This is a genomic window from Arthrobacter sp. NPDC057388 (assembly GCF_042668165.1).
GTDB lineage: Bacteria > Actinomycetota > Actinomycetes > Actinomycetales > Micrococcaceae > Arthrobacter.
The window spans coordinates 1-56,945 of record NZ_JBHVBL010000006.1 but is presented as its reverse complement, the minus strand read 5'-3'; the positions used below and the strand labels follow the sequence as shown (position 1 = coordinate 56,945).

At 65.8% G+C, this 56,945-nt stretch carries 52 protein-coding genes, 1 tRNA gene and 1 pseudogene (1 of these 54 running past the window's edge); 23 read left to right on the top strand and 31 right to left on the bottom strand.

Annotated features, from left to right (window positions below):
- The 8 genes from atpA to ACFUTU_RS04690 form a co-directional block, all read right to left on the bottom strand.
- Positions 1-287, bottom strand: the beginning of a protein-coding gene (gene atpA, locus ACFUTU_RS04725) for a F0F1 ATP synthase subunit alpha (protein ID WP_377961255.1). Its footprint begins 1,351 nt before the window's first position; 287 of the gene's 1,638 nt are visible here — the first part of the coding sequence; the start codon lies at positions 285-287; its stop codon lies beyond the left edge, outside the window.
- 83 nt (positions 288-370) lie between these two features.
- Positions 371-1,198, bottom strand: coding sequence for a F0F1 ATP synthase subunit delta (locus tag ACFUTU_RS04720; protein ID WP_377961253.1), 828 nt, complete (start codon positions 1,196-1,198; stop codon positions 371-373).
- The gene (locus ACFUTU_RS04715; RefSeq protein ID WP_377961250.1) at positions 1,198-1,755 is read right to left on the bottom strand and encodes a F0F1 ATP synthase subunit B; all 558 of its coding nucleotides are present in this window, start codon (positions 1,753-1,755) and stop codon (positions 1,198-1,200) included. Before ACFUTU_RS04715 ends, ACFUTU_RS04720 begins: the two co-directional genes overlap by 1 nt.
- 54 nt (positions 1,756-1,809) lie before the next feature.
- Entirely contained in the window at positions 1,810-2,028 is a 219-nt protein-coding gene (gene atpE / locus ACFUTU_RS04710; protein WP_003804776.1) for an ATP synthase F0 subunit C, read from the bottom strand.
- A 78-nt stretch (positions 2,029-2,106) separates the two neighbouring features.
- Positions 2,107-2,907, bottom strand: coding sequence for a F0F1 ATP synthase subunit A (gene atpB / locus ACFUTU_RS04705; RefSeq protein WP_377961247.1), 801 nt, complete (start codon positions 2,905-2,907; stop codon positions 2,107-2,109).
- Between the two features lie 81 nt (positions 2,908-2,988).
- Positions 2,989-3,288 (bottom strand): hypothetical protein, encoded by a 300-nt coding sequence (locus ACFUTU_RS04700; RefSeq protein ID WP_377961244.1) that lies wholly within the window; start codon positions 3,286-3,288, stop codon positions 2,989-2,991.
- 31 nt (positions 3,289-3,319) lie between these two features.
- Positions 3,320-3,805, bottom strand: a complete 486-nt coding sequence (locus tag ACFUTU_RS04695; RefSeq protein WP_377961241.1) for a hypothetical protein — start codon at positions 3,803-3,805, stop codon at positions 3,320-3,322.
- A gap of 88 nt (positions 3,806-3,893) precedes the next feature.
- Positions 3,894-5,024 (bottom strand): MraY family glycosyltransferase, encoded by a 1,131-nt coding sequence (locus ACFUTU_RS04690; RefSeq protein WP_377961239.1) that lies wholly within the window; start codon positions 5,022-5,024, stop codon positions 3,894-3,896.
- A 313-nt stretch (positions 5,025-5,337) separates the two neighbouring features.
- On the opposite strand from ACFUTU_RS04690, the gene ACFUTU_RS04685 reads away from it, so the two are divergent.
- Positions 5,338-6,234, top strand: coding sequence for a glycosyltransferase (locus ACFUTU_RS04685; RefSeq protein WP_377961236.1), 897 nt, complete (start codon positions 5,338-5,340; stop codon positions 6,232-6,234).
- 50 nt (positions 6,235-6,284) lie between these two features.
- Here ACFUTU_RS04685 and ACFUTU_RS04680 read toward each other — a convergent pair whose 3' ends face one another.
- The 10 genes from ACFUTU_RS04680 to argS all read right to left on the bottom strand — a co-directional run bounded on the left by ACFUTU_RS04680 (position 6,285) and on the right by argS (position 19,220).
- Positions 6,285-7,070 (bottom strand): WecB/TagA/CpsF family glycosyltransferase, encoded by a 786-nt coding sequence (locus ACFUTU_RS04680; RefSeq protein ID WP_377961234.1) that lies wholly within the window; start codon positions 7,068-7,070, stop codon positions 6,285-6,287.
- The gene (locus ACFUTU_RS04675; protein WP_377961231.1) at positions 7,067-7,786 is read right to left on the bottom strand and encodes an L-threonylcarbamoyladenylate synthase; all 720 of its coding nucleotides are present in this window, start codon (positions 7,784-7,786) and stop codon (positions 7,067-7,069) included. Before ACFUTU_RS04675 ends, ACFUTU_RS04680 begins: the two co-directional genes overlap by 4 nt.
- 15 nt (positions 7,787-7,801) lie before the next feature.
- On the bottom strand, positions 7,802-8,716 hold the full coding sequence (prmC, locus tag ACFUTU_RS04670) for a peptide chain release factor N(5)-glutamine methyltransferase (protein ID WP_377961228.1): 915 nt from the start codon (positions 8,714-8,716) through the stop codon (positions 7,802-7,804).
- A gap of 15 nt (positions 8,717-8,731) precedes the next feature.
- Positions 8,732-9,805: a peptide chain release factor 1 gene (gene prfA / locus ACFUTU_RS04665; RefSeq protein ID WP_377961225.1), complete on the bottom strand. Its 1,074-nt coding sequence runs from the start codon at positions 9,803-9,805 to the stop codon at positions 8,732-8,734.
- A 256-nt stretch (positions 9,806-10,061) separates the two neighbouring features.
- Entirely contained in the window at positions 10,062-12,239 is a 2,178-nt protein-coding gene (gene rho, locus ACFUTU_RS04660) for a transcription termination factor Rho (RefSeq protein ID WP_377961223.1), read from the bottom strand.
- A 446-nt stretch (positions 12,240-12,685) separates the two neighbouring features.
- Positions 12,686-13,651 carry a homoserine kinase gene (thrB, locus tag ACFUTU_RS04655; RefSeq protein WP_377961449.1) on the bottom strand — a complete coding sequence of 322 codons (966 nt, stop codon included), beginning with the start codon at positions 13,649-13,651 and terminating at the stop codon, positions 12,686-12,688.
- A 14-nt stretch (positions 13,652-13,665) separates the two neighbouring features.
- Complete coding sequence (thrC, locus tag ACFUTU_RS04650) at positions 13,666-14,769, bottom strand: threonine synthase (RefSeq protein ID WP_377961220.1); 1,104 nt, start codon at positions 14,767-14,769, stop codon at positions 13,666-13,668.
- Complete coding sequence (locus ACFUTU_RS04645; RefSeq protein WP_377961218.1) at positions 14,770-16,086, bottom strand: homoserine dehydrogenase; 1,317 nt, start codon at positions 16,084-16,086, stop codon at positions 14,770-14,772.
- Positions 16,087-17,565 (bottom strand): diaminopimelate decarboxylase, encoded by a 1,479-nt coding sequence (gene lysA / locus ACFUTU_RS04640; protein WP_377961215.1) that lies wholly within the window; start codon positions 17,563-17,565, stop codon positions 16,087-16,089.
- Between the two features lie 5 nt (positions 17,566-17,570).
- Entirely contained in the window at positions 17,571-19,220 is a 1,650-nt protein-coding gene (gene argS / locus ACFUTU_RS04635; RefSeq protein ID WP_377961211.1) for an arginine--tRNA ligase, read from the bottom strand.
- 179 nt (positions 19,221-19,399) lie between these two features.
- Between argS and ACFUTU_RS04630 the strand changes: the two genes are divergently transcribed.
- The 6 genes from ACFUTU_RS04630 to ACFUTU_RS04605 all read left to right on the top strand — a co-directional run bounded on the left by ACFUTU_RS04630 (position 19,400) and on the right by ACFUTU_RS04605 (position 23,970).
- Entirely contained in the window at positions 19,400-19,888 is a 489-nt protein-coding gene (locus ACFUTU_RS04630) for a hypothetical protein (protein ID WP_377961208.1), read from the top strand.
- Positions 19,889-19,897: 9 nt separating this feature from the next.
- Entirely contained in the window at positions 19,898-20,770 is an 873-nt protein-coding gene (locus ACFUTU_RS04625) for an FAD:protein FMN transferase (protein ID WP_377961205.1), read from the top strand.
- A complete protein-coding gene (locus ACFUTU_RS04620; RefSeq protein WP_377961202.1) occupies positions 20,767-22,323 on the top strand; it encodes an FAD-dependent oxidoreductase in 1,557 nt (518 codons plus the stop codon). Before ACFUTU_RS04625 ends, ACFUTU_RS04620 begins: the two co-directional genes overlap by 4 nt.
- An 82-nt stretch (positions 22,324-22,405) precedes the next feature.
- Positions 22,406-22,478: transfer RNA gene (locus ACFUTU_RS04615), tRNA-Arg, on the top strand.
- A 100-nt stretch (positions 22,479-22,578) separates the two neighbouring features.
- Positions 22,579-23,619: a M4 family metallopeptidase gene (locus ACFUTU_RS04610; protein ID WP_377961199.1), complete on the top strand. Its 1,041-nt coding sequence runs from the start codon at positions 22,579-22,581 to the stop codon at positions 23,617-23,619.
- Between the two features lie 60 nt (positions 23,620-23,679).
- On the top strand, positions 23,680-23,970 hold the full coding sequence (locus ACFUTU_RS04605) for a protealysin inhibitor emfourin (RefSeq protein WP_377961196.1): 291 nt from the start codon (positions 23,680-23,682) through the stop codon (positions 23,968-23,970).
- Between the two features lie 15 nt (positions 23,971-23,985).
- Here ACFUTU_RS04605 and ACFUTU_RS04600 read toward each other — a convergent pair whose 3' ends face one another.
- Positions 23,986-24,954 (bottom strand): GlxA family transcriptional regulator, encoded by a 969-nt coding sequence (locus ACFUTU_RS04600; protein ID WP_377961194.1) that lies wholly within the window; start codon positions 24,952-24,954, stop codon positions 23,986-23,988.
- A gap of 81 nt (positions 24,955-25,035) precedes the next feature.
- Between ACFUTU_RS04600 and ACFUTU_RS04595 the strand changes: the two genes are divergently transcribed.
- Together ACFUTU_RS04595 and hrpA are read left to right on the top strand one after the other, a co-directional pair.
- A complete protein-coding gene (locus tag ACFUTU_RS04595) occupies positions 25,036-25,203 on the top strand; it encodes a hypothetical protein (RefSeq protein ID WP_190243222.1) in 168 nt (55 codons plus the stop codon).
- Between the two features lie 111 nt (positions 25,204-25,314).
- Positions 25,315-29,313 (top strand): ATP-dependent RNA helicase HrpA, encoded by a 3,999-nt coding sequence (gene hrpA, locus ACFUTU_RS04590; RefSeq protein WP_377961190.1) that lies wholly within the window; start codon positions 25,315-25,317, stop codon positions 29,311-29,313.
- A gap of 103 nt (positions 29,314-29,416) precedes the next feature.
- On the opposite strand, the gene ACFUTU_RS04585 is transcribed toward hrpA, so the two are convergent.
- Positions 29,417-30,871 carry an MFS transporter gene (locus tag ACFUTU_RS04585; protein WP_377961188.1) on the bottom strand — a complete coding sequence of 485 codons (1,455 nt, stop codon included), beginning with the start codon at positions 30,869-30,871 and terminating at the stop codon, positions 29,417-29,419.
- Between the two features lie 209 nt (positions 30,872-31,080).
- Here ACFUTU_RS04585 and ACFUTU_RS04580 point away from each other — a divergent pair, with 209 nt between their 5' ends.
- The 3 genes and pseudogenes from ACFUTU_RS04580 to ACFUTU_RS04570 form a co-directional block, all read left to right on the top strand.
- Entirely contained in the window at positions 31,081-32,127 is a 1,047-nt protein-coding gene (locus ACFUTU_RS04580) for a hypothetical protein (RefSeq protein WP_377961185.1), read from the top strand.
- 136 nt (positions 32,128-32,263) lie between these two features.
- Positions 32,264-33,571 (top strand): IS256 family transposase, encoded by a 1,308-nt coding sequence (locus tag ACFUTU_RS04575; RefSeq protein WP_377961446.1) that lies wholly within the window; start codon positions 32,264-32,266, stop codon positions 33,569-33,571.
- A gap of 39 nt (positions 33,572-33,610) precedes the next feature.
- Positions 33,611-34,660 (top strand): annotated as a pseudogene (locus tag ACFUTU_RS04570) (HNH endonuclease); the annotation flags it as partial.
- A gap of 17 nt (positions 34,661-34,677) precedes the next feature.
- Here ACFUTU_RS04570 and ACFUTU_RS04565 read toward each other — a convergent pair.
- From ACFUTU_RS04565 to ACFUTU_RS04555, 3 genes are read right to left on the bottom strand one after another with little or no spacing between them, the layout of a single operon-like run.
- Positions 34,678-35,106: an HIT family protein gene (locus ACFUTU_RS04565; RefSeq protein WP_377961182.1), complete on the bottom strand. Its 429-nt coding sequence runs from the start codon at positions 35,104-35,106 to the stop codon at positions 34,678-34,680.
- Complete coding sequence (locus ACFUTU_RS04560; RefSeq protein WP_377961180.1) at positions 35,103-36,257, bottom strand: NAD(P)-dependent alcohol dehydrogenase; 1,155 nt, start codon at positions 36,255-36,257, stop codon at positions 35,103-35,105. The genes ACFUTU_RS04565 and ACFUTU_RS04560 overlap by 4 nt, the downstream gene beginning before the upstream one ends.
- Positions 36,258-36,309: 52 nt before the next feature.
- Complete coding sequence (locus tag ACFUTU_RS04555; protein ID WP_377961177.1) at positions 36,310-37,152, bottom strand: sulfurtransferase; 843 nt, start codon at positions 37,150-37,152, stop codon at positions 36,310-36,312.
- Positions 37,153-37,246: 94 nt separating this feature from the next.
- Between ACFUTU_RS04555 and ACFUTU_RS04550 the strand changes: the two genes are divergently transcribed.
- Positions 37,247-38,326, top strand: coding sequence for a PLP-dependent cysteine synthase family protein (locus tag ACFUTU_RS04550; protein WP_377961175.1), 1,080 nt, complete (start codon positions 37,247-37,249; stop codon positions 38,324-38,326).
- Here ACFUTU_RS04550 and ACFUTU_RS04545 read toward each other — a convergent pair.
- Positions 38,323-38,979: an MBL fold metallo-hydrolase gene (locus ACFUTU_RS04545; protein WP_377961173.1), complete on the bottom strand. Its 657-nt coding sequence runs from the start codon at positions 38,977-38,979 to the stop codon at positions 38,323-38,325. The genes ACFUTU_RS04550 and ACFUTU_RS04545 overlap by 4 nt on opposite strands.
- 96 nt (positions 38,980-39,075) lie before the next feature.
- On the opposite strand from ACFUTU_RS04545, the gene ACFUTU_RS04540 reads away from it, so the two are divergent.
- Complete coding sequence (locus ACFUTU_RS04540) at positions 39,076-39,540, top strand: Fur family transcriptional regulator (RefSeq protein WP_377961171.1); 465 nt, start codon at positions 39,076-39,078, stop codon at positions 39,538-39,540.
- Positions 39,541-39,543: 3 nt separating this feature from the next.
- Here the strand turns inward: ACFUTU_RS04540 and ACFUTU_RS04535 are convergent, their stop codons facing one another.
- From ACFUTU_RS04535 to ACFUTU_RS04515, 5 genes are all read right to left on the bottom strand, one after another.
- Positions 39,544-40,419, bottom strand: a complete 876-nt coding sequence (locus tag ACFUTU_RS04535) for a metal ABC transporter permease (protein ID WP_377961168.1) — start codon at positions 40,417-40,419, stop codon at positions 39,544-39,546.
- Positions 40,419-41,234 carry a metal ABC transporter ATP-binding protein gene (locus tag ACFUTU_RS04530; RefSeq protein ID WP_377961166.1) on the bottom strand — a complete coding sequence of 272 codons (816 nt, stop codon included), beginning with the start codon at positions 41,232-41,234 and terminating at the stop codon, positions 40,419-40,421. Before ACFUTU_RS04530 ends, ACFUTU_RS04535 begins: the two co-directional genes overlap by 1 nt.
- Entirely contained in the window at positions 41,231-42,202 is a 972-nt protein-coding gene (locus ACFUTU_RS04525; RefSeq protein WP_377961164.1) for a metal ABC transporter solute-binding protein, Zn/Mn family, read from the bottom strand. Before ACFUTU_RS04525 ends, ACFUTU_RS04530 begins: the two co-directional genes overlap by 4 nt.
- A gap of 93 nt (positions 42,203-42,295) precedes the next feature.
- On the bottom strand, positions 42,296-43,366 hold the full coding sequence (locus ACFUTU_RS04520) for a hemolysin family protein (RefSeq protein WP_377961161.1): 1,071 nt from the start codon (positions 43,364-43,366) through the stop codon (positions 42,296-42,298).
- Entirely contained in the window at positions 43,363-44,772 is a 1,410-nt protein-coding gene (locus ACFUTU_RS04515) for a hemolysin family protein (protein WP_377961443.1), read from the bottom strand. The genes ACFUTU_RS04520 and ACFUTU_RS04515 overlap by 4 nt, the downstream gene beginning before the upstream one ends.
- A 368-nt stretch (positions 44,773-45,140) precedes the next feature.
- On the opposite strand from ACFUTU_RS04515, the gene ACFUTU_RS04510 reads away from it, so the two are divergent.
- The 5 genes from ACFUTU_RS04510 to ACFUTU_RS04490 all read left to right on the top strand — a co-directional run bounded on the left by ACFUTU_RS04510 (position 45,141) and on the right by ACFUTU_RS04490 (position 51,437).
- A complete protein-coding gene (locus ACFUTU_RS04510; protein WP_377961159.1) occupies positions 45,141-48,968 on the top strand; it encodes a multifunctional oxoglutarate decarboxylase/oxoglutarate dehydrogenase thiamine pyrophosphate-binding subunit/dihydrolipoyllysine-residue succinyltransferase subunit in 3,828 nt (1,275 codons plus the stop codon).
- Between the two features lie 143 nt (positions 48,969-49,111).
- Complete coding sequence (locus ACFUTU_RS04505; protein WP_377961156.1) at positions 49,112-49,711, top strand: GDSL-type esterase/lipase family protein; 600 nt, start codon at positions 49,112-49,114, stop codon at positions 49,709-49,711.
- Between the two features lie 89 nt (positions 49,712-49,800).
- On the top strand, positions 49,801-50,628 hold the full coding sequence (locus ACFUTU_RS04500; RefSeq protein WP_377961154.1) for a DUF4097 family beta strand repeat-containing protein: 828 nt from the start codon (positions 49,801-49,803) through the stop codon (positions 50,626-50,628).
- Positions 50,628-51,269 (top strand): PadR family transcriptional regulator, encoded by a 642-nt coding sequence (locus tag ACFUTU_RS04495; protein ID WP_377961151.1) that lies wholly within the window; start codon positions 50,628-50,630, stop codon positions 51,267-51,269. The genes ACFUTU_RS04500 and ACFUTU_RS04495 overlap by 1 nt, the downstream gene beginning before the upstream one ends.
- A 93-nt stretch (positions 51,270-51,362) precedes the next feature.
- Entirely contained in the window at positions 51,363-51,437 is a 75-nt protein-coding gene (locus tag ACFUTU_RS04490) for a 50S ribosomal protein bL37 (protein ID WP_369299106.1), read from the top strand.
- 84 nt (positions 51,438-51,521) lie between these two features.
- Here ACFUTU_RS04490 and rsrA read toward each other — a convergent pair whose 3' ends face one another.
- Together rsrA and ACFUTU_RS04480 are read right to left on the bottom strand one after the other, a co-directional pair.
- Positions 51,522-51,782 carry a mycothiol system anti-sigma-R factor gene (gene rsrA, locus ACFUTU_RS04485; RefSeq protein ID WP_076801889.1) on the bottom strand — a complete coding sequence of 87 codons (261 nt, stop codon included), beginning with the start codon at positions 51,780-51,782 and terminating at the stop codon, positions 51,522-51,524.
- Positions 51,779-52,507: a sigma-70 family RNA polymerase sigma factor gene (locus ACFUTU_RS04480; protein ID WP_377961149.1), complete on the bottom strand. Its 729-nt coding sequence runs from the start codon at positions 52,505-52,507 to the stop codon at positions 51,779-51,781. Before ACFUTU_RS04480 ends, rsrA begins: the two co-directional genes overlap by 4 nt.
- 453 nt (positions 52,508-52,960) lie before the next feature.
- Here ACFUTU_RS04480 and ACFUTU_RS04475 point away from each other — a divergent pair, with 453 nt between their 5' ends.
- The 4 genes from ACFUTU_RS04475 to hisN all read left to right on the top strand — a co-directional run bounded on the left by ACFUTU_RS04475 (position 52,961) and on the right by hisN (position 56,885).
- Positions 52,961-53,509: a DoxX family protein gene (locus ACFUTU_RS04475; protein WP_377961146.1), complete on the top strand. Its 549-nt coding sequence runs from the start codon at positions 52,961-52,963 to the stop codon at positions 53,507-53,509.
- 21 nt (positions 53,510-53,530) lie between these two features.
- Positions 53,531-54,907 carry a 3-phosphoshikimate 1-carboxyvinyltransferase gene (gene aroA / locus ACFUTU_RS04470; RefSeq protein ID WP_377961441.1) on the top strand — a complete coding sequence of 459 codons (1,377 nt, stop codon included), beginning with the start codon at positions 53,531-53,533 and terminating at the stop codon, positions 54,905-54,907.
- On the top strand, positions 54,891-56,006 hold the full coding sequence (locus tag ACFUTU_RS04465) for a ribosome small subunit-dependent GTPase A (RefSeq protein ID WP_377961144.1): 1,116 nt from the start codon (positions 54,891-54,893) through the stop codon (positions 56,004-56,006). The genes aroA and ACFUTU_RS04465 overlap by 17 nt, the downstream gene beginning before the upstream one ends.
- Positions 56,007-56,072: 66 nt before the next feature.
- Positions 56,073-56,885, top strand: a complete 813-nt coding sequence (gene hisN, locus ACFUTU_RS04460) for a histidinol-phosphatase (RefSeq protein WP_377961141.1) — start codon at positions 56,073-56,075, stop codon at positions 56,883-56,885.
- Positions 56,886-56,945: the final 60 nt, after the last annotated feature.

Here is a 56,945-nt window from a genome sequence, read left to right as displayed (position 1 = left end):
CCGGTGCGGTGCACTTCCTGGCCCTCTTCGATGCCGTTGAAGTCACCGAGGATGATGACACCGATTTCGCGCACGTCGAGGTTCTGGGCCAGGCCCAGGGTGCCGTCTTCGAAGCGAAGCAGCTCGTTCGCCATGACCGAGGGAAGGCCCTCAACACGGGCGATGCCGTCGCTAGCGGTGGTCACACGGCCGACCTCTACGCGCTCTGCGTTTCCGGGTTCGTAGGACGCCGCGAATTCGTTCAACGCATTACGGACGTCGTCGGCGTTGATGGTCAATTCGGCCATCTGCAGTCCCTGCTCTCCTGTATTCGTGATCATCGTTGCTCACGATGACCGGGGTTTCTATCAGTTGTGTTGTGCTTGTCCGGCTAGCCGGCCAGCTGGCGCTGGAGGTCGTTCAGGCGGGTGATGACCGAAGCGTCGAGCACTTCGTCCCCCACCTGCACCCGGATGCCGCCGATCAGCGTGGGGTCAACCTTGAAGTTGACCTTCAGTTCGCGTCCGTAGAGGGAGTTCAGGCCCTGCTGCAAACGGCTTGCCTGCGTCTCCGTCAGGGGACGCGTAACGCTGACCGTCGCAATCCAGCGCTGCTGGCGCTTGGCGGCGAGCTCGGCGAAACGGCTCACGAGCCTGGTTGCCTTGATGCCACGGGGCTGCGTGACTGCCTGTCCGATCAGGACCTTGGCTTCCTCACTTGCGGAAGGAACCAGCCGTTCGGCCAGGGCAGTCTTTGCTGCGGCGCTGGCCTGCGGTTCAGACAGGGCGCGCTGCACATCGTGGTTGGCAGCCACAGCCTGGTTGAAGGAGAACAGATCGTTCTCCAGCGCTTCCAGGCCGGTGATTCCGGAGGCAGAAACGGCCGACTTGTTTTCGGCAACGGCGATGACCACCGTTGCGGCAAGCGTCTCGAGTGCATCGCCGATGTCTCGCGCCGATGCCCAGCGTGAGCTGGCCAGACCGGCTGCGATGTCCACGGCTTCAGCGGAAGCTTTTCCGCTGAAGAGCCGCTTGATCAACGCCGACTTTTCCTCGCCGCTGCGGGAGGGGTCAGTCAGGGCGCGGCGCAAGCCAGCCGAGCTGTCTACCGCTCCCAGGATCCCGAAAAGTTCCTTTGCCAACTGCAGCGATGCAAACGGAAGCTTTGGCTCCAGCTCGGTCAGCGCCTTGGTCAGCGATTCGCTCGATACACCTGCCATTACTTAGCTACACCTGCGTTCTGGGTCTCCAGATCGGCCAGGAAGCGGTCAACAACGCGTGCAGCGCGTGCGTCGTCCTCGAGGGTTTCCCCAACGATGCGGCCCGCAAGCGTGGTGGCAAGGGTGCCCACCTCCGAACGCAGCGACACAACGGCCGCCTGGCGCTCGGACTCGATCTGCGCGTGTGCCTGAGCGGTGATGCGCGCAGACTCGGCTGCAGCCTTTTCCTTCAGCTCCGCCAGGATCTGGGCGCCTTCGGCACGCGCTTCCTCACGGATACGGTTGGCCTCAGCACGGGCATCAGTGAGCTGCTGCTTGTACTCTTCGAGTGCGGCAGAAGCTTCAGCCTGAGCCTTCTCAGCCTTGGCGATGCCGCCCTCGATGGCCTCAGCACGCTCCGCGAACGTCTTCTCGAACATCGGGACAACGAACTTGACCACGATGAAAAAGAGGACAGCAAAGCCGGCGAGGACGACGCCCATTTCCCAAAGATTGGGAACGAGCGGGTTAGCCGCCTCGGCGCCTTCAGTGGCGGCTGAGATGATCTGCTGATTCATTTTTCACCCGTCCTTATCTACTCGGTTCTGAAATGTTCGCTTGGTTCTGAAGGTTTACTTGAGAACGAAAGCGAAGACCAGGCCCAGGATGGCGAGGGCTTCAGTCAGCGCAAGGCCGAGGAATGCGATCGGCTGCAGGACGCGCTGGGCTTCCGGCTGACGGGCCACGCCGTTGATGTAGGCAGCGAACACGAGACCCACACCGATACCACCGCCGATGGCCGAGAGGCCGTAGCCGATGAGGTTGAGGGAGCCGTTGATGGAGCCTTCCATTTTTCTTCCTTTCAAGATGCCATGTATATGGCAGGTTGTTTGGGTTGCTTCATCCCCGCGAGGGGAAGTCTGAGGTGCCTAGTGGCTGTCGGCGTGGAGTGCGCCTTCGATGTAGATCGCGGTCAGCAGCGTGAACACGTAAGCCTGCAGCGCCATGATCAGGGCTTCGAGCATGTACATGGCAATCGCACCGGCGAGAACCAGCACAGAGGTGCCCTTGAGGAGGACGTTCTCCTGCATGACGAGGTATTCGATGCCGGAACCGGCGATCATGACGATCAGGTGGCCGGCCAGCATGGTGGCGAAGAGACGCAGGCTGTGCGTGACCGGGCGGACCAGGAAGTTGGAGATGATCTCGATCGGAATGACGATCGGGAGGATGTAGACCGGGACACCGGAGGGAACGGTGGCGAGCTTGAAGTAGCGCAGGCCGTTCTTCTTGATGCCGATTGCGATCCAGGTGATGTACACGATTGCTGCCAGCACGTAAGCGCCGCCAACGTGCGAGAAGCTCGGAAGCTGGATCAGCGGGATCGCGCCGTAGATGTTGTTCACCAGGATGAAGAAGAACAGGCTGAACAGCAGCGGGACATACTTGATGAAGTCCCTGCCGCCGATGATGTCCTTCGCAATGCTGTTACGGACGAAGCCGTAGGCGGCTTCACCTGCGAACTGCAGCTTGCCGGGAACGAGCTGCTGCTTCCGCGCAGCGAGCACAAAGAATGTGGCGATAATGACGACGGACAGGATAACCAGCAGCATCTGCTTGGAGAATCCGTCTGCCGCACCCCACGGCAGGATTGCCGGCAGGTGCATTTCTTCAATTCCGGGAGGAGTGAACTCTCCTGAATTTTGGGCCGGGAGCGCAAGCGCGATCAACGCGTTTCCTCTCTGCAGTGTCCATCGTTGGGCGTTGGTCGGGTTCCGGCGCGCGTCATGCTTGCCCTCCCCCTCGTGAAATTATTTGGCATTACTGTTCCCGTCCTCGGACGGGCCGCTGGCTGCACCGTTCCCGCCAGTTGGTTTCCTTGAACTGGTGAGGCCGTGCATATGGGACAGATAGAACCCTCCCGCAGCTCCAAGCAGAGCGCCTGCGAGCACAATCCAGCGGGTTCCCCACAGATAATCCAGTCCCCACCCTATCAAACTCCAGACGATGATTCCGCCAATTATGTAGCTAAAGACGGCCATTCCAGCGTTGTAACCGCCGTCGGAATTCTGGCCGGGTACAGCGGCGGGACCGGGCGTCGGTTCGGGCATCCCGGGCTCATTTTTTTCGGGGTCATTGCGCCTAGCCATTGGTGTTGCCCTCGTCCGTCTTGGGGTCGTTGAAGATCTGCAGGCGGGCCTTGCTGAAGCCGTAGATCTCGGCCGCCTGCCATGTGACCACGGCTACGACGGCACCGATGACGAACCACCGGCCGTGCAGCCAGGCTGGAGCGCCGAGTGCGAAAAGCACCACGGCGAAGCCGATGACTTTGACGAAGTAAGTCGCCACGAACAGGCCGACGGCACCGGAGGGGTTGTTGCGCCCCACGAAGTGTCCGATCAGCAGGCTGATCGCGAAGAACACGATTACCAGCAGGCCACCGAGGCTGCTGGACACGGTTCCGGTCCAGCCGTTTAGCAGGGCAGCCACTATGCCGGTGATAACCAGGGCACCGCCGGCGACGGCGGAACTGAGCCCCAGCAGACCGAGCCAGAGGGACCGCGTGGGTCCGGAGACGCCAACGGATCCTTTGCCGGACGCAGGTCCGGGGTCGGCGCTGGAGGTCATGCGAACCCAATCTTCGGGGCAGGGTGGAGTGGTGCAGGAAAGGACTGCACTTGAATTCTACACGAGATAGAAATTTTCCGAAAAGCGCTTACTGCTCTGTTGCCTGCCGCGCTCCGGCGCTCTCCCCGCGCCGGCTCAGGTAGGGCCACGCCGTGACCAGTCCCATGATCAGCGTGGCGGCGATCATCAGCGCCAGCACGACCTGCCAGGGGTAGACGGCAAAAGCCAGTCCGCCAAAGGACAGCACGGCCGCCCACAAATAGAGCAGCATGACCGCTGTGCGGTGGGAGTATCCGATGTCCATGAGCTTGTGGTGCAGGTGCCCCCGGTCCGCGGACCACGGTGAACGGCCGACGGCGGTGCGCCGCACCACCGCGAGGCACAGGTCCAGGAGCGGCAGGAACAGCACGGCAAACGGCAGCAGGATGGGGACGATCGTGGGGATACCGTTGACCCGGTCGTACAGCCCGGAAGTGATCTGCCCCGTGGAGACCACGCCTGCCGATGCCATCAGAAGCCCTATGAGCATGGCACCCGAATCACCCATGAAGATTTTTGAGGGAAACCAGTTGTGGGGCAGGAACCCCAGGCAGCTGCCGACGAGGACCGCCGTCAGCAGCGTGGCGAGATCGGAGCGGTCCAGGATGGGCGCGTTCCGGTGGACCCAGTAGGCGGTAAGGAAGAACGCGGACCCGCCGATGATGGCCACCCCGGCGGCCAGCCCGTCCAGTCCATCGATGAAGTTGAACGCGTTCATCGTGACCACAATGAGACCGGTGGTGAGGATGATGTTGACCGGGTCCGATTCGAACCGGATGGGCTCCGGAACGAACGGGATGATGGTCATGCGCACACCCCAGACGGCCACCACAAACGCTGCAAAAGTCTGCCCGATCAGCTTGATCCACCAGCGAAGGTCCAGGAGGTCGTCCGCCACTCCCACCAGCACGATGATCGCGGCTCCCGCCAGCACACCCCACGGAGCACCGTTGTTCCGGAAGATGTCTTTGACGAAGAAGGACTGGCTGGCCACTGACAGGGCTACCAGGACGCCGGCGAAGATACCCAGCCCGCCGAGCCGCGAGACCGGGCTGGAATGCATGTCGCGGCTGCGGATCGGGGCGAACAGTTCAAGGCGGTTGCCGATCATGCGTGCACCCCACGTTGCCCCGTAGGAGACGATCGCCGCTGTCAGCATCATGGACATGTACATGATCATGGCGCGGCCGCCATTCCTGCTGCACTGCGCCGGCCGCCGGCGCGCTGCCCGAGGCCGTGCTGCAGGTTATATGGAGTCGGATTCGGGATCAGGCCGGGCGGACCATGCGGGCTCGTTAGGTGTGGATCTGACGTGCAATAAATGAAACTTCTCCGTCGCCATGCGCACAGACAGGCAGTGCATAGTGCCTGACGGGGCTGTATTACAGTGGACTCTAGTCAAGATACTAACGCCAACGGGTACATCGCTTCGCGTCACACGGCCTCACGCCGGCGGGAAACTTGCCGACGGCTGTGCTGAAAGGATCCCCGTCATGCCAGTGTCGGTCGCAGTTGCCGCAGTGACGTTTGACCGCCCCCGGGAGCTGGCCGTCCTGCTGAAGGCCATCAATGGCCAGACGGCTCCCGTATCCACGATCTGCCTCGTTGACAGCGGCACGGTACCCGCAAAAGACGTGGCGGCAGAGCATCCGAATGTGGACTACGTCCGCTCCGAAGCCAACTTGGGTGGCGCCGGCGGCTTCTCGCTGGCAGCGCTTAAGGCCGTTGCCAGCGGTGCAGACTGGGTCTGGATGATGGACGACGACGCCGAGCCTGCGGACGCCGGGTGCCTCGCCACGCTGATCCGGGAAGCGGAGGCACGGGACCTTGAGGCTGTGGTGCCGCTGGTGGTGGCGCCGGGCCACCCCGACCGGCTTTCCTTTTTCTTCCGCCTGGACGGCAAGGTCACCCATGACCGGGCTGCGCTGGAAAAGGTCGGCTTCCTCCCCAACGACGGCCATTTTTTCAATGGCGCGCTCATCCGGTCAGACGTCTTCTTTAAGGTGGGACTGCCGGACATGCGCCTTTTCATCCGCGGGGACGAGGTGGACTTCACTATCCGGCTGCGCAAGGCGGGGATCCGGTTCGGCACGGTGACCACGGCCGCGATCACGCATCCGCACGCGTTTGCTGAAACGAAGCACGTGTTCGGAGCGCGTTGGCACGTCATCGTCCCGGAGAGCGCATTCAAACGCTATTACTACTACCGCAACCGCGGATATCTGATCCGCCGCCACTTCCGCATCAAGTCCCTGGTGGCCGATGTGGGCGGCTATCTCGGCTATTTCCTCCGCAGGGGCGACCTGCGCGGGCTGGCGGACTGGTTCCGGGCCTTCTCCACCGGGCTGCGCGGCAAGGGGTTTGCGCCCCTGAAGGACCAGAAGTTCTAGCAGCAGTGCCCTGGCTTCGGGCAGCAGGACCGGAAGTTCCGGAAAACCTGTCAGTCCTGCCCGCGCAGCCGGCGCCGCAGTAGAAGGGCCAGCAGGACCCAGGGTTCGCCAAACACGCGGTATGCCACGCGGCGCGGATGCAGCAGCAGCCGCCAGGCCCATTCCAGCCCCAGCCGCCCGAGCCAGCGGGGAGCCAGCTTCTGGATGCCGGCAATCTGTTCGATCGCTCCCCCGACGGCGCAGTAGACGGCGGGCGGGAGCGACGGCAGGCGGCGCCACAGCACCTCTTCCTGCAGCGGCATTCCAAGACCCACCAGCACAAGTTGTGGCTGGAGTTCCGCAAGCCAGGCGGCGGCCTTTTCCTCCAGCTCGGCGTTCCAGCCTTCGCCGGGCATCCCGGAGACAGTGGCATGCGGGACGATGCCCTGCAGCCGGGCAACGGCTTTGGCGTTGGCGGCCTCCCCGGCGCCAACAACTGCAATTCGGTGGAGGCCGTCCAGTTGGCCAAGCGCGGGTATCCAGTCCGTCGACCCAAGCCGGTAGTCCATGACAGGCTTTGACTCCGGGTCCGTCTTCCCCGGGTCGGACTGTTGTCTGCCCCTCCCCCACAGCCACAGGACCGGCGCGCCGTCCAGAAGGACAACGTCGCTGTTCTCGTAGAACTTCCTGAACTGTGGCTTGGAATGGAACAGCGTCACACTGTGGAGATTGTGGCCGACGACGGTCCGGGAACTGCCGTCAGCCAGGAAACCATTGAGAACCGCGGTGAGTCCTTCAACATCCAGCGGCGTCGCATCGACGCCCAGGACAGGGATCGGTTGCCTCTGCAGCGTCATTCGGCGCTTGCGGGCTCTTCGCCGGCCTCGGACTGCTCAGCGTCGTCCGGAGCGTTGCCGTTGATGTCCAGCACTCCGGGAACCACTTCGCGCAGCCGCTCAAGGCTGATCGCGCCCTCCCGGACCACGCGCAGCGGCAGCGAGGTGGCATCCACTATCGTGGACGGCGTGGCGTCGGTGCCCTCAACCGGCCGGAAGCCGCCTTCCAGGTAGACCTCAACGGACTCTGCGAGCTGGGAACGGGCTTCAAAGGCCGTCTGTGCCGGTGCCTGGCCGGTCCGGTTGGCCGAGGACACGGCAAGAGGACCGGTGACGGTCAGCAGGTCAATGGCCACCTCATCGTCGGGGATGCGAAGTGCGACGGTCCCCTTGGTCTCACCCAGGTCCCAGTCGAGGGACGGCTGGGCATGGAAGATCAGGGTCAGACCGCCGGGCCAGAACGCCTCGGCCAGCTGGCGCGCGTCCGGATACACATCGGTGGCGAGGCCGTCGAGCGCATTCAGGCGCGGAATCAGGACGGGCGGCGGCATGTTCCGGCCGCGGCCCTTGGAGACCAGCAGCATGGTGACGGCCTGCGGGGAAAAGGCGTCGGCTGCGATTCCGTAGACGGTGTCCGTGGGAAGGACAACGCACTTTTTCTCAAGGATCGCCCGGCGTGCGTGCGCAATACCGGCGGTCCGCTCGTCGTCGGCCGTGCAGTTGTACGTAGTGGTCACTGCCTCATTCTTTCATTACTCCGCGGGCGGGACAGCAAGGACGGCGCTGGTGGCGCGTTCCTTGCCGTTCAGGTCAAAGTGCGTGGTGACGTCGGCCCACAGTCCGGTCCGCTTCAGCATGGCGGCTATCCAGCCGGCCTGGACTTCAGCGTGTTCCATCACGAAGTAGCCGCCGGGCACCAGCAGCCGGGACGCCGAGGCGGCGGCCGCCGTCGGCAGTTCCATGCCGTCCGCTCCCCCGCCGTAGAGCGCTTCCGGCGGGTCGTGGAGCGCCACTTCGGGTTCGTTGGGGATGGCCTCTGCCGGAATGTAGGGCGGGTTGGAAACCACGACGTCGAACGTTCCGTTGTGTTCCGGCAGCGCGTTCCGCAGGTCCCCCAGCAGCAGGGTGACACCCAGCGGGCGGAGGTTCTTGGCTGCCCAGGCGTGCGCGAATTCGCTGAACTCCACCGCGAAGACTTCGGCCTCGGGCACCTCGTGCGCGATTGAGCCGGCGATGGCGCCGGAGCCGGTGCCCAGGTCCACCACCTTCGGGCGGAGCACGCCGGCGCGTTCCAGCACGCGCAGCCTGTCAATCACCAGCTGCACGACGGATTCGGTCTCGGGGCGGGGGATGAAGACACCGGGGCCCACCGCGAGCTGGAGGTAGCGGAAGTGCGCAACACCGGTAATGTGCTGGAGTGGAACCCGGGTGGCGCGCTCGGCAACGAGTTCGGCGTAGCCGGCCGGGGCGGGCGCATCGCCCAACATCATAGCCCGCAGCCGCCCCAGCCCTACACCCAGCAGATGGTCCGCGAGGAGCTCGGCGTCCACCCGGGGACTGGGGACGCCGGCCTCGGTGAGGCGTTCCGTTGCCTCACGGACCGCAGCCGCCAGGGACTGGGCGGCCGGCCTGTTCGCCGGCGGCTCCGGAGTGTGCTCGGACGTCATGTTATCCGGGAACCCCTAGTCGCCGATGGCGTCCAGCCGCGCCTGCTCGTCCATCTCGATGGCGGACTGGATGACCGGTTCGAGGTCGCCGTTCATGACCTGGTCAAGGTTGTACGCCTTGTACCCCGTGCGGTGGTCCGCGATGCGGTTTTCCGGGTAGTTGTAGGTCCGGATGCGCTCAGAGCGGTCCATGGTGCGGATCTGGGACTTGCGCTGCTCGGAGTTGGCGGCGTCGATCTGCTCCTGCTGGTGGGCCAGGATCCGGGCGCGGAGGACGCGCATGCCCGCTTCACGGTTCTGCAGCTGGGACTTCTCGTTCTGCATGGCCACGACGATGCCGGTGGGGAGGTGCGTGATGCGGACCGCGGAGTCGGTGGTGTTGACCGACTGTCCGCCGGGACCGGACGAGCGGTATACGTCGATCTTGAGGTCATTCTGATTGATTTCGAGCTCTTCGGGCTCATCCACCTCGGGCAGCACCAGGACGCCGGCGGCCGACGTGTGGATCCGGCCCTGTGATTCGGTCACCGGGACACGCTGGACACGGTGCACACCGCCTTCGAACTTGAGCCGCGCGTACACGCCTTCGGCAGGGTCGTTGGAGCTGCCCTTGACCGCCACCTGGACGTCCTTGAAACCACCGAGATCGGATTCGGTGGCCGAGATGATCTCGGTCTTCCAGCCGCGGGACTCCGCATAGCGGGTGTACATGCGCAGCAGATCGCCGGCGAACAGGGCAGCCTCGTCGCCGCCTTCGCCGCCCTTGACCTCAAGGATCACGTTGCGTGCGTCGTCCGGGTCGCGCGGAATCAGCAGCCGGCGCAGCCGCGCCGCCGCAGTCTCCAGGGCCTCTTCCAGTTCAGGTACCTCGGCAGCGAACTCGGGGTCCTCGGCAGCCATCTCCTTGGCAGCCGCGAGGTCATCCCGCAGGCCTTCCCACTTGTGGTAGGCGTCCACAATGCCATTCAGCTGCGCAGACCGCCGCCCCAGCTTCCGTGCCAGCTTCTGGTCAGCATAAACAGCCGGATCCCCCAACTGCGCCTGGATGGAATCATGCTCATCCAACAGGCCCTGTACGGACTCAAACATTTTCAAACCTCTTTCGACTTGTAACCAAGTCTAGTTAATGCGAAGCGCGGTCACTTACAGCCCGATGTCGGGGCTCTGAAGGGCCCATCCGATCCTGCGGTGCTCGGGCTAAGGATTCCGGTTAAACCAAAAACCGCTCAAAATATGCCGGCCCGGGAGTGGCTTCGGGCCTGCCGGAGCCGGGTGGCTGACGATCGTAGATCGGAAGCCACCCGGCGTAGGGGCGGGGCCGGCAAATTTTGAGCGGCGCGCTCAGCTACTTGTCGTTATCCGACTTCGCACCAAGCGTCGTCTTCTGAACCTGCATGAGGAACTCGACGTTGCTTTGGGTTTCGCGGATCTTGTTGGTCAGGAGTTCCAGGCTCTGCTGGGTCTCCAGGCCGGAGAGGACGCGGCGCAGCTTCCACATGATCTTGACCTCTTCGGCCGAGAGCAGGTTCTCTTCGCGGCGCGTGCCCGAGGCGTTGACATCAACGGCGGGGAAGATGCGCTTGTCCGCCAGCTGGCGGGACAGGCGGAGCTCCATGTTGCCCGTGCCCTTGAACTCTTCGAAGATAACCTCGTCCATCTTGGAACCGGTCTCCACGAGGGCCGTTGCCAGGATGGTCAGCGAGCCGCCGTTTTCGATGTTGCGGGCAGCACCGAAGAAGCGCTTGGGCGGGTACAGCGCTGCGGAATCCACACCACCGGACAGGATACGGCCGGAGGCCGGAGCTGCCAGGTTGTAGGCGCGGCCCAGGCGGGTCATGGAGTCCAGGAGCACCACGACGTCCATGCCCATTTCCACGAGGCGCTTGGCGCGTTCGATGGAAAGTTCGGCCACGGTGGTGTGGTCGTCGGCGGGACGGTCGAAGGTGGAGGCAATGACCTCGCCCTTGACGGTGCGCTGCATGTCCGTGACTTCTTCGGGACGTTCGTCGACCAGCACCATCATGAGGTGGACCTCAGGGTTGTTGGTGGTGATCGCGTTGGCAATGGACTGCAGGATGAGCGTCTTGCCGGCCTTGGGCGGGGAGACGATCAGGCCACGCTGGCCCTTGCCGATCGGTGCGACCAGGTCGATGACGCGGGGGCCGATCTTCTTGGGGTCGGTTTCGAGGCGCAGGCGCTCGGACGGGTACAGCGGCACGAGCTTGTTGAACTCGACGCGGTCCTTGAGGTCTTCGGCAGTCTTGCCGTTCACCGAGGTGACGCGGACCAGCGCGTTGAACTTCTGCCGTGCTGACTGCTGGCCGCGGTCTTCGCCGTCGCGCGGTGCACGGATGGCACCGACCACGGCGTCACCCTTGCGCAGGTTGTACTTCTTGACCTGGGCCAGGGATACGTAGACGTCGTTCGGGCCCGGGAGGTAACCGGACGTACGGATGAACGCGTAGTTCTCGAGGACATCCAGGATGCCGGCAACCGGCAGCAGGACGTCGTCGTCAGTGATCTCGACGTCGTCGACGTCGGGTCCCTGACTGCGTCCCCGGCGGCGGTCGTTGCGGTCGCGGAACCGGTCGTTGCGGCCGCCGTCGCGGCTGTCTGAACGCTCGTTGCGGTCGTTGCGGTCGCGGCGGTTCCGCCGGTTGCGGCGGCTGCCGCCGTCTTCGTCGCCTTCGCGGTCGTCGCGGCGGTTGTCGCGTCCGCCTGCCTCACCGGCGTCACGGCCACCGCGGCCGCGTGTCTCCCGGCGTTCGCGTTGTCCAGCTTCGCCTTCCGGAGACTGCTCGCGGGTTTCGGTACCGCGGGTTTCGGTACCGCGGGTTTCGGTACCGCGGGCCTCAGCACCACGTGCCTCAGCACCGCGGGCTTCAACACCGCGTGCCTCAGGGGCAGCTTCGGCGGGGGCAGCGGGTGCCTCGGCCGGGGCGGCCGCGGCTGCTTCGCCACGGCGGCGGTTGCGGGTCCGCGGCTGGCGGCGTTCGGCACCTTCAGCCTCGGTGGAAGCGGCGCCTTCAGCAGCGGCAACCTCGGTGGCCGGAGCCGCAGCCGGTGCTTCAGCTGCGGGAGCTGCCGCCGGAGCCTGGGCCGCTTCGGCGGCCGGGGTGGCAACAATGCCGTCGCTTACTGCCCGGCGGCTGCGGCCGCGGCCACGTGCGCGGGTTTCCTGGGCGGGAGCCTCAACGGCTGCAGCGGTTTCCGGGCCAGGAGCTGCTGCTGCGGCTTCCGGGGCAGCTGCCGCCGGAGCGGCCGCGGCGGCCTTGGCAGTGCTCCGCGCCGGTGCCTTAGTGGCGGGGGCGGACGTGCCTGCGCGGTGTGCGGAAATAGCCGCCACCAGGTCGCCCTTGCGCATGCGGGATCCGCCGGAGATACCAAGCTGGCTGGCGAGGGCCTGCAGCTGGGCGAGCTTGAGGCCGGCAAGGCCGCTGCTCTTGGCGGGTGCTTCCGTCAACGTCCCGGAAGCAGAAGATGGTGTGTCCACAGCTGGTGACAGCTCAGTGGTTTCGGTCACGAAGGATCCTTCCCCCTCGACGGCGTCCAGACTGTGAGCTGGACGCGATGATTGGATCTGGGCTGCAGTTCAGATCTGCAGCCGGGATGTCGGCCTTGCCGGTTGGAGTTCGGCCAGCAGGGCCGGATACTGATCACCTTCAAACGCACCGCACGATTGGCGGTGCGGCGGACTGGCGGTTCAGGGAACAGAAACACGTCTGTACGTTCCTGGCCAGGCCAAGCAGGTGGCGCCGGAGGACATTGCGCAATAAGAGATCGAAGCAGCAGCAGCAGACCTAAGCAGATTCTGACCCGATGGCCGGTCAAGGCCATTGTCGGAGTCGTTGACTGCACGGTCTTTTGGCTGCAGGGCCCTCTCGACTGCAGAGTCGCCGTCTGGCTGCATCAAGGATTGCGTTGCTGAATCGATAAATGCGGTGGTGACTGCGGAGACTGCAAGCGGTGTTACCGCCGGTGCACTCCCACTTTAGCACCTTCGACGTCGACTGCCAGCTTCATCACACGCCAGCTGATATCCGGCGTATCTGCCTCGGCAAAGGCGGCAATGAATTCCAGAACGGCGGCGGCTTCTGTTTCGCCGCTGGTGAGGACCATCACCGTGGGTCCTGCTCCCGACACGACGGCAGCGTGGCCGGCTTCGCGCAGGGCCTTGATAAGACTGGCGCTGGGCCGCATGGCCTCGGCACGGTAGCTCTGGTGCAGGAAGTCTTCCGTGCCGGCGAGCAGGAATTCAGGCTTCTGCGTCAGCGCGTGGATCAGCAGCGCCGCACGGCCGGAGTTCATCGCGGCCGCGTGGTGGCCGATGGATGCCGGCAGCAAGGCGCGGGCCGCCTCGGTGGAGAGCTCGTAGTCCGGAACCGCCACAACGGGGATGACGGCAGCGCCGACCGTGGCGCACGTGGTGCTGTACTGGTCACTGTCCTGCCACGACAGCGCCAGCCCGCCGTAGATCGCCGGAGCGACGTTGTCCGGGTGGCCTTCCATCTCGCTGGTCAGCTGCAGGATCCAGTTCCGGTCCTGCTGCTCCCCCGCCGGCAGGAGGGCGTTCGCGGCCGTCACGGCAGCCACGACGGCCGATGCGGACGAACCGAGGCCACGGCCATGCGGAACGACGTTCTCAGCAGTGATCTTCAGGCCCGTGTGCCGGTAGCCGAGCCGGCCGAACGCGGCATTCATTGCCCGCACCACCAGGTGGCTGGCGTCCCGCGGAAGGGAATCGGCCCCCTCACCGCTGAGTTCAAAGATCAGCTCGTCGCTGTCCAGGCTCTCCACGGTGAGGGTGTCGTGCAGCGTGAGGGCCAGTCCGAGGCTGTCGTAGCCGGGACCGAGGTTGGCGCTGGTGGCCGGAACGCGGACCGTCACCTGCTGCCCGGCCTGGATGGCGGGCAGCTGGGCGGTCTGCGGCAGCATGGTTTCCACTGTTATTAGTCTTCCAGTCCCAGTTCTGCAGCAACGGTCACGACGTCGTTCGGCACCTTGACGGGCTGGACATCGCTGCCGTCCTCGGTGCGGAGGGCCCACTGGGGGTCCTTGAGGCCGTGGCCGGTGACGGTGATGGCGATGGTCTTGCCCGAGGGCACCTCGCCTGCGGCGTGCTTCTTGAGCAGGCCTGCGACGCCGGCAGCGGAGCCTGGCTCGACGAAGACGCCCTCGCGGGAGGACAGCCAGCGGTGTGCGGCGAGGATTTCCTCGTCCGTGACGGAGTCGATGAATCCGCCGGACTCGTCGCGGGCTGCGATGGCGCCGTCCCAGGAGGCGGGGTTGCCGATCCGGATGGCGGTGGCGATGGTGTCCGGTTCCGTGATGGGGTGGCCGGCCACGAACGGCGCGGCGCCGGCGGCCTGGAAGCCCCACATGGCGGGGGTCTTGGTGGAAACGGGAGCAAGGGTCCCGGCGGTTTCGGACTCGAAGGGAGCCGCGTACTCCTTGTAGCCCTTCCAGTAGGCCGTGATGTTTCCGGCGTTGCCGACCGGCAGGACGTGGATGTCCGGGGCGTCGCCCAGGGCGTCGACGATCTCGAAGGCGCCGGTCTTCTGGCCCTGGATGCGGGCCGGGTTCACGGAGTTGACCAGGAAGACCGGGTAGGACTCGCCCAGCTTGCGGGCGATGTCCAGGCAGTTGTCGAAGTTGCCGTCCACCTGCAGGAGCGTGGCGCCGTGCGCAATGGCCTGGCTCAGCTTGCCCATGGAGATCTTGCCCTCCGGAACCAGCACGGCGCAGGTCAGGCCTGCGGCAGTTGCGTACGCCGCAGCCGAGGCGGACGTGTTGCCGGTGGAGGCGCACACCACAGCCTTGGCGCCGGCCTCCACGGCGGCGGTCATGGCCATGGTCATGCCGCGGTCCTTGAAGGAACCGGTGGGGTTCATGCCCTCGACTTTGAGGTAGACGTCCGAGCCGGTCAGCTCGGAGAGCTTCTGGGCGTGGACCAGGGGCGTGCCGCCCTCGCCGAGGGTGATGACCCGGGTTGCCTCGGTAACGGGCAGACGGTCAGCGTATTCGCGGATGACACCGCGCCATTGGTGAGCCACTTAAGCTCCTTCTACCCGCAGTACGGATGTAACGGAATTGATCACGTCAAGGCCCTTGACGGCTTCAACGGTCGCTGCCAGTGCAGCTTCGCTTGCGCGGTGGGTGACGATCCGCAGCTCGGCGGACTCCACGTTGGAGTCGGCATCGCGGTGGATGGTCTGGCGCATGATTTCGATGGAGACGCCGTGCTCGGCGAACAGCTGGGCGATCTTCGCCAGCACGCCAGGCTGGTCCGCAACGTCCAGGCCGATGTAGTAGCTGGTGGTGGCGGCATCGATGGGCAGTGCCGGAACGTGACCGGTGGTGGATTCGATGCGTCCGGGTCCGCCAAGGACGATGCGGCGGGCAGCCGAGACGAGGTCGCCCAGAACGGCAGACGCCGTCGGGGTTCCGCCGGCCCCCTGGCCATAGAACATCAGCTCGCCGGCGTTCTCCGCCTCAACGAACACGGCGTTGAACGCACCGCGCACAGCTGCGAGCGGGTGTTCGCGCGGCAGGAGCGTCGGGTGGACGCGCACGGAAACGCCCTCGTTGCCCTCGCCGTTGCCCAGCTTTTCCGCGATAGCCAGCAGCTTGATGACGAAGCCGGCTTCCTTCGCTGCCGCGATGTCGGCGGCGCTGACCTTGGTGATGCCCTCGCAGTAGACGTTCGCCAGGTCGAAGCGGGTGTGGAACGACAGGGATGCCAGGATGGCGGCCTTGGCAGCGGCGTCGTGGCCTTCGACGTCGGCCGTCGGGTCAGCTTCGGCGTAACCCAGCCGCTGTGCCTCGGCGAGTGCGTCGGCGAATTGCGCGCCGGTGGAGTCCATCTGGTCAAGGATGAAGTTGGTGGTGCCGTTGACGATGCCCAGCACACGGGTGATGCGGTCGCCGGAGAGGCTGTCGCGGATGGGGCGCAGGATCGGGATGGCCCCGGCCACGGCGGCTTCGTACGACAGCTCGACGCCGGCTTTGTCCGCCTCTTCGTAGAGCGCGGGGCCGTCGGCGGCCAGCAGGGCCTTGTTGCCCGTGACCACGCTGGCGCCGTTCTGGATGGCGGACAGGATCAGCGAGCGGGCAGGCTCGAGGCCCCCCATCAGCTCGATCACGAGGTCGGCGCCCTTGACCAGGGTTTCACCGTCGGTGGTAAACAGGTCGCGCGGGAGGTCCACCTCGCGCTCGGCTTCGAGGTTACGCACCGCGATGCCGGCCAGTTCCAGGCGGGCACCGGTGCGCGGCGCCAGGGTGCCGGCGTCCTCAATCAGAATCCGCGCCACCTGAGCTCCGACGTTGCCACAGCCCAGCAGGGCCACTTTCAGGGTTCGCAATTCGGTCATTCAGGCTCCCATGTCGCGGTTCAGCAGATCTTCTTCGGTTTCCCCGCGGACAATCAGCCGGGGAGATCCGTCGCGCACAGCGACAACGCCCGGCCGGGCCAGATAGTTGTAGTTGCTTGACAGGGCCCAGCAGTAGGCGCCGGTCCCCGGTACAGCGAGCAGATCACCGGCTGCCACGTCCTCGGGCAGATATACATCTCTAACAACTATGTCGCCGCTCTCGCAATGTTTGCCCACTACGCGGGACAGCTGCGCGGGCGCGGCGGAGGTCCTTGAGGCGAGAATGGCCGAATAATCCGCGTCGTACAGCACCGGACGGGCGTTGTCGCTCATGCCGCCGTCCACCGACACATAGCGGCGGGGGTACGTAACGTTTTCAGCGGTATTTTCACCGGCTGCGCCGTCGCCGCCGGCCGGGGCATCAACCCGGACGGTCTTCAGCGTGCCCACCTCGTACAGCGTGAAAGTGCTGCTGCCCACGATGGCACGGCCGGGCTCGATCGAAATGCGCGGTGCGGTTATGCCCAGTTCCGCGCACTTGGAACGCACGACGGCGGCCATCGCCTGCGCGATGTCGGCGGCCGGCCGGGGGGTGTCAACCGAGGTGTAGGCGATGCCGTAGCCGCCGCCGAGGTCGAGCTCGGGCAGGGTGATGGAGTACTTCGCCTGGACTGCGGCCAGGAAGGTCAGGAGCTTCTGGGCAGCCAGCGCAAAGCCGTCCGGCTCGAAGATCTGCGAACCGATGTGGCAGTGCAGGCCCAGCAGCTCCACGCTGCCGTAAGACGTTGCCGCCGCGACGGCCTCCTCGGCGGCTGACAGGCCTGCCTCGTCGGTGGAGTCCCCGGCCATGGAGAGGCCGAATTTCTGGTCCTCGTGGGCCGTGGCGATGAACTCGTGGGTGTGGGCGTGCACGCCCGGCGTCAGGCGCAGCATGACCTTGGCGGTCTCGCCGCGGCCGGAAGCAATCTTGGCCACGCGCTCGAGCTCGTCCAGGCTGTCCACAACGATGCGGCCCAGGTTCATGTCCAGCGCCCGGTTGATCTCGGCATCGGACTTGTTGTTGCCGTGCAGGGAAAGGTTGGCGCCATCGATGCCGGCGCGGGCGGCAACGGCCAGCTCGCCGCCGGAGCAGGTGTCCAGCCGCAGGCCCTCTTCGGCCACCCACGTGGCGACGGCGGTGCACAGGAAGGACTTGCCGGCGTAGTAGACGTCCACTCCCCCGCAAATGTCGGCAAAGGCCTCGTCGAAGGCATCCTTGAAGGCGCGGGCCCGGGCCCGGAAGTCCGACTCGCTCATCACGAACAGGGGCGTGCCGTACTGCTCCTTGAGGCTGCTGACCGGGATACCGTCAATGGCAAGTTCGCCGCCGGCGTTCCGTTCCACTCCGCCGGCCCAGACCGGGGTGTGCAGGGCGTTGAGGTCCGCGGGGACGGCGAGCCACCCGGGAGCCAGCGGGGAGGCTGCGTTGTTGTCGGTCAACCCAATCACATCCGTTCCGGCGCCGAGACGCCCAGCAGTTCGAGGCCGTTGGCGAGTACCTGGCTGGTGGCGTCATTGAGCCACAGCCTGGTGCGGTTGATGTCCGTGACAGGTTCATCGCCCATGGGGGCAATGCGGCAGGCGTCATACCAGCGGTGGTAGGCGCCGGCAATGAGTTCCAGGTGCCGGGCCACGCGGTGCGGTTCGCGGAGTTCGGCTGCTTTGCCCACGATGGAGGGGTAGCTGCCGAGGTAGGACAGCAGTTCGTTTTCCGTGGCGTGGTCCAGCAGAGAGGCCTCGAAGGCGCTCCGGTCCACGCCGGCAGCGACGGCGTTGCGCGCCGCTCCGCGGGAGCGTGCGTGGGCGTACTGCACGTAGAACACGGGGTTTTCATTGGAGTGCTTCTTCAGCAGCTCGGGGTCCAGCGTGAGCGGCGAGTCAGCCGGGAAGCGTGCCAGCGAATAGCGCACGGCATCCGTGCCCAGCCAGGAGATCAGGTCCTTGAGCTCGATGATGTTGCCTGCCCGCTTGGAGAGCTTGGCGCCATTAACGGAGACCAGCTGGCCGATCAGGACCTCGATGTTGACCTCGGGATCGTCTCCGGCGGCGGCGGCGATGGCCTTGAGCCGGTTGATGTAGCCGTGGTGGTCGGCGCCCAGGAGGTAGATCTTTTCCGTGTAGCCGCGGTCCTTCTTGGAGAGGTAGTACGCGGCGTCGGCGGCGAAGTAGGTGGGCTCACCGTTGGCCCGGATCATGACGCGGTCCTTGTCGTCACCGAAGTCGGTGGTCCGCAGCCAGACGGCACCGCCGTCGTCGAACACATGGCCCTGCTCGCGAAGGCGGGCAACGGCACTTTCGATAGCGCCGGCGTCGTGCAGTTCCTGCTCGGAGAAGAACACGTCGAAGGAGACGCCAAAGTCCGCCAGGGTGTCCTTGATGTCCTTCAGCTGCGCCTCATAGGCTGCGGCCCGGATCACGGGCAGCGCCGCGGCATCCGTCAGTTCGCGGATGTCCGGGTGCCGGGTCAGGACCTCATGGCCGAGGTCGCGGATGTATTCGCCCGGGTAGCCGCCCTCAGGCACGTCACGGCCGTGCAGGCGCGCGAGCACCGAGTTGGCAAACACGTTCATCTGGGAGCCGGCGTCGTTGATGTAGTACTCGGCGGTGACGTCGGCACCCGAGGCACGCAGTACCCTGGCGATCGAGTCACCCAGGGCAGCCCAGCGCGTGTGGCCGATGTGCAGCGGGCCTGTGGGGTTGGCGGAAACAAATTCCATGTTCACCGTGTGGCCGGCGAGGGCGTCGTTGGTGCCGTACTCCTTCCCCGCTTCCACGATGATCTTGGCGAGGGCGCCGGCGGCTGCTGCGTCAACCGTGATGTTGAGGAATCCGGGGCCGGCGATTTCCACGCCGTCGACTCCGTTGATCTCCTTCAGCCGGGCGGTGAGCAGCGTAGCGAATTCGCGCGGGTTGGTTCCGGCCTTCTTGGCCAGCTGGAGCGCAATATTGGTGGCCCAGTCACCGTGCTCCCGGTTCTTCGGTCGCTCCACCAGGACAGAGTCCGGTATGGCCGCCTCGGCAAGGGCGATGTCACCGGCGGCAACGGCGTCTTTCAGGCAGGCGGATATTGCGAGGGAGAGTTCTTCGGGAGTCACACTCCTAGCCTACCGGGGAGCCCGTCGTGGCGCGGAATCCGCAGGGGGCCCTGCGGCCCCCTGCGTCACAGCAAAGAGAAGGGAAATTCACAGGAAAAGCCCTTAGGCTGAAATTGTTGAACCCTCAACACTGTGTTAACACCGTCCCTCAGAGTGCCCGCACCACGAAAAGAGACCCCGTGAAGCCATCAATCCGCAAGACTGTTTTCGCCGGCATGGCTGGCCTGTCCCTCGCCGGAACGGTGGCCGGCTGCGCGCCGTCCGCCCAGCAGCCTGCCGTGCAGGAGACCGAACCCTCATCGGCGGCAGCGCCTGCACCGTCGGCAGCCACCGGGTCCGGAACCGCATCGGCCCCCGCCGGCTCCGCGGCTTCAGGCTACAAGGACGGGACCTACAGCGCGGACGGCAACTACAGGTCCCCCAACGGCACCGAGACCGTGGGCGTCCAGCTGACCCTGGCCAACGGCACCGTATCCGCTGTAGAGATCACCCAGCACCCCTCCAATCCCAACACGCGCAAGTTCCAGGGCGAGTTCGCCGGCGGCATTGCCGACCAGGTGGTGGGCAAGAGCCTGGACGAGATCAAGGTCTCCAAGGTGGCTGGTTCCTCGCTGACCAGCGGCGGCTTCAACCAGGCGGTCGAGGCCATCAAGGCGCAGGCACTGTAGGCGGCTTTCGTGCCGCATCCGGGCTGGCAGGACTTCCGTTTTGAAGGCATCGGGACCGGCTGGGAAATCTCCACCCCGGTCCCGTTGCCCCCGGGGTTGCGCAGTTCCCTGCTGGCCGAGGTGGAACGCTACGACTCCACGTGGTCCAGGTTCCGTGAAGACTCCCTGGTTACCCGGATATCCGTGGAACCCGGCCAGTACCGGCTGCCGACCGAGGCCGCAGGCCTGGCGGCGCTCTACCGGCGGCTCTACACCCTCACCGGCGGCGCCATGACGCCCCTCATCGGTGAAAGCCTGGAGCGGCTGGGCTACGATCCGCAGTATTCGCTGCGGCCCCGGGGCGGGGCGGCGCCTCCGCCGGACTGGGACACCGTCCTGGAATGGCATGGAACTTCACTGCGCACCACGGCCCCGGTGGTGCTGGACATCGGCGCGGCCGGCAAGGGCCAGCTCGTGGACCTTTTGGCCGGCCTGCTTCGGAGCCACGGGGTTTCGGATTTCTTCATTGACGCCAGCGGGGACCTGCTGAACGGCGGGCAGGAGGCGGTACAGGTGGCGCTGGAGCATCCGTACGACACCACCAAGGCGATAGGAACCATACCGCTGGGGGCCGGCGCGCTCTGTGCCTCGGCGTCCAACCGGCGGGCCTGGGATGACGGGCTCCACCACGTCCTGGACGGCACCACTGGCGAGCCGGTCAGGACGGTCGTGGCCACCTGGGCCCTGGCGGAAAGCGCCATGGAGGCGGACGCCCTCGCCACAGCCCTGTTCCTTGTTCCGGCCGCGGAGCTGGAACAGCACTTCCGCTTTTCCTGGCTCAAGGTATTTTCCAACGGCAGCGCGGAGTACTCCGCGGAATTCGAAGGAGCCCTGTTCACATGAGTTCAACCACCTCCCGGCAGCAGGCCGCACCCGGCGCGGCCCTGGACGCGTACCTCGGCCGCTTCACGATGTACCGGCTGGTGCTGCTGGTGCTTGCAGCACTGGCTGCCTACAGCCTCCTCCTCGATGCGCTCGGCTGGCTGACGTTCGGAATTCCCAACATGCTGGCCCACCTGGCCCTCTGCCTGGGGTTGACGTACGTTTCCAACCGCGCCCTGGCCGCGCTGTTCCGTGTTCAGCCGCACACGGAATCGTCGCTGATTACGGGCCTACTGCTGTACTTCCTCTTCTGGCCCACGCAGCTCGGCCCGGACTTCGCCCCGATGGAGCTGGCCGGGGTGGCCCTGGCCTGCGTCCTGGCATCGGCCTCCAAGTACGCCCTCGCCTGGCGCGGCCGCCACGTATTCAACCCCGCGGCAGCGGGCGCGTTCATCACCGGGCTGACGGGACTCAACATTGCCACGTGGTGGGCCGGCACCCCGTCCATGCTGTGGCTGCTGGTCCCGGGCGTCCTGCTGGTGCTCTACCGGACCCGGAAAACACTCATGGCCGCTGTGTTCATACTGGTGGCCACCGCCGTCGTGGCAGCGGTGCAGGTGCCCACCGGCCTGGATGTGGGCAGTGCCGTGTGGCAAACCCTGGCACAGGGCCCGGTGCTGTTTTTTGCCGGGTTCATGCTCACCGAGCCGCTCACCCTGCCGCCCCGGCGCTGGCAGCAACTGGCCATGGCCGCCGTCGTCGGAATCCTGCTGGCCACGCCCTACAACCTGGGCCTTGTGGCGAACTCCCCGGAACTGGCGCTGCTGGCAGGCAACCTCCTGGCATTCCTGGCCGGGCAGCGCGGCAGCGTCCGGCTGCTGTTCAGCCACTCCCGCAGCCTGACGCCGACGACGACGGAATTCGTCTTCCGCCCTCAGCGCCCACTCCGCCACGAGCCCGGCCAGTACCTGGAACTGGATCTTCCGCACAGCAAACCGGACGGCCGGGGCAGGCGCCGTGTCTTCAGCCTGACCAGCCCGCCGGATGCACAACACGTGACGATCGGCGTCGGCACCGCCCACCCAGTCTCCGCCGCCAAGCGCAAGCTGCTGTCCCTTCGGCCTGGCGAGGAACTGACAGCCACCACAGTTGCCGGGGACTTCATCCTGCCGAAGGGTCAGGACCCCGTGCTGCTCATTGCCGCGGGCATCGGCATCACGCCGTTCCTGGCGCAGCTGTCCGGCGGGGCACCCCGCGAGCGCGACACCGTGCTCCTCTATCTCGCGCGGAACGCAGCGGAACTCGCCTACGCCACGGAACTGCAAGATTCCGGCGCCCGGATTATTGCCCGGCTGGCCGACGGATCTGCGCCGCCCGACTTCATCGAGGACGCCGGCGCGGTGCTTGGCCACGGGACGCGGCTGGACGGCCACGCGCTGAAACGGCTGGTCCCGGACATCGGCCAACGACGGGTGTTCGTCTCGGGTTCGCCGGCCAGCGTGGGATCGCTGCGGCGGGCCGCACGGCATGCCGGCGCCCGCCGTATCCACGTGGATTCCTTCGCGGGATACTAGAGGGGAGATCCCGTTTTCCTTTCCGGCCCGTCTTCCTGCTAAGCTCTAGGACGTCCGGCCGGGAACGGCAGGATCCCTGAACGCCCTCGTAGCTCAGGGGATAGAGCGTCTGCCTCCGGAGCAGAAGGCCGTAGGTTCGAATCCTACCGAGGGCACAGAAGAAACCCCCGTCCGCTTGCTGAAAGCAGACGGGGGTTTCCTGCATTCCAGTGCGCCTGACAAAGAATGTCAGAGTCCGTTCGTAGGGTGAGTTGCATGGTCTGTTCAATAGTTCCGCCGTACATCCTCCGCCGCCTGGCCGCCCAGGGGTCTCCCCGGTTCTCGGCCGTTGCCCGTGCTGCCCGGGAGGCCCTGCACCATGTTGGCGCCGTGCATGCAGCCCGCACGTCGGCGCCGTCGGTTCCTGCGGGCATCCGGCAGGTTGAGCCCGCCCCGGTCAGCAGGTCCGTCTTCGATGCAAAGTCCGGCGAGTCGCTCCCCGGCCAGGTTGTCAGGAAGGAAGGCGACGCCCCCACCGGCGATCCCGCCGTCGACGAGGCCTATGACGGCCTGGGCCACACCCACAGCCTTTACGCGGACGCTTTCGGGCGGAATTCGATCGACGGCCAGGGGATGCCGCTGAAGGCCACCGTCCACTTCGGCCGGATGTACGACAACGCCTTCTGGGACGGCCAGCAGATGGTGTTTGGCGACGGCGACGGCGAGGTCTTCGAGCGGTTCACCCGCTCGCTCAGCGTGATCGGCCACGAACTGGCCCATGGCGTGACGCAGTTTTCCGCCGGACTCGCCTACCGCAACCAGGCCGGGGCCATCAACGAGTCCGTCTCCGACGTCTTCGGCGCCCTTGTGGAGCAGTACGTCCGGAAGCAGAGCTCCGCCGAAGCCTCCTGGCTGATCGGCGAGGGGCTGTTCACGCCGCAGGTTCAAGGATCCGCCCTGCGCTCCATGAAGGCGCCGGGAACGGCGTACGACGACGACGTCCTTGGCAGGGACCCGCAGCCGGATTCCATGGACTCCTACGTGCGCACCCGGGCCGACAACGGCGGAGTCCACATCAACTCCGGTATCCCGAACCGGGCGTTCTGCCTCGTGGCCCAGGCCCTGGGCGGGAATGCCTGGGATGCGCCGGGGCAGATCTGGTACGAGACCCTGACGGGCGGCTCGCTCAGCTCAACCAGCACCTTCACAGCCTTCGCCAAAGCCACCGCCGCCACGGCCAGGGAACTGTTCGGCGAGGAGTCCGCAGAGCATGACGCCGTGCGCGGGGCGTGGGACACTGTGAAGGTAAAGCTCTAACCGACGCCGGGACTGTGACCTTCCGCTTCCCGGCGGCCGCGGAAACCCGGGAACCTCGCCATGAAAATCACAGTCGAGCGCAGCGGCGGGATAGCCGCACTCACCCGCGTCTGGACGGTCCAGGCTGTCACGTCCAGCGACAAGAGCCGCTGGCAGCCCATCGTCGAAGCCTGCCCGTGGGACGCCGTCGCCGACCCCCGGCAGGCCGCAGACGGCCAGCCGGACCGCTTCATGTACTCAATCCGCGCCGGCCAGCGCCGCGCCACGCTGCCGGAGACCGCTGTCACCGGCCCCTGGCGGGTACTCGTGGACTCGACCCGGGCCGCCGCTGAAGAGTCAGGCCCGTCCTGACAGCGCCGGCAGTTATTAGCCCACCGGCGCCATCTGGCCGCGGAAGGCACGGCGGTAGGATTGCGGGCTGGTATCCAGCACCTTGGCGAAGTGGTGCCGCAACAGCACGGGGTGGCCGAACCCCGACTGCCGCGCCACCTCGTCAATGTTCAGCTCCGTGGACTCCAAAAGCTCCTGCGCCCGCAGGACCCGCTGGGAATTGAGCCACGCGGCCGGAGTCGCCCCCGTTTCGGCGCGGAACCTCCGGGCAAAGGTGCGCGGCGACATGTGCACCCGCGCGGCCAGTTCCTGGACCGGATGTTCCTCGTCGAGGTTCGCCACCATCCAGCGGAGGAGTTCCTCCATGGGCTGGGAGCCGCATTCGGGCATGGGACGGTCGATGAACTGGGCCTGGCCGCCGTCGCGGTGCGGCGGGACCACCATGTCCCTGGCAATGGCGGCTGCCACTGCAGCCCCGAACTCTATCCTCACCAGATGCAGGCAGGCGTCGATACCCGCGGCCGTTCCCGCACTCGAGATGATGCGGCCATCCTGGACGTAAAGGACGTTCTCGTCCACCAGGACCTTGGGGTACTGCGCAGCGAGCTCCTCCGAGTAATGCCAGTGTGTGGTGCAGCGCCGGCCGTCAAGGAGACCCGCCCGCGCCAGCGCAAAGGCGCCGGAACAAATGGACATCACCCACGCGCCGCGGCTGTGCGCCGCCCGAAGGGCATCGAGGACGGGTTCCGGAACATCTTCATCCCGGCCGTAGGGGGCCATGATCACCAGGTCCGCATCGGCCGCGGCCTCCAGGCCGAGGCCCACGTTCATGGTCAGGCCGGACTTCAGCGGAACTTCGCCGGGCACCGGAGTGCACACGCGGAAGTCGAACCGCGGCACGCCTGTTCCCCGGTCCGAACGGTCAATGCCAAACACCTCAAAAGCGGTACCAAACTCAAAGATCGAGAAGTTGGGGACCACGATAACTGCCACCGATTTGAGCATGTTTCCAGTATGGCAGAAATTTGTACTTTTTAGGCATTTCTGCCACTTCTTTCTTTCTGCGGCCGGGAGAACCATGGAGGCATGGAAATCTTCGGAATCGCCCTTCTTGTCCTGGTCCTCATTGCAGCAGCCGCCACGGTTGGCGCCATTCTCCGGGATGGCCGGGGCCACACCCCTCCCGAGCACTCCGTCCGGGACTGGTCCGCACTGGACCTGCCCAGCAGCAACTACACGATGCGCATCTTCTAGCGGGAATGGCCTGCCAAGCCAGTTCCCACCTCCACAACAACATCCCCATCCGCCACGGACCCGGCTCATTCGAGCCGGGTCCTTTTACGCGGCAGTAGACTTGGAGGAGCCATGACTTTTCACATCTCCTACCCCGCCGAGCTGCCGGTTTCCGAGCGCCGCGAGGACCTGATGGCCGCTATCGCCGCCAACCAGGTGACGATCATCGCCGGCGAGACCGGCTCCGGAAAGACCACCCAGATTCCCAAGATGTGCCTCGAGCTGGGCCTGGGCGAGAACGGCCTGATCGGCCACACCCAGCCGCGCCGGCTCGCGGCGCGCACGGTGGCCGAACGCATAGCCTCCGAACTCGGCGTCGACATCGGGCAGGAAGTGGGCTTCCAGGTCCGCTTCACCGGCGAAGTGGGCAAGTCCACCAAGGTCAAGCTGATGACCGACGGCATCCTGCTGGCCGAGATCCAGCGCGACAAGCTGCTCCGCAAATACAACGCGATCATCATCGATGAGGCCCACGAACGCAGCCTGAACATCGACTTCATCCTCGGCTACCTCAAGCGGATCCTGCCGCAGCGGCCGGACCTGAAGGTGATCATCACCTCCGCCACGATCGATCCGGAGCGGTTCGCACGGCACTTTGGCTCGGACGAGGAACCGGCACCCATCGTTGAGGTGTCAGGACGCACGTTCCCGGTGGAGATCCGGTACCGGCCGCTTTCCCAGCCTGCCGGCGGCCCGTCCGGCGATGACGAGGACAACTCCTCCGACGACGAACTCGAGGAAGACCGCGATCCCCTGGACGCGGTGTGCGACGCTGTCGACGAGCTTGCCCTTGAAGCGCCGGGCGACATCCTTATCTTCTTCTCGGGCGAACGCGAGATCCGGGACGCCGCAGACGCGCTGCAGGCCAGGATCCAGTCCAACCGGCGGCTCGCCGGCACCGAAGTCCTCCCCCTGTTCGCGCGGCTGAGCCTGCAGGAGCAGCACCGCGTGTTTAATCCGGGCGGCAAGCGCAGGATCGTGCTGGCCACCAACGTGGCCGAGACCTCCCTGACCGTGCCGGGCATCAAGTACGTCATCGACACCGGCACGGCCCGCATCTCACGCTACTCGCACCGGACCAAGGTGCAGCGGCTGCCGATCGAGCGGGTGTCCCAGGCGTCCGCCAACCAGCGTTCGGGGCGCTGCGGCCGCGTCTCGGACGGCATAGCCATCCGGCTGTACTCCGAGGAGGACTTCGAGTCCAGGCCGCTCTACACGGATCCGGAAATCCTGCGCACCAACCTGGCCGCCGTCATCCTGCAGATGACGGCGATGGGGGTGGCCCGCGGACCCAAGGACATTGAAAACTTCCCGTTCGTGGAGCCGCCGGATTCACGGGCCATCAACGACGGCGTGACGCTCCTCCGTGAGCTCGGTGCCCTAGGCTCTCCGCAGGCAGGTGCCGGCTCGCCGCAGCCAGCTGCCGGGGCGGGCAGGGGCAACGGTCGCAACGGCGGCAGTGAACTGACCGCCGTCGGACAGAAACTTGCCCAGCTGCCGGTGGACCCGCGGCTCGGCCGCATGATTGTGGAAGCGGGCAAACGCAACTGCGTGCGCGAAGTCATGATCCTGGCCGCGGCCCTGACAATCCAGGACCCCCGGGAGCGCCCGACGGACAAGCAGCAGCTGGCGGCAGAGAAGCACGCCCGGTTCCGCGACGAGAACTCGGACTTCACCGGCTACCTGAACCTCTGGAACTACATCCACGAGAAACAGCAGGAGCTGTCGTCCACGCAGTTCCGCCGCCTGTGCAGGAACGAATTCATCAACTATCTGCGCGTCCGCGAGTGGCAGGACCTGTTCACACAGCTGCGGCAGCTGGCCCGGCCCCTCGGCATCAGCCTGGACAACAAGCGCCAGGCGGACCCGGTGGGCAACCACGAGGGCATCCACATCAGCCTGCTCTCCGGGCTGCTGAGCCACATTGGCATCCTCGACGAGCGCAAACGGGAGTACGCAGGCGCCCGCGGCAGCCGTTTTGCCATCTTCCCGGGCTCGGCACTGTTCAAGAAGTCGCCCACGTTTGTCATGGCCGCCGAGCTCGTGGAAACCAGCAGGCTGTGGGCGCGGGTCGCGTCCAAGTTCGAACCGGCCTGGGCTGAGCAGGTGGCACCGCACCTGATCAAGCGAAGCTACAGCGAACCCCACTGGTCCACCAAGATGGGCGCCGTGATGGCCTATGAAAAGGTCACCCTCTACGGCGTGCCCATCATCGCCCAGCGCCGGATCAACTTCGGGAGGGTCGATCCTGTCCTGGCCCGCGAGCTGTTCATCAGGCATGCGCTGGTGCAGGGCGAATGGAAGACGCACCACAAGTTCTTCCAACGGAACCGTGCGCTGCTGCAAGAGGTGGAGGAGCTCGAGGCCCGGATGCGCCGCCGGGACCTGCTGGTGGACGACGAGACGCTCTTCGAGTTCTACGACGCGCGCGTGGGGAAGGACGTCGTCTCCGAACGGCACTTCGACAAGTGGTGGAAGGACGCCCGGCAGCAGGATCCCGGACTCCTGGACTTCGATGAAGCCCTGCTGCTCAGCGAAGACGCTGAGGCACTGGACGAGTCCGCCTACCCGAAGACATGGCTGCACAAGGGCTTCGAACTGCCCCTGAGCTACGAATTCCATCCCGTAGCACCCGGTTCGACGCCCAACCCGTCAGACGGCGTTACGGCGGAAGTTCCGGTCCTCTTCCTGAACCAGCTCGACGACGCGCCGTTCCGCTGGCTGATCCCCGGCCAGCGCGTGGAGCTCGTTACTGCGCTGATCAAGTCGCTGCCGAAGCAGGTCCGCAAGAGCTTCGTTCCGGCGCCCGACGTCGCACGGCAGGCCGTGGCGGCGCTGGAAGCCGATTTCAATCCGGCCGAGGACGAACTGGAACCGGCACTCGAACTGGTCCTGCGCCGGCTGAAGGGCCAGATTATCCCGCCCGGGTCGTGGAACTGGGACGCGGTCCCGCCGCACCTGCGGGTGAGCTTCAAGGTGGTGGACAGCCGGGGCAAGGTCCTGGACGAGGGCAAGGACCTGGAAGCGCTGCAGGAGAGGCTGGCGCCGGCCACCCGCAGGGCCATCGCGGAGTCACTGGGGGCCACGCCCGCCACTGCCGGTCCGCGTTCCGCCAATTCGCGGGCGCCGAAGAAATCCCAGCAGCAGAAGTCGGCACCGGGCGGTGCCCTGCCGGATACCCGTCCCCAGGCGCACGCCGGATTCAAGGAACAGTCAGGGCTGACCCAATGGCAGTTCGGTACCCTCCAGCGCGAAGTCAGCGTCACGGTCAAGGGCCACACAGTGACTGGTTTTCCCGCACTTGTGGATGAAGGCAAGTCCGTGGGCCTGCGCGTCTTCCAGACGTCGTCCGAGCAGCTCGAGGCCATGCGGGGCGGAGTCATCCGCCTCCTGGCGCTGCGGGTGCCGTCGCCGGACCGCTACGTCCTTGAGCACCTGAACAACACCGAGAAGCTGACGTTCAGCCAGAATCCGCACGGGTCCGTCTCGGCCCTGATCGCCGACTGCGTCCTGGCGGCGGTGGACAAGCTCACGCCAGCAGAGCTCCCGTGGGACCAGGCAGCCTTCGACGCCCTCTACGAACATGTCCGGGCCGAGCTGATCGATACGGTCTTCAGCGTCACGGCCGTGGTGGAGCGCATCCTTGCCAGCACCCGCCGGATCCAGAAGCAGCTCAAGGGCAGCACGAGCCTGGCACTCATCAGCGCGCTCAACGACATCCGCAGCCAGCTGGAGCAGCTGGTGTTCCCCGGCTTTGTGGCCAAGACGGGCTATGCGCAGCTGAGCCAGCTGCCCCGCTACCTCGCCGCGATTGAGAAGCGCCTGGAAAAGCTGCCCGGCAACGTGCAGCGCGATGCACTCCATATGGCTGCTGTCCAGCAGCTGGAGGACGACTACGACGACGCCGTGTCGGCCCTGCTGCCCGGCCGCCGCGCCGGCGCCGAGCTGACGCAGGTCAGGTGGATGATCGAGGAGCTAAGGGTGAGCCTGTTCGCCGTCGAGCTCGGCACGGCCTACTCCGTCTCCGAGAAGCGGATCCGGACGGCGCTGAACAAGGTGCTGGCGGCTTAGCCGCGTCCGCAAAGCTCCCCGTTTTAAAGGCCCGACGGCGGCCGCCTCCTGCCGGAAGCAGCCGCCGTCGCATGCCCCATTACTCCGGGCACCTGAGTCTGTCTTAGCGGGCGCCAGTGCCCACAGCCTGTGCCGGTTCGGGCGAGAGCAGCATGGTCCTCGTGTCGAGGCGCTCATTAGTGTCCTGCCCTTCGACCAGCACGGCAGCTTCGTCGTGGCTAGACACCACCGGAACGGAACCGAGCAGCGGCCGCGCGGCAGATTCGCGCATCTTCAGGAGTGCCACTAGCGCGACGGCAGAGAAAAACATGACGTAGAAGGCCGGTGCGTAGGAGTTGCCCGTGACCTGGACGAGGATCTGACTAACCAGCGGCGTGGTGCCGCCAAAGATTGAGATGGACAGATTGTGGGTGACGCCCACGCATCCATAGCGCGAGGCCGTCGGGAACAGTTCGGACATCACGGCGCCAGTCAGCGACAGGAAGAAGGCGCTCGGCAGCGACACCAGGAAGAGCGCGAGGTACAGCGACCACAGTGTCCCGACATGCATCAGCGCGAACGCCGGTACCAGCAGGACGAGGTTTCCAATGGTGGCCATTGCGTAGATGGGGCGACGGCCGATGCGGTCCGACCAGCGTGCGACAACCGGGATCAGGAGAGCCTGCAGGACAAGCACGATGACCGCGGCCACGGCGGTGTGCACGGCATTCGAACCGATCTGTGTTTCCAGGAAGGTGGGCATGTAGCTCGTGAGCATGTAGCCTGCGGTTCCATCAGCGGCGACGATCGCGCAACCGACAAGGATCTGGGGCCAGTAGTGCTTCACGATGTTCGGCAGGTTGTGCCGGACGAAAATGGGGTCGACGTCCTCAGTTGCGGTCTTTACATGCGCGGCCTCGAAGCTGGGCGACTCCGGGATGCGGCGCCGAAGCGCGATGGCCACGATTCCCAGCGGCAGGGCAATCAGGAACGGAATGCGCCAGCCGCCGTCGAGCATGGCCGACTCACCCCACAGCGACGTCGTGATCATGGTGGTAACCGCCACAACGCTGGCTCCGGCGGCGAAGCCGAGCATCGATCCGGAATTCAGCAGCGAAGTCATGAAGCAGCGGCTGCGGTCAGGCGAGAACTCGGCGATGTACGTTGCCGCGCCGGAGTACTCGCCGCCGGTGGAGAACCCCTGCAGCATCTTCAGCAGGTAGAGGGGAATGATGACCCACAGGCCCACCTGGCCGGCGGTAGGCAACAGGCCAATGATGGTGGTTGCTGCTGCCATGATGGCCATCGTGAAGAAGAGCACCCGGCGGCGTCCGATCTTGTCACCCAGCGGGCCGAGGATCATTCCGCCGAGGGGGCGTACGACGAAGGAAACGGCGAACCCGAGCAACGTGACCAGCAGGCCCATGCGCTCGTCCATACCTTCAGTGAAAACAGACGTCATGGTGACGGCGAGGTAGCCGTAAATGCCGATGTCGTACCACTCGATGAAGTTGCCGACGCCCGCACCGATCTGCGCCTTCCGCAGTTCCTGCTTGTCGACGACGATGCAGTCTTCCATGCGCAGTCGACGCGTGGCCTTGGGCGACACCGGTCGTTGTGATCTGGACTGATCGAACATCCTTGTCCTTCTTTCCTTGAATGGGAGCGCACTTTGCCGCCGCCCTGGCCAGACCGCCAGGGGTGCCGCACGGAAACTGCAGCGAGGCCGCAGTCCCATGGGGCGCAGATTCAACGCCGCCAAACTTGCCGGCAATATCAGCGAGACTGATGTCCACAGCCGGCGCGCCAGGTTCGCTGGTCGTTCAATTTACGAACGTTGCGTTCAAAACTATGGCATGCGACACAGGTGTGTCAAACAGCACAGATGGCGGACGCCGCTCGTTGAGCCTGCCGAAAACCTGTAGGACGGCGGTGCTGCCGCAGCTTGAGCCTGCTGCTTGGTTTGGTTCCAGAACTCATCCGAAAAACTTTCTAAATTCCGCCCCGCAGATGCTCGATCAGCCCTTTATTGTCAGTCCCTCTTGGCAGACTGTGGTCATGGAGGTTCTCGGGAATCCAGCAGCGGAGGCGGGGGCGCCGCACGGCGTCACTGCGCTTGCTGCCGCGGGTTCGGAGGCCGATGTTCCGGACGCCCTTTTCCCGGACGCAGTCTTCCGTTGGGAGGCGGTTCCCGGCGGGTGGTCCACAGGCGAAGTCTTTCCGTTCGATGATGAATCCGCGGCTGGCGGGTTTGTGTATGACGATTACCTCGACGCAGTGGTTCCGGAAGACCCCTTCCCCGGCGGGGAGTATGACGACTGCGACCTCCCGGAGGATCCGTTTCCCGAAGCGCTGTTTTACGGGACCTCCTTCACCGGTGGCGAGCCCACGGGCGCCGATGTACCCCGGCTGGGTCTCGGCAACCGGGTCGGGGCCGTGAAGACGCTTTTGCGGGCCGATCTCACTGCCGACGGTCCCGGGCTGATCGACCAGACCGCGCTGCTGGAGAAATTCAAACACTGGGCAACCGGCCAGCAGGCCCGGCTCGCCGTGGAGTTTGAGGCCAGGCAGCGGCAGGAACAAGCCGAACCCGAAGCAGCCTGCAGCACGGCCCAGACCGGTCACGCTACCCTGTCGGCTGAGGAGCTGGGCCGGAAGCGGCCCAAGGAACCGTGCTGGGTGTGGCTGAGCAGATCGCCCTGGCCCGGGGTGAGTCACCGCACCGCGGCGGCCGGCTGCTGGGCATGGCCAAAGCCCTCGTCATCGAAATGCCCCACACCCTCACCGCCCTGGATACCGGCCGGCTCAGCGAAGAAAAGGCCATGCACGTGGTGAAGGAAACAGGGAGGTGTCAGATTGATTGTGTGGAAGCCTTTGATCGTGGATTGATCGGAGAATCATTGTGACCATGACAGAATCTGGTGAGTCCCTGGCCGGTGAGCTTGCCCGGAAGGCAGCGGCGGCCGGCAGCATGGATGCGCTGAAAGCGTCTGGTGCCTTTGATGAACTGATGGCCCAGATTGATTCGGGCGAGCTTGAACTCGACGGCAAAGAGGGGTTCATTCAGCAACTGGTCAAGGCCTCGCTCGAACGCGGTCTGCAGGCCGAGCTGACCGGGCATCTGGGCTATGAGAAGGGCGATCCTATCGGCCGGTTTCTTCCGAATTCCCGCAACGGGTCCTATCCCAAAACGCTGGGCACGAGCGCCGGCGACGTTGATCTGGCCGTCCCGCGCGACCGCGAGGGGTCCTTCAGCCCCCGCCTCGTGCCCAAAGGGGCCCGGCGGACCAACGGCCTGGATGACATGATCATCAGCCTGTACGCCGGCGGGATGACGGTCCGCGATATCGCCCATCATCTCGAGTCCACCCTGGGCACCGAACTGTCCCATGAGACGATCTCGAAAATCACGGACGAGGTCCTGGACGAGGTCATGGAATGGCAAAAACGCCCTCTGGATCCGCTGTATCCGATCCTGTACCTGGACGCCATCATCATCAAGGTCCGGGACGGGCACCAGGTCCAAAACAGGGCGGCCCACATCGCCGTGGGCGTGGACATGGCAGGCATCAAGCATGTCCTGGGTATCTGGGTCGAAGCCAGCGAAGGCGCAAAATTCTGGGCCGGAGTCTGCGCGGAACTGGCCAACCGCGGCGTCAAGGACGTGCTCATTGTCTGCTGTGACGGCCTGACCGGGTTCCCGGAGGCAGTCGCCGCGACCTGGCCGGCCGCGACTATCCAGACCTGCGTGGTCCACCTGATCCGCGCCTCAATGCGGTTCATCGCCTACGGCGACCGCAAGAAGGTCGCCGCGGCTCTCCGCCCGATCTACACCGCCCCGACAGCCGACGCGGCGCAGGACGCACTCGACGGCTTCGAAGCCTCCGAACTGGGCCATAAATACCCGGCAACCGTGCGGACCTGGCGCAACAGCTGGGAAAAATTCATCCCGTTCCTCGCCTTCCCACCCCCGGTCCGGCGCGTCATTTACACCACCAACGCCATCGAGTCACTCAACTACCAGCTGCGCAAAATCATCAAGAACCGCGGACACTTCCCCAATGACCAGGCCGCGGTGAAACTCCTCTGGCTGGCCATCTGCAACATCGAAGACAAACGCAGCCGGGAACGGGCCAAACTGACAGGCCGCGCCCGCGAATCCCGCCACAAATCCGTCTACAAACTCATCGAGGGCACCACCACACAAGGCTGGAGCGAAGCCCTCGGCATCCTCGTCCTGAACTACCCTGACCGCGTCGAACCCTACCTAAACCAATAAAAAGACTTCCCCACTTACACAAACAACTTGACAGGCTCGGAAACAGCCTGCCTGACCGTCCAAGACCGCGCCGCCGTCGACGAAGAACTCGCCGCCGACACCGGGACCTTCGACGGGGTCGGGACCCGCGGCGTCATCGCCGCGGTCAAAGCCGCCGCGACCCGGCGGGACCCGCGCTCGGTCACCCAGCGCGCCAGCCACGCCGCCACCGAACGCGGCGTGAGCCTGCGCCCGGCACCCGACTGCATGACCTACCTCACCGTACTGCTGCCCGCCCACGAAGGCGTCGCCGTCTACACGGCACTGACCCGGCAGGCCGACACCCTCCGCTCCGCCGGAGACCCCCGCTCCAAAAACCAGGCCATGGCCGACACCCTCGTCGAATCCATCACCGGCACCCCCGGCGGGATCAGCGGCATCGACATCAACCTCGTCATGACCGACCGCACCCTCCTCCAAGCCGACTCCGAACCAGCCCGCCTCACCGGCTACGGCACCGTCCCCGCCGCCTGGGCCCGCGACCTCCTCAATCAGGATGAAGGAGAGGAGAGGCCCGTTCCGCCTGCAAATGGCAGGGCAAACGCATCAGAGTCACAATCAGGCCAGATGGGTGCGGTGACCGGACAGACAGAACTACGGCAGGAGCTGAAGATCTGGCTCCGCCGCCTCTACACCGCCCCGGACACCGGCGATCTCGTCGCGATGGACTCCAAGCGCCGGCTTTTCCCGCCACCGCTGCGCCGCTTCATCCAAGTCCGCGACGACACCTGCCGCACCCCCTACTGCGACGCACCCATCCGCCACCACGACCACATCATCCCCTGGCACAACAACGGCCCAACAACCCTCGACAACGGCGCCGGACTCTGCGAAGCCTGCAACCACACCAAAGAACTCCCCGGCTGGAAAACCCAACCCAAACCAGGACCGCGGCACACCATCGAAATCACCACCCCCACCGGCCACACCTACCAATCCACCGCACCCCCGCTACCCGGAACAAGGCTGACCGGAAGCAGATCGCAGGGGTCGGACCAGAGCGACGATGGGTTGCCGGGAATCGAGCAGGCCGGCCCCGCGAACGGTTAGCCAACCCGGGACCGGAATTAACCCTCCGGCACGAACTCCCCGTAGCCGGCGTCGCGCAGGCCTGCGCGCAGCTTTTCCGCATTGGCGTCCAGCCTGGCGGGATCCGGGTTGTGCTCGGCCGTGGCGAAGTTGTATTCCGCCATGCTGTTGGACGGCCATACGTGCACGTGCATGTGGTTGATCTCGTAGCCGGCCACAATCAGTCCTGCCCGGGCTGCGCCGAATGTGTCCACCTGCACGGCACCGATGCGCCGGGCCACTTCCATGACCTTGGCGAGGGTTTCGGGTGAGGCATCCGTCCAGCGGTCAACTTCCTCGGTCGGGACTACCAGCGTGTGCCCGTCTGCAAGCGGACCCGTGGTCAGGAACGCCGAGACGTCCGGCTCGCGCCAGACAAAGCGGCCAGGGATCTCCCCGTTGAGAATCTTGGTGAACAGCGTGCTCATGCGTCAGCCCTTTCCGACGGTTCCTGCAGGGTGGATGTATCCAGGACAAAACGGTACTTCACATCACCGGCGACCATCCGGTCATAGGCACCGTTGAGTTGCTCGGCACCAACCAGCTCGATGTCAGAAACAACCCCGTGCTCGGCACAAAAATCGAGCATCTCCTGCGTCTCAGCGATGCCTCCAATCAACGAACCGGAATAGGAAATCCGCCGTCTGATCAGTGCCCCGGGGCTGACGGGCGGCATCGCGTCGGAGGGCAGCCCCAGCTGGAACAGGGCGCCGTCACGGCGCAGGGTACGGAACAGCGGATTGAGGTCGTGGGGGGCGGCTACGGTATCGATAATGACGTCGATGCTCCGGTTCTCAGCGGCCATCGCCTCCTCATCGCGGGACAGCACTACTGCATCAGCACCCAGTTCCAGTGCCGCGGACACCTTCGATTCAGAAGTAGTGAAGACCTTGACTTCGGCCCCCATCGCTTTGGCCAGCTTGACGGCCATATGTCCCAGGCCCCCAAGGCCCACGACGCCGACCACGTGCCCTTCCCGGACACCGAAATGACGCAGCGGCGAGAACGTGGTGATGCCGGCACAAAGCAGCGGGGCAGCCGCCGCGGGGTCCAGGCTTTCCGGAACCCGCAGGACGTACCGGTGGTCCACCACCACCGACGAGGCGTAACCGCCCTGCGTGACGGCGTCGCCGTTCCTGGCATCCCGGGCACCGTACGTTCCGGTCATGCCGCGTTCACAGTACTGCTCAAGCCCATCGCGGCAACTCTGGCATTCGCGGCACGAGTCCACCATGCAGCCGACGCCCACCCGGTCACCGGGCTGAAAGTCCCGCACACCAGAACCGACGCTGCTGACCCGTCCCACGATCTCGTGGCCCGGCACCAGCGGGTAATTCTGGGAACCCCACTCCCCCCGGGTGGCGTGAACGTCCGAATGGCAGAGCCCGCAGAATTCGATCGCAATCTCGACGTCATCCGCACCAAGCACCCGGCGGGCAATCGTCAGTGCAACCAGGCCGCTCGTGGCGGACGTTGCGCCGCGGGCTGCGGCAAGGCGTCCCTCAAGGCGCCCGACGGCGGTCTCCTCCGGCGGGATTCGCAGGTTCAGCGGCGGGGGCACGGGGCGTCCAGGAGTCATATGGCGACGCTACCGCGGCTCCCCGACGAGTTCCAATCGCCAGCCGATGCAGCTACTGTGCAGGCTCGGCGCCCGTGGCCACCGGACGGGACGTGTCATTGGACCACTGCGAGAAGGAACCGGGAAACAGCGTGGCGCTGAACCCCGCGATCTCCAGGGCCGCAATCTCATGGGAGGCGGTCACGCCGCTGCCGCAGTAGACGGCGGTCGGCGTTGCCGCATCTACCCCCAGGTTGGCGAAGCGCTTCCGCAGCTCCTCTGCCGGGAGGAACCGTCCGTCGTCGTCAAGATTCGCCGTGGTGGGAGCACTGACGGCGCCGGGTATATGGCCTGCCCGGGGATCGACCGGCTCAACGTCCCCGCGGTAGCGTTCTGCGGCCCGCGCATCCAGCAGCACGCCTTCGGCCGGCCAGCCGGCGGCGCCGTCTGCATCGGTCACGGGCATGCCGCCGTCAGCGAGCGTTACGTCACCGGCAACCGGTTCTACTGCCCCACCCTCCACGGGCAATCCTGCTGTACGCCAGGCGGCCAGACCGCCGTCGAGCAGGTAAACGGTGCGGACGCCGGCATTCCGAAGCATCCACCAAAGACGGGCAGCGGAGGTGTTCCCCGCGTCGTCATAGGCCACGACGACGTCACCGTCGCAAATGCCCCAGGACCGGGCCGCTTCCTGGAAGCGGGACAGGGAAGGCAGCGGGTGGCGGCCGCGGCCGGGATCCGCCGCGTCTGCCAGCTGGGTGGGGAGATCCACGTACGCAGCCCCCGGAATGTGCTCCTTCAGGTAGTGGCTGCGGCCTTCCGGATCCCCGAGCGCCCAGCGGACATCCAGCACTACGGTGCGCTGACCGGAGGCCAGCCTGGCATTCAGCCCGGCCACGTCAATGAGGGTGTCCATTTGTCTCCTTGGGATCGTCTGAAGGAATCGCCTCGCCACCGGGGCGCAACAGCACCAACTCTAGCCGCGCGGCCCGCGCCGGTAGGCTGATGCGGTGAACAGGCGATTCAGCGAACGGGCATGGGCGGATGAGGCAGTCCGCAAGATCAACGCGGAAAACAACCGCTCGGCGGACACCCACCTGTATTCAGTGCCGCTCCCTGAACACTGGGGCGTTCAGCTGTACCTCAAGGACGAATCCACGCACCGCTCGGGAAGCCTCAAGCACCGGCTGGCCCGTTCCCTGTTCCTGTTCGGGCTGGTGAACGGCTGGATCCGGGAAGACACCACCATCGTGGAAGCGTCAAGCGGCAGCACCGCCGTTTCCGAGGCGTACTTCGCCCAGCTCCTCGGACTGCCTTTCATCGCCGTCATGACCCGCACGACCAGCCCCGAAAAGATCGCCCTGATCGAACAGTTCGGGGGCGCCTGCCTGCTGGTGGACCATGCCTCAGAGGTGTACGCAGCAGCCGCGGAGGTGGCCGCCACGAGCGGCGGCCACTACATGGACCAGTTCACGTACGCCGAGCGCGCTACAGACTGGAGGGGCAACAACAATATTGCCGAGTCGATCTTTGAACAGCTGGCTTTGGAGGAGCACCCGGTTCCGCGCTGGATTGTGGTGGGTGCCGGCACCGGCGGAACCAGCGCCACGATCGGCCGCTACCTCCGCTACCACCGCCACGCCACCTCGCTGGCGGTGGTCGACCCGGAAAACTCCGCTTTCTACCCCGGCTGGCGGAACGGGGCCCCGGACTTCAGCACGGGCATGCCTTCCCGGATCGAGGGGATCGGCCGGCCGCGGATGGAGCCCAGCTTCGTGCCCTCGGTCATCGACCATATGATCCAGGTTCCCGATGCCGCTTCTGTCGCAGCCATGCGGCACCTGCATTCGCTGGCGGGCCTGCACGCCGGTCCGTCGACGGGCACCAGCCTCTGGGGTGTGTGGCAGCTCGTGGCGCAGATGATCGCCGACGGCGAGCGGGGCAGCATAGTGTCCCTGATGTGCGACGGCGGAGACCGGTACGCCGGCAGCCATTACAGTCCTTCGTGGCTGGCGGCCCAGGGACTGGACCCGCAGCCGTACGAGGACACGCTGAAGTCGTTTTTCGAGACGGGTAGCTGGCAGCCCTAGAGGTCTACCGATTCCTTGCTGGAGAGGTGCGTGTACTCCGTTCCGTACTTCGCGCCGATCCGCTTGACGTGGCCTTCGATGAGCCCGATGCCGGTCTCGTTCAGCAGCCCGTCGTGAATGGGAAAAGCCCGCCCGGCGCGGACGCCGATGACGAAATCCACGACCTCGCTGATCTTGTTCCATGGGGCATGGACGGGGACCAGGAGCGTTCGCACGCTGATGCCGTCCGGGATGATGAACGAGTCCCCCGGGTGGTAGACGTCCTCGTCCACGAGGTAGCCGATGTTGGCGACCACCGGGATCTGGGGGTGAATCAGCGCGTGCTGGCCGCCGAAGCTGCGGATCGCGAACCCGGCTGTGTCGAAGGCCGTCCCCGGCTCCACGGCGTGCACCCGCTCCGCGGCGTCCGGCGCTTCCTTGCGCACATTCTCTGCCACACCTGCCGGGGCGAAGAGCTCCAGCGCTGCCTTCTCCTTGAGTGCGGCCGCCACGGCGGGAACATCGATGTGGTCCGCGTGCTCGTGCGTGATGAGGACAGCGTGTGCGCCGTCCAGCGCTTCAGTGGTTTCGGAGAAGGTTCCCGGATCAAGGACCAGCACCTGGCCGTCCTTTTCGAGCCGGACACAGGCGTGCGTGAATTTAGTCAGCTTCATGGAGCCAGCCTAGGGACCGGCCCGATCAGTGTCCACGGGGCTCCGGCTGGTAACGTTAAAGCTTGCCGTTACCCCAAAGAAAAGCGAGTTTATCCCATGCCACAACGCGCCAGCGCTGACGGCAGGCCACAGGCATCTTCGACCCCCGCCGGCGGGAAAGAACAGCGCGTCACCAAGCAGCGGATCGCTGTCAGCGCCGCCTTGGACGAGCTCAATGACTTCGTTAGCACCCAGGAGCTGTACCGGATCCTCCAGAACAAGGGTGTTTCGGTTTCCCTTGCCACCGCCTACCGGATCCTGCAGTCCCTGGCGGATGAGGAACTTGTGGATGTGCTGCGCAACGGTGACGGCGAGGCGGTCTACCGCCGCTGCGCGGTGACGGTGCACCACCACCACCTGCTGTGCCGCAGCTGTGGCAAGGCGGTTGAGGTGGAGGCGCCCGCCGTCGAAACCTGGGCCGCACGGACCGCCCAGGAGCACGGTTTCACCGAAGTGGCCCACACAGTGGAGATTTACGGCCTGTGCCCCGACTGCACCGCGCGCAAGGCCGCCTCGCAGTAGGGACTATGCGGCCCGCATGACCCGGCCGTTGAGGCCGCGCTTGGCGCGGACAGTGCCGATGACGCGGCACACCACGTAGATCAGGAATGACAGCGTGGTCACATAGGGGCTGATGGGAATGCGGCCGCCGAGGGCAAGCAGTATTCCCCCCACCGTCGCCGAAACGGCGAACACCACGCTGAGCAGCACCACGAGGCGCGGCGAGGACGTCACGCGCAGCGCGGCGGCCGCGGGCGTAATCAGCAGGGCAAGAACCAGCAGGGCGCCGACAATCTGGATGGACAGCGCCACGCTGACGCCCAGGAGCACCATGAATACGAGGGCCAGCGACCGCACAGGAACGCCCCGGGCCTCGGCCAGCTCCGGGTCGACACTGGCAAAGCTCAGCGGCCGCCAGATGACGCACAGCGCCACCATCACCGCCACCGCAGTTCCGGCCAGGACCTGAAGCTGGACGGTATCCACGGACACGATCTGCCCGGTGAGCAGGCCGAACTTGTTGGCCGCCCTGCCTTCGTAAAGGGACAGGAACAGAATCCCGAGACCCAGGCCGAAGGGCATGATCACGCCGATGATGGAGTTCTTGTCCCGGGCCCGGACACCCATGAGTCCGAGCAGCAATGCTGCCGCCACGGAGCCCACCAGGGAGCCGAACACCACGTCGGTGCCAATGAGGAGCGCAAAGGCAGCGCCGGCGAACGAGAGCTCGGAAATTCCGTGGACGGCAAACGCCAGGTCGCGCTTCATCACGAAGGTCCCCACGAGGCCGCCGAGGAGGCCAAGCACAGCACCGGCCCACAGCGAGTTCTGCACCAGCACCAGCAGCTCGCCATAGTTTTCGAAGTTGAACACGGTCTGGAGGAAAGATGCCAGATCCATCAGGACCCCTCCCCGGCACCGGCGTGCGCCTCGTCATGGTGGTGGGTGGTGGCGTCGGGCAAACCGACGACGACGATCCGCCCGTTGGTATGGATCACTTCCACATTGCTGTCGTAAAGATCCGAAAGGACTTCGGTGGTCATCACCTCGTGCGGCGTCCCCACGCTGAACCGGCCGCCGGCGAGGTACAGAATCCTGTCGACGTAGTCGATGATCGGGTTGATCTCGTGGGTCACGAACACCACGGCGCTCTTCCGGTCATGGCACTGTTTGTTGATGAGCGCACTGACCGCCTGCTGGTGGTGCAGGTCCAGCGACAGGAGCGGCTCGTCGCACAGCAGCACCTTTGGATCGGTGGCCAGCGCCTGGGCCACGCGGAGGCGCTGCTGCTCGCCGCCGGACAGCTGCCCGACGGGAACCTTGGCATAGTCGCTGGCCCCGACGAGTTCCAGCAGCTCGTCAATCCTGCGGTTGGCCTTGGCAGTACCCAACCGGATTCCCCAGCGGTGCCCGTCGACACCGAGGCCCACCAGGTCGCGGGCCCGCATGGGAGTGTCGGGCAGGAAGGGCTTCTGCTGCGGAATGTAGCCAATCATCCGGCTGCCCCGCTCCACGGGGTGCCCGCCGAGGCTCGCGTGGCCGGAATGCAGCTCCTGCAGTCCCAGCAGCACCTTGAGGAAACTCGTTTTGCCGCTGCCATTGGGCCCCAGCACCGCGAAGAACTCCCCCGGATTGATGTCCAGGTTCAGATCCTCCCAAAGCGCGCGCCGGCCGAACTTCAGCGACGCCTGCTTCAGGCTGATGACTGGGTTCAACGCTGGCTCTTCAGTGCGCTGCCGATGTTGTTCACGTTGTCCGCCATCCATTGCAGGTAGGTCTTGCCGTCCGGAAGTGTCTCGGTGAAGTTCACCACCGGCGTCCCCGCGGCGCTGGCGGCGTTTTTGACGGTCTGGGTCTGCGGGCCTTCCGTCTGTTCGTTGTAGGCGAGGAAACTGGTTTCCTTCGAGGCGGCCGTCGCAGTGGCTGCCTTCAGGACTGCCGGCGGCACGTCGGCGCCTTCCTCAACCGCGGCGGTGTATTCGGCGGGAGTGCGGTTTTCCAGTCCGGCCGCTTCCAGCAGGTAGAGCGGAACCGGTTCGGTCACGGCAACGCCGGCACCGCCGTGCGAGGTCTTCATTGCGGAAATCTTACTCTCCAGCTTCGCCAGGCCGGACTTGAATTCAGCGGCATTGGCGGTGAACTGGGCGGCCGAGGCGGAGTCAAGTGCCCCGAGGCGGGCAGCGACGGCATCGGCGAGGTGCGTCATGGCGTCAAGGCTGTACCAGACGTGTTCGTTGAAATTGCCGTGGTCGTGGGAATGCCCGTCCTCCGCGTGGGCAGAGGCAGTCCCCGCTTCCTCGGGGGCAAGTCCGGAGACCTCGACGGCGCTGATGATGTTCTCGTGCGGGACGTTGCTGTCGTCCGCCAGGGTGTGGATGAAGTCGTCGTAGCCGCCGCCGTTTTCCACCACGAGCTTAGCCTTGGACACCGTCAGGCGGTCCTGGGCGTTGGCTTCGTAGGAGTGCGGGTCCTGGCTCGGACGGGAGATGATGGCCGAAACGTTGACCTTCTCCCGGCCTACGGCCTCAACGATGTCCCCGTACACGTTCGTGGACGTGACGACGGCGATGCGTCCGTTCCCGCCCGCGTCTTCAGTCTTTGCCGCCGGCGCACCGCAACCGGTGAGGAGCAGGCCGAATCCGGCCACTGCGGCGGTCAGGACAGTGCGGGCATTGCTGGGCACGGAAAATACCTCGGTTCTGGAGAAATTGGGCTGCGGGGAGGAGCAACCTCCAGTTGAGTGTATCGCTAAATAGGAATGATTCCTATTTAGCGTTTATTCGCCGTCGGATGTTCCGAGCCTCCGGATTCCCTTGGCTTGGGTGGCATCCCGGATTTCGCCCACGAGCTGTTCAATCACATCCTCAAGGAACAGCACGCCTTCGGTCTGCCCGCCCGGGCCGATGACGCGTGCCAGGTGCGAGCCGGAACGCTGCATCACGGACATGGCGTTCTCAATCTCATCGTCCCGTGAAAGGTTGGCCAGGGAGCGGATCCGGCTTTCCGCGATGGGCTGCCCGTAGCCGGATTCCGGAATGGCAAGCACGTCCTTGATGTGCAGGTATCCGGACAGCAGTCCGTCGTCGTCCAGCATGGGGAACCGGGAAAAGCCGGTGCGGCTGACGGCCTTCTCAAATTCCAGGGGGGACGTTGAGGACTTCAGCATCACCAGCCGCTCCAGCGGAACCATGACGCTGCCGGCGGTGTACTCCGAAAATTCGAGGGCGCCGGTGATGAGTCCCGCATCATCGTCCACCAGGCCATGGCGTGTGGACTCCTGCACGATGGACTGCACCTCTTCCAGCGTGAACGTGGAGCTGACCTCGTCCTTGGGCTCGATGCGCATCAGCTTCAGGATGTGGTTCGCGGACCAGTTCAGGGCGGTGATGACGGGGTTCACGATCCGTGCGATGAACATCAGCGGCGGAGCCAAAAGGAGCGCCGCTTTGTCGGCGACGGACACCGAAATGTTCTTGGGCACCATCTCGCCGAACGTCACGTGCAGGAACGTCACCAGCATCAGTGCCACTGCGAACGCTGAAACGTCGGCTACTTCCTCCGGCACCCCCAGCCCGGCCAGGGGCGCCGCCAGCAGATGGTGGATCGCCGGCTCCGCCACCAGCAGGATCAGCAGCGAGCACACAGTGATCCCAAGCTGGGCGCAGGCCAGCATCAGCGAGACGTTCTCCATGGCACGCAGGGTTGTCTGCGCACGCACAACGCCGTCGTCCGCCAGGGGCTCAATCTGGCTGCGGCGCGCCGACATGACGGCGAACTCCGCGGCGACGAAGAAGGCGTTGCCCAGGAGCAGCAGCACCAGCCAGAGCAGTCCGGCCCAGTCGCTCATGACCGGCCACCGTTCACGGTCTTGCCGTGGTTGGTCTTGCCGTCTGCGGGCTTGGCGTTTGCGGGCTTGGCGTTTGCGGGCTTGGCGTTTATTCCAGGACCGACGTCGGGTTCCCGGTGGGGCCGGAAGCAGATACGGTCAATGCGCCGGCCATCCATCCGGGTGACGCTGAGCGTCCCGCCGCCCGCTTCCACAGTGTCCCCAACCTCGGGTATCCGGCCCAGCTCGCTCATGACATAACCGCCCACCGTCTCGTAGGCAGCCTCGTCGGGCACGGTGAGGCCGGGGATCTGTTCCGAGAGCTCATCCGGCCGCATCAGCCCCGGGAAGTACCAGTCACCCGAAGCACTTTGCAGCAGCCCGGGCCTGACTTTGTCGTGCTCGTCCGCCACTTCACCCACGATCTCCTCAACCAGGTCCTCCAGCGTGGCGATTCCGGCAGTTCCGCCGTATTCGTCAAGCACCACGGCAAGCTGCAGGTTTCCCTCCCGCAGTTCGGCAAGCAGGGCGTCGAGGTGGATGGTTTCGGGCACGCGAAGGACGTCCGTCATGATGGCTCCCGCCTCGAGCTTTCGCCTGCGGTCAGGAGGAACCGCAATGGCTTTCTTGACGTGGACCAGCCCGCGGATGTCGTCGGCCGACTCACCGATGACGGGGAAGCGCGAGTATCCGCTGCGGCGGGCCGCGTCAATGATGTCCGAGACCGGCTGGTCGGCGTCGATGGTTTCGAGGCGGATGCGCGGGGTCATCACGTCCGCGGCGGTGCGGCCGGAGAAGTTCAGGGTGCGTGCGATGAAGTTCGCCGTCCCCGGGTCCAGCGTGCCCATGGCCGCGGACCTGCGCACCAGGGAGGCTAGCTCCGCCGGGGTCCGGGCGCCGGAAATCTCCTCCTTGGCCTCCAGTCCAAAGATATTCAGGACCTTATTGGAGAAGCCGTTCAGGACCAGGATGGCAGGCTTGAAAATGGTGGTGAAGACCAGCTGGGGCGGTGCCAGGGCCCGGCCAATACGGAACGCAAGGGCAATGGCCATGCTTTTGGGAACCAGCTCACCCAGAAGCATCGACAGTCCTGTCGCAATCACCATCGCCACCACCAGGGAGACGGAACCGGCCACCGGCTCCGGGACACCGAGTGCGGCGAGGGGCACCGCCAGCAGCGCCCCGACGGACGGCTCCATGACGTAGCCCGTCAGGAGCGTGGTCATGGTGATGCCAAGCTGGCAGCTGGACAGCTGCGTGGACAGGGACTTCAGGCACTTGAGCAGTGGCACAGCCGCAGTGTCGCCGTCGTCAACGGCACGCTGCACTGTGGGCTGGTCAAGAGCAATGAGGGAAAATTCGACGGCGACGAAGAAGCCGGTTCCGAGGATGAGCAGCAGGCCGGCGGCAACAAGGAGCCATTCCATCATGGGTGCAAGCCCCCGGGCCGGCACCCGGATTTACCGTCCATGGCACCTATATTCACTGTCCATAAGGATTGCAGTCTACAGGAGCAGCATTCCTCCACGGAGGGCCAAAACTGCTCATCCGGCCCGTGTCCGACCAGCCGCCACGGGTGGCGGAAAGGACCGCCTTCCGGGCCGGATTGAAGCGCCGTTTCGCCACAATCCGGAAGGCGCATGATTTGGGTCACGCTTATTGGCAGTTAAGCCGGAACGGTCACTAGACTGGCAAAGGTCTGGGTTCATAGGACACAGAAACTGGTTCGATAGTTGTGCCGTGGCACCTTAGGCGACCAGAGGGAAATCAAACTCATGGAAGAGGCGTATTTCAAGTGCCAGAGCAGCCTAGCCACCGTCTGCCAGAGGAATTTGGTGGGAACGAGTGGCTCGTTGACGAACTGTACGAGCGTTACCAGCAGGACAAGAATACGGTCGATGCCAAGTGGTGGCCCCTGTTCGAATCATTCGACAGCGGCGACGGTCCATCTTCCAACGGCACGCCGGCCGGAACGGCTCCGGCTGCCAACCCGGCTACCCGCGAACTGCCCGTAGTCACTCCCCCGGCGCCCGCGCAGGCACCGGCATCCGCTACCCCCGCGGCCCAGGCGCCTGCGGCAACTCCGGCACCGGCGCCGGCAGCAGCCCCCGCCCAGCCCGCTCCCGCCAAGAAGGCTCCGGCAACGGTGGCCCGCGACGGCGCAAGGAAGACCGAGGCGGGCACCGGCGCCCAGCCCATCCCGGCCCAGCTGCCGAAGAACGTCAAGGCCCCCACCGCGCCCGAGGAAGACGTCGTATCCGTCCTCCGCGGACCCGCCAAGGCCATTGCGTCGAACATGGTCACCAGCCTCGAGGTGCCCACGGCCACCAGCGTACGTGCGGTTCCGGCCAAGCTCCTGATTGACAACCGCGTTGTCATCAACTCCAACCTCGCCCGCGCCCGCGGCGGCAAGGTTTCCTTCACCCACCTCATCGGCTACGCCGTGGTCCGGGCACTGTCCCAGTTCCCGTCCATGAACGTGTACTACGACGAGGTCGACGGCAAGCCCGTGGCGGTCCAGCCGGCGCACGTGAACTTCGGCATCGCCATCGACATGCCCAAGCCCGACGGCACCCGCCTTCTGATGGTTCCCAACATCAAGAAGGCCGAAACCATGAACTTCGCGGAGTTCTGGCACACCTATGAAGACCTCATCAAGCGTGCCCGCAACGGCAAGCTGACGGCTGACGACCACGCCGGCACCACCGTGTCGCTGACCAACCCGGGCGGCATCGGCACCGTACACTCGGTGCCCCGCCTGTCGAAGGGCCAGGCCGCCATCATCGGCGTCGGCGCCCTTGACTACCCGGCCGAGTGGCAGGGCGCGAGCGAGAAGATCATCGCGCAGAACGCCATCAGCAAGATCCTCACCCTGACCTCCACCTACGACCACCGCGTCATCCAGGGTGCAGGCAGCGGCGAGTTCCTCAAGCTGGTCCACTCGCTGCTCCTCGGCGCGCAGAACTTCTACGACGAGATCTTCGAAGCCCTGCGCATCCCCTACGAGCCGGTCCGCTGGAGCCCCGACCTGCAGGTCGACCCCGCCGACGAGATCAACAAGGTTGCCCGGATCCAGCAGCTGATCCACTCCTACCGGGTCCGCGGCCACCTCATGGCAGACACCGACCCGCTCGAGTACGTCCAGCGCAAGCACCCCGACCTCGACGTCCTCACCTACGGCCTGACCCTGTGGGACCTTGACCGCGAGTGGCCCACCGGCGGCTTCGGCGGCAAGCCGATGCTCAAGTTCCGCGACATCCTGGGCGTGCTCCGCGACGCCTACTGCCGCACCACCGGCATCGAGTACATGCATATCCAGGAACCGGCCGAACGCAAGTGGTTCCAGGACCAGCTGGAGCACCCGTACTCCAAGCCGAGCCGCGACGAGCAGCTGCGCATCGTCTCCAAGCTGAACGCAGCAGAGGCCTTCGAGACCTTCCTGCAGACCAAGTTCGTTGGCCAGAAGCGGTTCTCGCTTGAAGGCGGCGAATCGCTGATCCCGCTGCTGGACGCGATCATCTCCGACGCCGCCGACGACGGACTGGACGAGGTTGCCATCGGCATGGCACACCGCGGCCGCCTGAACGTGCTGACCAACATTGCCGGCAAGACCTACGCCCAGGTGTTCCGCGAGTTCGAAGGTACCCAGGACCCGCGCTCCGTGCAGGGTTCCGGCGACGTCAAGTACCACCTCGGCACCGAAGGCACCTTCACGTCGGACAACGGCAAGGAGACCAAGGTCTACCTGGCCGCCAACCCCTCCCACCTCGAGGCCGTGGACCCTGTCCTGGAGGGCATCGTCCGCGCCAAGCAGGACCGCCTGGACCAGGGCTCGTCCTTCCCCGTGCTGCCCATCATGGTGCACGGCGACGCGGCCTTCGCCGGCCAGGGTGTTGTGGCCGAAACGCTCAACCTGTCCCAGCTGCGCGGCTACCGCACCGGCGGAACCATCCACATCGTGGTCAACAACCAGGTCGGCTTCACCACCGCGCCTTCCTCCTCGCGTTCGTCCACGTACTCCACGGACGTCGCCAAGATGATCCAGGCTCCGGTGTTCCACGTGAACGGCGACGACCCCGAGGCAGTTGTCCGCATCGGCCAGCTCGCCTACGAGTTCCGCCAGCGGTTCCACAAGGACGTTGTCATCGACATGGTCTGCTACCGCCGCCGCGGCCACAACGAGGGCGACGACCCCTCGATGACCCAGCCGCTGATGTACAACCTCATCGAGGCCAAGCGCTCCGTCCGCAAGCTCTACACGGAATCGCTGATCGGCCGCGGTGACATCACCGAGGAAGAAGCCGAGCAGCTGCTCCGCGACTACCAGGAACGCCTCGAGCGCGTCTTCGCCGAAACCCACGCGGCCCAGACCTCGCCCATTCCGATCATCACGGCCGATTCGGCAGCGGTATCGGACATCGAGCGTCCCCAGGCCCAGCAGTCGGACATGGGAACCAACGCCCCGGCCTCGACGGCTATTTCGGCCGACACCCTGGCCCGCATCGGCAAGGCACACGTCGAGATCCCCGAAGGCTTCACCGTCCACGCCAAGCTCAAGCAGCTGCTGGAGAAGCGCGAACAGATGTCCCGTGAAGGCGGCATCGACTGGGGCTTTGGCGAAATCGCTGCCTTCGGCTCGCTGATCATGGAAGGCGTCCCGGTCCGGCTCGCTGGCCAGGACTCGCGCCGCGGCACGTTCGTGCAGCGCCACGCCGTGTTCCACGACCGCGCCAACGGCAATGAATGGCTGCCGCTGGGCAACCTGTCGGACAACCAGGCCAAGCTGTGGATCTACGACTCCCTGCTGTCCGAGTACGCGGCCATGGGCTTCGAATACGGCTACTCGGTGGAGCGCCCCGACGCCCTGGTCCTGTGGGAGGCGCAGTTCGGTGACTTCGTCAACGGCGCGCAGACCATCATCGATGAATTCATCTCGTCCGCAGAGCAGAAGTGGGGCCAGCGCTCGTCGCTCGTGCTGATGCTGCCGCACGGCTACGAGGGACAGGGCCCGGACCACTCCTCAGCCCGCATCGAACGCTTCCTGCAGCTGTGTGCCGAGGAAAACATCATCGTCGCCAACCCGACGACGGCTGCCTCGCACTTCCACCTGCTGCGCCGCCAGGCCTACAGCCGGCCTCGCAAGCCGCTCATCATCTTCACGCCGAAGCAGCTGCTGCGCCTCAAGGCCGCTGCCTCGTCCGTCGAGGACTTCACCACCGGCGGTTTCCGCCCGGTGATCGGTGAACACGAGCAGCTGCAGGCCGACGCTGTCGACCGCGTGCTTCTGGTCTCCGGCCGCCTGTACTACGACCTGCTGTCAACGCGGCAGAAAACGGGCGACAAGTCGACGGCGATCGTCCGCGTCGAGCAGCTGTACCCGCTGCCGCAGGCGGAGATCGAAGCCGAGCTGGCCAAGTACCCGAACGCGGAAGTTGTGTGGGCGCAGGACGAGCCCGCCAACCAGGGACCGTGGCCCTTCATGGGGCTGCACCTGCCCACCGCCCTGGACCGGAAGGTGCGGCTGGTCTCACGCCCCGCTTCAGCTTCCACCGCGGCCGGCTCCATGAAGCGCCACGCTGTGGAGCAGGACGCGCTCCTGAAGCAGGCTTTCGCCCGTAAGTAGCAGAACAGCTGCCCGGCCGGACGGTGACATACCGTTCCAGCCGGGCAGTTCTGTTTAATCGGCGTGAGTTAATAGATCCTTAGCGTTGGCACGTAAACGGTCCGTGTCCGGGACACGCCCTCCCAACAAGTGAAGAGGTAGTAGTGGAAGACAGGAAGCTGCGGATTGCGGCTGTTGGAGATGAACTGCTCGCCGGGCTCGGCGATCCCCGCGCACTGGGGTGGCTGGGCCGGGTGCTTGCCCGCACTCCGCAGGACGGCATGACGGTGGAGAGCTTTTCCCTTCCGTGCCCGCAGGAAGGCACCGAAGGCCTGTCGGCCCGCTGGCTCGAGGAGGCCGGCCGCCGGTTCAGCGATCTGCACGAGAACCGGCTGGTCATCGGGCTCTCCGGCCGGGACATCGAGTTCGGGCTGTCCACCGCCCGAAGCCGGCTCAATCTCGCCAACATCCTGGATTCAGCCACCCAGAAAAGGCTGGAAGTCTTCGTCGTCGGCCCGCCGCCAACGCTCGATCCCGTTCAGAACCGGCGCCTCGGCGAGCTGAACACCGCCTTTGCCGACGTGACCACCCGTCGCAAGCACCTCTACGTGGACACCTTTTCGCCGCTGCTCAACCACGAGCAGTGGCGCCAGGACCTCGCCGCCAACGGGGGCACGCCCGGGCAGGCCGGCTACGGCCTGATGGCGTGGCTCGTGCTTCACCGTGGCTGGTTCCAGTGGCTTGGCATGGAGACGCCCGAATAACGAAGATGCTTCGCGATATATCTTGATCTTCCCCCGGCCGCGGCGTAGCGTGTCTTCCACAGACACGATATATCGCAAGTGGAGGAACCGTGGAAGACAACTCCTGGACCGTCACCGGCCCGCAGACCATTGATGTCGACGGCGTCACTCACCTCAAGGTGGGCATCGTCCGGGGCAGGTTCGACATCGTCACACACGGCGAAGAGACCGTCCGGATCGAGGTCTCGGAGGTGCACGGCGACCCACTGGCGGTCTCCGTGGCCCGCGGGCGGCTGGAAATCCGTCACCAGATGCACGGGCCGCAGGGCTGGTTCAAGAACCTGATGGAGTCGGTCAACAGCAGCAGCAACAACTCCACGGTCATCAGCATCGCTGTGCCTGCGGGCGTCGAGGTGGAGGCGGGCACCGTCAGCGGTGACGGACTGGTCTCCGGTGTCGGCGGCCGGGCCCGGCTGAGCACCGTCACCGGCTCCCTTCTGGCCGACGGAACCTCGGGTGACCTGCACGTGAACACGGTCAGCGGCGAAGTGATCGCCCGCAACCACAACGGCGTCCTCACGGCCAAGAGCGTCTCGGGAGAAGTGACAGCATCCGGCCAGTTCAGCAGTATCCGGGCCAATACTGTCAGCGGCGACATGAGCTTCGACCTGCACGGCTTCACCCGCGACTTCGGCGCCAACTCTGTCTCCGGGGACCTGACAGTCCGCGTCCCCCACGACATTGGCGTGGACATCGTGGCCCAGTCCGCCAGCGGGCCGGTGGTCATCGACGACCGGAAATACGGCCATCCCGGCGGCAAGGTGCAGACCATTTCCGGCCCGGACGCCAAGCTCATGCTGGTTCGCACCAACTCAGTCTCCGGGAAGACGTCCATCTTCCACGGCCAGGCACCGGCCACCGCGGAACCGGCGCTCTGATGCCTCCCGTCTTTGCCCACGGCGCGCTGCGGCTGTATCTGCTGGCGCTTCTGGAGGAGGGCCCCAAGCACGGATATGAACTCATCAAGGCCCTTAGCGACCGCTTTGGCGGAACCTACTCCCCCAGTGCCGGCACCATCTATCCGCGGCTGGGCAAGCTGGAGGCGGAAGGCCTGGTGGCTACTGAGTCCCAGGGGCGCCGCACCAACTACCGCATCACCGCAGCGGGCCTCGCTGAACTGAACAGTCGCCGCAGGGAGGTGGAAACCGTGGAGAACGACATTGCGGCATCCGTCCGCCGCCTCGCCGACGACCTCCGCGCCGACATCCGCAGCAACATGCGCGGGCTCCGCGCAGACCTTGCGGCCACAGCCGAAGCGGCCCGCACCGCTGCCAGATCGGCGGATTGGGCCGCGTCGGCAAATGCGGCCGGGCCGGCAACCCCGGCCGGCGGGCGCCGCTATCCCCCGGAGGGGCAGCAATTGCTCAAGGAAGCGGAAATGCTGCTGCAGGCGTTCCGCGACGACATGCGGACCGAGCTGCGCCTGCACACCAGGGACCGGCCCATGACCCCGGTGGCGCTTGAAGCGGTTCACACGGTACTGGACCAGGCCCGGGCCGCGATTCGGAACTCGCTATAGGAATCCCTCTCCGGCCGCCAGTTCGCGGCCTGTCCGCCGATATGGGAGACTGGAGGGCAACTCTTTTGGGTAACGAGATTAAGGAGGCCAGCTATGAGCAAGCGTGCACGTAAGCGTCGTGACCGTAAGCGTGGCGGCGCGAACCACGGGAAGCGCCCCAACACCTAAGCCACGGCTTGAACCGAAGCTTAAACACGATGCCCCCGCTACCGGCAAGGTAGCGGGGGCATCGCGCTTAAGTCAGGTGCTCCGTCAGGCGTCCACCGGCCGGATCGTGTGGATCCGCTGCAGGATGGCGTTCTTCAGGTTTTCCGGAGCAGCCTCGGTACAGGAGCGCTTCACCACTTTCCGGATGACACACTCGAGATCGTACTGCTCCGTGCATTCGGGGCACTCGTCCAGGTGCTGCTTGATCTCCGCAAGGTCGCTGCGGGTCAAGGCCCCGTCCAGATACTCATAGATGCGCTGCATCCTGGTGTCATCGCAGTCGCCCAATCCCTGGCAGTCGCTCATTTCCCGTTCTCCTGTTGGTTGCCTTCCGCTGCCGTCGTGGCGTCCGCAGCAGCTTTGAATCCCCGGTCGGCGGCGTAGTCCGCCAGCATGTCCCGCAGCATCTTGCGACCCCGGTGAAGCCGGGACATCACAGTGCCGATGGGGGTGTTCATGATGTCTGATATTTCCTTGTACGCGAAGCCCTCGACATCGGCGAAGTACACGGCAAGCCGGAACTCCTCCGGGATGGCCTGCAGGGCACGCTTGACGTCCGAGTCCGGAAGATGGTCCAGTGCCTCCGCCTCGGCGGACCGCAGGCCGCTGGAGGTGTGGGACTCGGCACGGGCAAGCTGCCAGTCCTCGATGGTGTCCGAATTGGACTGCAGCGGTTCCCGCTGCCGCTTCCGGTACAGGTTGATGTAGGTGTTCGTCAGGATCCGGTACAGCCAGGCTTTGAGGTTGGTGCCCGGCTTGTACTGATGGAACGCCGAGAACGCCTTGGTATACGCCTCCTGCACGAGGTCTTCGGCATCGGCCGGGTTCCGGGCCATGCGCATGGCAGCCGAATACAGCTGGTCCACGTACTGCATGGCGTCGCGCTCAAACCGCGCCCGGCGCGCTTCGGCGCTCTCCGAGCCGACGTCGATATCCTCTGCCGCTTCAGCGGCGGCTGACGTGCCATTGTCCGGGACGCCGTTGGCGGCGTCCTCCTGTGCGGCCTGCAGGGCCGGATCCACGGTGCTCATTGCCTTCAAGTCTACTTTGATCGGCGCCGGCCGCCCTTGACGGCGTGCCGTGCCTTTCCCCGCCCCAGGGAGACCGTCCGGTTCAAGGAAACCGCCCCCTGCCGAGAAGGCGCTTCCCGCCTCCAGGGCGTCTGCTTCGGGCACCACGAACGGCCTCATTGTGGCGGGACTTCGCACCCCCACAGCTTCCTTCACCAAAGTCAATGCTCCATCTCCACTCCGCCTGTTGGACCGGCTTGAAAAAGACCGCGTTCGTGCGGCGGTCCGCGTTCCTGCCGGTTCCGGCCATGCCCCAGCCGCCGCTGCACACCGGAAACCTCCGCGGACAGCACCCGCAGTCTGTTCCCGGCCAAAGAGCACAACGACGCGCGGTGGGCAAATATTCCGCAAAAGTGCAAGACTAGAACCGACTCCGCCGCGGCCACCGCGGCTCGGCCATCCAGGAGGAAATTCATGTCCTTTGTCCGCTTTTTTGCCCGGCCGATGCTGGCCTCAAGTTTCATCCTCGCCGGCACGGACAAGCTCAGGAATGCGGATGACACCGCCCAGCAGCTGTCGCCCCTCCTGCGCCGTGCCGCGGAAGCCCTCCCTTTCCAGACTGACGAGAAGGTCCTCGCCCGGATCATTGGCGGAACGCAGGTAGGGGCCGGCGTCCTCTTCGCGCTCGGAAAGTCGGCGCGGCTGGCCGCCTCGGTACTGGCCGTCATCTCGGCGCTGAACGCCTTCGTTGAATGGCGCAGCGCCGACATCAGCAGCAAGGAAGGCCGGGAAAACCGCCGCAACCAGCTGCTCAAAAACATCACCCTCACCGGCGGGGTGCTGCTGGCCTCCGTGGACACCGCCGGCAAGCCCAGCCTGGCCTGGCGTGCAGAGCACCTCGCGGCCGACGCCCGGAAGACCGCCAGTCACCTCGCGGCGGACGCCCGCAAGACCACCGGCAAGAAGCTGCAGAAGGCCGACAAGGCTGTCCGCAAGGCCGTTGACCACGCGGTAGGGGCATAAGCAGGAATGGCAGCATCACCCATGGGCGCGTCCGCTGAAAATTCCGGCGCCGCTCCGCACTGGCCCGCGCCGTTTGCGGAGCAGCCGGTCGACGCCACCGTCCGCGTACCCGGCTCGAAGTCGCTGACGAACAGGTACCTGGTCCTTGCGGCACTGGCCGACGGGCCGTCGCGGCTCCGGGCACCGCTGCACTCGCGCGATTCCGCGCTCATGATTGCTGCCCTGCGCCAGCTTGGCGCAGACATCCGGGAAGTCCCGGGCGACGGCGCCTTCGGCCCGGACCTGGAGGTTTCACCCATTCCGGCCAATTCCGGCGGCGGGGACGTCGCCGTCGACTGCGGCCTGGCCGGGACCGTCATGCGGTTCGTGCCGCCAATGGCGGCCCTGCGCAGCGGCGCCACCGTCTTCGACGGCGACCCCCACGCCCGGGAACGGCCCATGGGGACCATCATCGACGCGCTCTCGGCGCTGGGAGTTGCCGTGACCGGCGACGACGGCGGCACGCCCGCCTCGCTGCCGTTCCGCGTCGAGGGCTCCGGACGGGTCCGCGGCGGGCACCTCGTCATCGACGCCAGTGCATCATCCCAGTTCGTCTCCGCCCTGCTCCTGGTGGGGGCGCGGTTCACGGACGGCCTGCACCTTGAGCACTCAGGCAGCACGGTGCCGAGCCTGGACCACATCAACATGACCATCGCCGTGCTGCGCGGCGCCGGCGTGGCAGTGGATGACTCAACACCGAACCACTGGATTGTCAGCCCCGGCCCGATCCGCGCATTCGACCAGCGCATCGAACAGGACCTGTCCAACGCCGGCCCCTTCCTGGCGGCCGCGCTGGCCACCGCCGGTACGGTCCGGGTTCCGGACTGGCCGGAGCACACCACCCAGGTGGGCGACATGTGGCGCAGCATCCTCACCGATATGGGCGCCACGGTCACCCTGGCCGACGGCACCCTGACGGTGACCGGCCGCAGCGAGATCAAGGGCGCGGACTTCGCCGACACCAGCGAACTGGCCCCAACGGTCGCAGCGCTCTGCGCCTTGGCGTCCGGCCCTTCCCGGCTGAGCGGCATCGCACACCTGCGGGGACACGAAACTGACAGGCTCGCAGCGCTTGTGACCGAGATCAACCGCCTCGGCGGCGACGCCGAGGAAACCGCCGACGGGCTCATCATCCGGCCCGCGGAACTGCATGGCGGGGTCGTACACAGCTACGCGGACCACCGGATGGCCACCGCCGGAGCCATCCTCGGCCTGGCGGTCAGGGGCGTGGAAGTGCAGGACATCGCCACGACATCCAAGACCATGCCCGACTTCCCCCAGCTGTGGGCGGACATGCTCAGCCAGCGGAGCAGTGCTGTTACCAACACGGCAGGGACGACCGGTGGCTCGCAGCACTGATTCCTGGGATGAATCCGACGTCCGGATCCGGCCGAACAAGAAAGGTTCACGGCCCCGGACGAAGGACCGCCCCAGCCATGAGGACGCCGTCACGGGACGGATCATCACCGTTGACCGGGGCCGGTATACGGCGGTCGTCGGCGAGGACTCCGGGCACGAGCGGACAGTTATTGCGGCCCGCGCCCGGGAGTTGCGCCGCTCCCCCGTGGTGGCCGGCGACTTCGTTTCCCTGGTGGGCGACGTGTCCGGCGCGCCGGACACTCTCGCCCGGCTGGTGAAGATCCAGGACCGCAAGACTCTGCTGCGGCGCAGCGCCGACGACACTGACCCGGTGGAACGCGCCGTCGTTGCCAACGCCGACCAGCTGGTGGTGGTTGTGGCCGCCGCCAACCCTGAACCCCGCACCGGCTTCATCGACCGGGCGCTGGTGGCCGCCTACGATGCCGGAATCGAGCCGCTGCTGCTCGTCACCAAGGCCGACGTCAAGGATCCGACCGAACTGCTGAGCAACTACCGCCACCTCGACTTTCCGGTGATCATCAGCCGTACCGCCGATTCCGACGCGTCCGGCATCGATGCCCGGTCCGACGACGGCCTCTCCGCCCGGCTCGACGTTGCCGCCGTGTCCGAACTCCGCGCCCACCTGGACGGCAAGGTCACCGTGATGCTGGGCCATTCCGGCGTCGGGAAATCCACCATGGTCAACGCACTGACCGGCGCCGAACGCGCCACCGGCGGCGTGAACGCGGTGACGGGCCGCGGACGGCACACGTCGTCGTCGGCCCTTGCCCTCAAGCTCGCGGACGCCCCCGCCGGCAGCTGGATCATCGACACACCGGGCATCCGCTCCTTCGGGCTGGCGCACGTCGACCCGGACCGCATCCTGCACTCCTTCCCCGACCTTGAGCCCGGGACCGAAGCCTGCGAACGCGGCTGCAAGCACGACGCCACCGCGGTCAACTGCGGCGTGGATGCGTGGGTCGCGGCCGGCCACGCAGGTCCTTCGGGAGCGGCCAGGCTCGCGTCCCTGCGCCGCCTGCTGGGCACTGACCCCCGCGCCGAGGCCCAGGAAACCAAGGAACTCGGCAGCGTCGGCTAGCTTCCCGCGGCACCGACCGGCCACTGCCTCCCCGCCCCGCCGGGCCTTTGAGGGTAGTTTGGAACCATGACCCAACCCGCTTCAACGTACAACGATGACCTGCGCCTGGCCCATGTGCTGGCCGATTCCGTGGACGACCAGACCATGAGCCGGTTCAAGGCACTGGACCTTCAGATCGAGACAAAGCCCGATCTGACGCCGGTCACCGATGCGGACAAGGCCGCCGAGGAGTCCATCCGCGGCCAGCTGTCCCGCTCCCGTCCCCGCGACGCCGTCCTCGGTGAGGAGTTCGGCAGTTCCGGCCACGGTTCGCGCCGCTGGATCATCGACCCCATCGACGGCACCAAGAACTTTGTCCGCGGCGTGCCGGTGTGGGCCACGTTGATTGCCCTCGTCGATGAGGGCGAGCCGGTGGTAGGCGTGGTCAGCGCCCCGGCGCTGGGCAAGCGCTGGTGGGCGGCGAAGGGAGCAGGCGCCTACTCGGGCCGTTCTCTCGCGGCCGCCACCCGCCTCAAGGTATCCAACGTCTCCAGCCTCGCCGACGCCTCGCTGTCCTACTCCAGCCTTGGCGGCTGGAAGGACCGCGGCAACCTCGATGAGTTCCTGCAGCTCACCGAGGATGTGTGGCGCACACGTGCGTTCGGTGACTTCTGGTCCTACTGCATGGTGGCCGAAGGGGCCGTGGATATCGCCTGTGAGCCGGAACTGAACCTGTACGACATGGCGGCGTTGGTGCCGATCGTGACCGAGGCAGGCGGCCGTTTCACCTCCCTCGAAGGCACGGACGGGCCGTTCGGCGGCAACGCCCTGGCCACCAACTCGATTCTGCACTCGGAAGTCCTGAGGCGGCTGAACCCGCAACTGGACGACCTGCTTTAGGTTTTTCCTGCCACCGCCCCGCCCTGAACATTACGACGGCGGCCGCCCGCTTTTGGGGGC

What these genes read in the sequence shown, in the direction of transcription:
- ACFUTU_RS04720 (WP_377961253.1), bottom strand. Translation starts at nt 1,198, where the DNA reads ATGGCAGGTGTATCGAGCGAATCGCTGACCAAGGCGCTGACCGAGCTG.
- ACFUTU_RS04715 (WP_377961250.1), bottom strand. Translation starts at nt 1,755, where the DNA reads ATGAATCAGCAGATCATCTCAGCCGCCACTGAAGGCGCCGAGGCGGCT.
- atpE (WP_003804776.1), bottom strand. Translation starts at nt 2,028, where the DNA reads ATGGAAGGCTCCATCAACGGCTCCCTCAACCTCATCGGCTACGGCCTC.
- ACFUTU_RS04700 (WP_377961244.1), bottom strand. Translation starts at nt 3,288, where the DNA reads ATGCCCGAACCGACGCCCGGTCCCGCCGCTGTACCCGGCCAGAATTCC.
- ACFUTU_RS04695 (WP_377961241.1), bottom strand. Translation starts at nt 3,805, where the DNA reads ATGACCTCCAGCGCCGACCCCGGACCTGCGTCCGGCAAAGGATCCGTT.
- ACFUTU_RS04690 (WP_377961239.1), bottom strand. Translation starts at nt 5,024, where the DNA reads ATGATCATGTACATGTCCATGATGCTGACAGCGGCGATCGTCTCCTAC.
- ACFUTU_RS04685 (WP_377961236.1), top strand. Translation starts at nt 5,338, where the DNA reads ATGCCAGTGTCGGTCGCAGTTGCCGCAGTGACGTTTGACCGCCCCCGG.
- ACFUTU_RS04680 (WP_377961234.1), bottom strand. Translation starts at nt 7,070, where the DNA reads ATGACGCTGCAGAGGCAACCGATCCCTGTCCTGGGCGTCGATGCGACG.
- prmC (WP_377961228.1), bottom strand. Translation starts at nt 8,716, where the DNA reads ATGACGTCCGAGCACACTCCGGAGCCGCCGGCGAACAGGCCGGCCGCC.
- prfA (WP_377961225.1), bottom strand. Translation starts at nt 9,805, where the DNA reads ATGTTTGAGTCCGTACAGGGCCTGTTGGATGAGCATGATTCCATCCAG.
- thrB (WP_377961449.1), bottom strand. Translation starts at nt 13,651, where the DNA reads ATGCTGCCGCAGACCGCCCAGCTGCCCGCCATCCAGGCCGGGCAGCAG.
- ACFUTU_RS04645 (WP_377961218.1), bottom strand. Translation starts at nt 16,086, where the DNA reads ATGACCGAATTGCGAACCCTGAAAGTGGCCCTGCTGGGCTGTGGCAAC.
- ACFUTU_RS04620 (WP_377961202.1), top strand. Translation starts at nt 20,767, where the DNA reads ATGAGTTCAACCACCTCCCGGCAGCAGGCCGCACCCGGCGCGGCCCTG.
- ACFUTU_RS04610 (WP_377961199.1), top strand. Translation starts at nt 22,579, where the DNA reads ATGGTCTGTTCAATAGTTCCGCCGTACATCCTCCGCCGCCTGGCCGCC.
- ACFUTU_RS04605 (WP_377961196.1), top strand. Translation starts at nt 23,680, where the DNA reads ATGAAAATCACAGTCGAGCGCAGCGGCGGGATAGCCGCACTCACCCGC.
- ACFUTU_RS04600 (WP_377961194.1), bottom strand. Translation starts at nt 24,954, where the DNA reads ATGCTCAAATCGGTGGCAGTTATCGTGGTCCCCAACTTCTCGATCTTT.
- ACFUTU_RS04595 (WP_190243222.1), top strand. Translation starts at nt 25,036, where the DNA reads ATGGAAATCTTCGGAATCGCCCTTCTTGTCCTGGTCCTCATTGCAGCA.
- hrpA (WP_377961190.1), top strand. Translation starts at nt 25,315, where the DNA reads ATGACTTTTCACATCTCCTACCCCGCCGAGCTGCCGGTTTCCGAGCGC.
- ACFUTU_RS04585 (WP_377961188.1), bottom strand. Translation starts at nt 30,871, where the DNA reads ATGGAAGACTGCATCGTCGTCGACAAGCAGGAACTGCGGAAGGCGCAG.
- ACFUTU_RS04580 (WP_377961185.1), top strand. Translation starts at nt 31,081, where the DNA reads ATGTCCACAGCCGGCGCGCCAGGTTCGCTGGTCGTTCAATTTACGAAC.
- ACFUTU_RS04575 (WP_377961446.1), top strand. Translation starts at nt 32,264, where the DNA reads ATGGATGCGCTGAAAGCGTCTGGTGCCTTTGATGAACTGATGGCCCAG.
- ACFUTU_RS04565 (WP_377961182.1), bottom strand. Translation starts at nt 35,106, where the DNA reads ATGAGCACGCTGTTCACCAAGATTCTCAACGGGGAGATCCCTGGCCGC.
- ACFUTU_RS04560 (WP_377961180.1), bottom strand. Translation starts at nt 36,257, where the DNA reads ATGACTCCTGGACGCCCCGTGCCCCCGCCGCTGAACCTGCGAATCCCG.
- ACFUTU_RS04555 (WP_377961177.1), bottom strand. Translation starts at nt 37,152, where the DNA reads ATGGACACCCTCATTGACGTGGCCGGGCTGAATGCCAGGCTGGCCTCC.
- ACFUTU_RS04545 (WP_377961173.1), bottom strand. Translation starts at nt 38,979, where the DNA reads ATGAAGCTGACTAAATTCACGCACGCCTGTGTCCGGCTCGAAAAGGAC.
- ACFUTU_RS04540 (WP_377961171.1), top strand. Translation starts at nt 39,076, where the DNA reads ATGCCACAACGCGCCAGCGCTGACGGCAGGCCACAGGCATCTTCGACC.
- ACFUTU_RS04535 (WP_377961168.1), bottom strand. Translation starts at nt 40,419, where the DNA reads ATGGATCTGGCATCTTTCCTCCAGACCGTGTTCAACTTCGAAAACTAT.
- ACFUTU_RS04520 (WP_377961161.1), bottom strand. Translation starts at nt 43,366, where the DNA reads ATGAGCGACTGGGCCGGACTGCTCTGGCTGGTGCTGCTGCTCCTGGGC.
- ACFUTU_RS04515 (WP_377961443.1), bottom strand. Translation starts at nt 44,772, where the DNA reads ATGGAATGGCTCCTTGTTGCCGCCGGCCTGCTGCTCATCCTCGGAACC.
- ACFUTU_RS04495 (WP_377961151.1), top strand. Translation starts at nt 50,628, where the DNA reads ATGCCTCCCGTCTTTGCCCACGGCGCGCTGCGGCTGTATCTGCTGGCG.
- rsrA (WP_076801889.1), bottom strand. Translation starts at nt 51,782, where the DNA reads ATGAGCGACTGCCAGGGATTGGGCGACTGCGATGACACCAGGATGCAG.
- ACFUTU_RS04480 (WP_377961149.1), bottom strand. Translation starts at nt 52,507, where the DNA reads ATGAGCACCGTGGATCCGGCCCTGCAGGCCGCACAGGAGGACGCCGCC.
- ACFUTU_RS04475 (WP_377961146.1), top strand. Translation starts at nt 52,961, where the DNA reads ATGTCCTTTGTCCGCTTTTTTGCCCGGCCGATGCTGGCCTCAAGTTTC.
- aroA (WP_377961441.1), top strand. Translation starts at nt 53,531, where the DNA reads ATGGGCGCGTCCGCTGAAAATTCCGGCGCCGCTCCGCACTGGCCCGCG.
- hisN (WP_377961141.1), top strand. Translation starts at nt 56,073, where the DNA reads ATGACCCAACCCGCTTCAACGTACAACGATGACCTGCGCCTGGCCCAT.